Annotated in this window: 56 protein-coding genes and 1 tRNA gene (2 of these 57 cut by a window edge); 23 read left to right on the forward strand and 34 right to left on the reverse strand. The window is 65.7% G+C overall.

Annotated elements, in window-relative coordinates; translation table 11 throughout:
* On the forward strand, positions 1–350 hold the 3' portion of the coding sequence (gene radC / locus Sj15T_RS07805) for a DNA repair protein RadC (protein WP_013040522.1). It extends 346 nt beyond the left edge of the window; only the last 350 of its 696 coding nucleotides appear in the window; the start codon falls outside the window, past its left edge; it ends in the stop codon at positions 348–350.
* Between the two features lie 272 nt (positions 351–622).
* Here the strand turns inward: radC and Sj15T_RS07810 are convergent.
* Together Sj15T_RS07810 and Sj15T_RS07815 are read right to left on the reverse strand one after the other, a co-directional pair.
* Positions 623–696: transfer RNA gene (locus Sj15T_RS07810), tRNA-Gly, on the reverse strand.
* Between the two features lie 61 nt (positions 697–757).
* A complete protein-coding gene (locus Sj15T_RS07815; RefSeq protein ID WP_013040523.1) occupies positions 758–1,690 on the reverse strand; it encodes a sugar kinase in 933 nt (310 codons plus the stop codon).
* A gap of 179 nt (positions 1,691–1,869) precedes the next feature.
* Between Sj15T_RS07815 and Sj15T_RS07820 the strand changes: the two genes are divergently transcribed.
* The gene (locus tag Sj15T_RS07820; RefSeq protein ID WP_013040524.1) at positions 1,870–3,441 is read left to right on the forward strand and encodes an ATP-binding protein; all 1,572 of its coding nucleotides are present in this window, start codon (positions 1,870–1,872) and stop codon (positions 3,439–3,441) included.
* A gap of 225 nt (positions 3,442–3,666) precedes the next feature.
* Here Sj15T_RS07820 and Sj15T_RS07825 read toward each other — a convergent pair whose 3' ends face one another.
* Positions 3,667–4,026 (reverse strand): DUF2794 domain-containing protein, encoded by a 360-nt coding sequence (locus Sj15T_RS07825; RefSeq protein ID WP_007685330.1) that lies wholly within the window; start codon positions 4,024–4,026, stop codon positions 3,667–3,669.
* Positions 4,026–4,736 carry a serine O-acetyltransferase EpsC gene (gene epsC, locus Sj15T_RS07830; protein WP_007685328.1) on the reverse strand — a complete coding sequence of 237 codons (711 nt, stop codon included), beginning with the start codon at positions 4,734–4,736 and terminating at the stop codon, positions 4,026–4,028. Before epsC ends, Sj15T_RS07825 begins: the two co-directional genes overlap by 1 nt.
* Positions 4,737–4,896: 160 nt before the next feature.
* On the opposite strand from epsC, the gene Sj15T_RS07835 reads away from it, so the two are divergent.
* Together Sj15T_RS07835 and Sj15T_RS07840 are read left to right on the forward strand one after the other, a co-directional pair.
* The gene (locus Sj15T_RS07835; RefSeq protein ID WP_013040525.1) at positions 4,897–5,670 is read left to right on the forward strand and encodes a sulfite exporter TauE/SafE family protein; all 774 of its coding nucleotides are present in this window, start codon (positions 4,897–4,899) and stop codon (positions 5,668–5,670) included.
* Between the two features lie 39 nt (positions 5,671–5,709).
* The gene (locus Sj15T_RS07840; RefSeq protein WP_013040526.1) at positions 5,710–6,636 is read left to right on the forward strand and encodes a hydrogen peroxide-inducible genes activator; all 927 of its coding nucleotides are present in this window, start codon (positions 5,710–5,712) and stop codon (positions 6,634–6,636) included.
* A 16-nt stretch (positions 6,637–6,652) separates the two neighbouring features.
* Here the strand turns inward: Sj15T_RS07840 and Sj15T_RS07845 are convergent, their stop codons facing one another.
* From Sj15T_RS07845 to pgsA, 3 genes are read right to left on the reverse strand one after another with little or no spacing between them, the layout of a single operon-like run.
* Positions 6,653–7,093 (reverse strand): molybdenum cofactor biosynthesis protein MoaE, encoded by a 441-nt coding sequence (locus Sj15T_RS07845; RefSeq protein ID WP_013040527.1) that lies wholly within the window; start codon positions 7,091–7,093, stop codon positions 6,653–6,655.
* Entirely contained in the window at positions 7,090–7,344 is a 255-nt protein-coding gene (gene moaD / locus Sj15T_RS07850) for a molybdopterin converting factor subunit 1 (protein WP_013040528.1), read from the reverse strand. Before moaD ends, Sj15T_RS07845 begins: the two co-directional genes overlap by 4 nt.
* A 3-nt stretch (positions 7,345–7,347) precedes the next feature.
* Positions 7,348–7,911, reverse strand: coding sequence for a CDP-diacylglycerol--glycerol-3-phosphate 3-phosphatidyltransferase (gene pgsA / locus Sj15T_RS07855; RefSeq protein WP_007685319.1), 564 nt, complete (start codon positions 7,909–7,911; stop codon positions 7,348–7,350).
* Between the two features lie 156 nt (positions 7,912–8,067).
* Between pgsA and Sj15T_RS07860 the strand changes: the two genes are divergently transcribed.
* Positions 8,068–9,363 (forward strand): MFS transporter, encoded by a 1,296-nt coding sequence (locus Sj15T_RS07860; RefSeq protein ID WP_013040529.1) that lies wholly within the window; start codon positions 8,068–8,070, stop codon positions 9,361–9,363.
* A 24-nt stretch (positions 9,364–9,387) separates the two neighbouring features.
* Here Sj15T_RS07860 and Sj15T_RS07865 read toward each other — a convergent pair whose 3' ends face one another.
* The gene (locus Sj15T_RS07865) at positions 9,388–9,588 is read right to left on the reverse strand and encodes a hypothetical protein (protein ID WP_013040530.1); all 201 of its coding nucleotides are present in this window, start codon (positions 9,586–9,588) and stop codon (positions 9,388–9,390) included.
* A gap of 109 nt (positions 9,589–9,697) precedes the next feature.
* On the opposite strand from Sj15T_RS07865, the gene Sj15T_RS07870 reads away from it, so the two are divergent.
* From Sj15T_RS07870 to Sj15T_RS07905, 8 genes are all read left to right on the forward strand, one after another.
* Complete coding sequence (locus Sj15T_RS07870) at positions 9,698–11,767, forward strand: transglycosylase domain-containing protein (RefSeq protein WP_013040531.1); 2,070 nt, start codon at positions 9,698–9,700, stop codon at positions 11,765–11,767.
* 355 nt (positions 11,768–12,122) lie between these two features.
* Positions 12,123–12,545, forward strand: a complete 423-nt coding sequence (locus Sj15T_RS07875; protein ID WP_041385969.1) for an iron-sulfur cluster assembly scaffold protein — start codon at positions 12,123–12,125, stop codon at positions 12,543–12,545.
* A gap of 14 nt (positions 12,546–12,559) precedes the next feature.
* Entirely contained in the window at positions 12,560–14,380 is a 1,821-nt protein-coding gene (locus Sj15T_RS07880) for a monovalent cation:proton antiporter-2 (CPA2) family protein (RefSeq protein ID WP_041385971.1), read from the forward strand.
* Positions 14,377–14,703, forward strand: coding sequence for a DUF423 domain-containing protein (locus tag Sj15T_RS07885; RefSeq protein ID WP_007685307.1), 327 nt, complete (start codon positions 14,377–14,379; stop codon positions 14,701–14,703). Before Sj15T_RS07880 ends, Sj15T_RS07885 begins: the two co-directional genes overlap by 4 nt.
* Positions 14,704–14,755: 52 nt before the next feature.
* Positions 14,756–15,226 carry a transcriptional repressor gene (locus Sj15T_RS07890; protein ID WP_013040534.1) on the forward strand — a complete coding sequence of 157 codons (471 nt, stop codon included), beginning with the start codon at positions 14,756–14,758 and terminating at the stop codon, positions 15,224–15,226.
* 46 nt (positions 15,227–15,272) lie between these two features.
* Positions 15,273–17,207, forward strand: coding sequence for a 1-deoxy-D-xylulose-5-phosphate synthase (gene dxs, locus Sj15T_RS07895; RefSeq protein WP_013040535.1), 1,935 nt, complete (start codon positions 15,273–15,275; stop codon positions 17,205–17,207).
* A gap of 65 nt (positions 17,208–17,272) precedes the next feature.
* On the forward strand, positions 17,273–17,728 hold the full coding sequence (locus tag Sj15T_RS07900; protein ID WP_013040536.1) for an SRPBCC family protein: 456 nt from the start codon (positions 17,273–17,275) through the stop codon (positions 17,726–17,728).
* A complete protein-coding gene (locus Sj15T_RS07905; protein ID WP_007685302.1) occupies positions 17,715–18,044 on the forward strand; it encodes a metalloregulator ArsR/SmtB family transcription factor in 330 nt (109 codons plus the stop codon). Before Sj15T_RS07900 ends, Sj15T_RS07905 begins: the two co-directional genes overlap by 14 nt.
* A gap of 16 nt (positions 18,045–18,060) precedes the next feature.
* Here Sj15T_RS07905 and Sj15T_RS07910 read toward each other — a convergent pair whose 3' ends face one another.
* From Sj15T_RS07910 to gpmA, 8 genes are all read right to left on the reverse strand, one after another.
* Entirely contained in the window at positions 18,061–18,471 is a 411-nt protein-coding gene (locus Sj15T_RS07910; protein WP_013040537.1) for a DUF3035 domain-containing protein, read from the reverse strand.
* Positions 18,471–18,986: a signal peptidase II gene (gene lspA / locus Sj15T_RS07915; protein ID WP_013040538.1), complete on the reverse strand. Its 516-nt coding sequence runs from the start codon at positions 18,984–18,986 to the stop codon at positions 18,471–18,473. Before lspA ends, Sj15T_RS07910 begins: the two co-directional genes overlap by 1 nt.
* A gap of 118 nt (positions 18,987–19,104) precedes the next feature.
* Positions 19,105–22,137, reverse strand: a complete 3,033-nt coding sequence (locus Sj15T_RS07920; RefSeq protein WP_013040539.1) for an isoleucine--tRNA ligase — start codon at positions 22,135–22,137, stop codon at positions 19,105–19,107.
* 125 nt (positions 22,138–22,262) lie between these two features.
* Positions 22,263–23,201 carry a bifunctional riboflavin kinase/FAD synthetase gene (locus Sj15T_RS07925; RefSeq protein ID WP_013040540.1) on the reverse strand — a complete coding sequence of 313 codons (939 nt, stop codon included), beginning with the start codon at positions 23,199–23,201 and terminating at the stop codon, positions 22,263–22,265.
* 8 nt (positions 23,202–23,209) lie between these two features.
* Entirely contained in the window at positions 23,210–23,734 is a 525-nt protein-coding gene (locus Sj15T_RS07930; protein WP_013040541.1) for a dihydrofolate reductase, read from the reverse strand.
* 132 nt (positions 23,735–23,866) lie between these two features.
* Complete coding sequence (locus Sj15T_RS07935) at positions 23,867–24,937, reverse strand: 5-(carboxyamino)imidazole ribonucleotide synthase (RefSeq protein ID WP_013040542.1); 1,071 nt, start codon at positions 24,935–24,937, stop codon at positions 23,867–23,869.
* Position 24,938: 1 nt separating this feature from the next.
* Positions 24,939–25,433 (reverse strand): 5-(carboxyamino)imidazole ribonucleotide mutase, encoded by a 495-nt coding sequence (gene purE / locus Sj15T_RS07940; RefSeq protein WP_013040543.1) that lies wholly within the window; start codon positions 25,431–25,433, stop codon positions 24,939–24,941.
* Between the two features lie 173 nt (positions 25,434–25,606).
* The gene (gene gpmA, locus Sj15T_RS07945; RefSeq protein ID WP_013040544.1) at positions 25,607–26,293 is read right to left on the reverse strand and encodes a 2,3-diphosphoglycerate-dependent phosphoglycerate mutase; all 687 of its coding nucleotides are present in this window, start codon (positions 26,291–26,293) and stop codon (positions 25,607–25,609) included.
* 155 nt (positions 26,294–26,448) lie between these two features.
* On the opposite strand from gpmA, the gene sppA reads away from it, so the two are divergent.
* Both sppA and rnr read left to right on the forward strand, forming a co-directional pair.
* Positions 26,449–28,347, forward strand: coding sequence for a signal peptide peptidase SppA (gene sppA / locus Sj15T_RS07950; RefSeq protein ID WP_013040545.1), 1,899 nt, complete (start codon positions 26,449–26,451; stop codon positions 28,345–28,347).
* 262 nt (positions 28,348–28,609) lie between these two features.
* A complete protein-coding gene (gene rnr / locus Sj15T_RS07955; protein ID WP_013040546.1) occupies positions 28,610–30,973 on the forward strand; it encodes a ribonuclease R in 2,364 nt (787 codons plus the stop codon).
* A 141-nt stretch (positions 30,974–31,114) separates the two neighbouring features.
* Here the strand turns inward: rnr and Sj15T_RS07960 are convergent, their stop codons facing one another.
* From Sj15T_RS07960 to Sj15T_RS07980, 5 genes are all read right to left on the reverse strand, one after another.
* Positions 31,115–31,435, reverse strand: a complete 321-nt coding sequence (locus Sj15T_RS07960) for a hypothetical protein (RefSeq protein WP_007685251.1) — start codon at positions 31,433–31,435, stop codon at positions 31,115–31,117.
* A 100-nt stretch (positions 31,436–31,535) separates the two neighbouring features.
* Positions 31,536–32,912: an MATE family efflux transporter gene (locus tag Sj15T_RS07965; RefSeq protein WP_007685253.1), complete on the reverse strand. Its 1,377-nt coding sequence runs from the start codon at positions 32,910–32,912 to the stop codon at positions 31,536–31,538.
* Positions 32,912–33,841: a DUF808 domain-containing protein gene (locus tag Sj15T_RS07970; protein WP_013040547.1), complete on the reverse strand. Its 930-nt coding sequence runs from the start codon at positions 33,839–33,841 to the stop codon at positions 32,912–32,914. The genes Sj15T_RS07965 and Sj15T_RS07970 overlap by 1 nt, the downstream gene beginning before the upstream one ends.
* A gap of 114 nt (positions 33,842–33,955) precedes the next feature.
* Positions 33,956–34,204 carry a hypothetical protein gene (locus Sj15T_RS07975; protein WP_013040548.1) on the reverse strand — a complete coding sequence of 83 codons (249 nt, stop codon included), beginning with the start codon at positions 34,202–34,204 and terminating at the stop codon, positions 33,956–33,958.
* Positions 34,201–34,542 carry a hypothetical protein gene (locus Sj15T_RS07980; RefSeq protein WP_013040549.1) on the reverse strand — a complete coding sequence of 114 codons (342 nt, stop codon included), beginning with the start codon at positions 34,540–34,542 and terminating at the stop codon, positions 34,201–34,203. Before Sj15T_RS07980 ends, Sj15T_RS07975 begins: the two co-directional genes overlap by 4 nt.
* 203 nt (positions 34,543–34,745) lie before the next feature.
* On the opposite strand from Sj15T_RS07980, the gene Sj15T_RS07985 reads away from it, so the two are divergent.
* Positions 34,746–35,051 carry a hypothetical protein gene (locus Sj15T_RS07985; RefSeq protein ID WP_013040550.1) on the forward strand — a complete coding sequence of 102 codons (306 nt, stop codon included), beginning with the start codon at positions 34,746–34,748 and terminating at the stop codon, positions 35,049–35,051.
* 29 nt (positions 35,052–35,080) lie between these two features.
* Here Sj15T_RS07985 and Sj15T_RS07990 read toward each other — a convergent pair whose 3' ends face one another.
* Genes Sj15T_RS07990 through Sj15T_RS08005 form a run of 4 tightly spaced genes read right to left on the reverse strand, consistent with a single transcriptional unit; the run spans position 35,081 to position 38,952 of the window.
* Positions 35,081–35,713 (reverse strand): trimeric intracellular cation channel family protein, encoded by a 633-nt coding sequence (locus Sj15T_RS07990; RefSeq protein WP_007685263.1) that lies wholly within the window; start codon positions 35,711–35,713, stop codon positions 35,081–35,083.
* Between the two features lie 16 nt (positions 35,714–35,729).
* Positions 35,730–36,269, reverse strand: coding sequence for a glutathione peroxidase (locus tag Sj15T_RS07995; RefSeq protein ID WP_013040551.1), 540 nt, complete (start codon positions 36,267–36,269; stop codon positions 35,730–35,732).
* Positions 36,270–36,304: 35 nt separating this feature from the next.
* Entirely contained in the window at positions 36,305–37,030 is a 726-nt protein-coding gene (locus Sj15T_RS08000) for a VIT family protein (protein ID WP_013040552.1), read from the reverse strand.
* 59 nt (positions 37,031–37,089) lie between these two features.
* Positions 37,090–38,952: an ATP-binding cassette domain-containing protein gene (locus tag Sj15T_RS08005; protein WP_013040553.1), complete on the reverse strand. Its 1,863-nt coding sequence runs from the start codon at positions 38,950–38,952 to the stop codon at positions 37,090–37,092.
* A 138-nt stretch (positions 38,953–39,090) separates the two neighbouring features.
* On the opposite strand from Sj15T_RS08005, the gene Sj15T_RS08010 reads away from it, so the two are divergent.
* From Sj15T_RS08010 to Sj15T_RS08030, 5 genes are all read left to right on the forward strand, one after another.
* Positions 39,091–39,819 (forward strand): SIMPL domain-containing protein, encoded by a 729-nt coding sequence (locus tag Sj15T_RS08010; RefSeq protein WP_013040554.1) that lies wholly within the window; start codon positions 39,091–39,093, stop codon positions 39,817–39,819.
* Between the two features lie 206 nt (positions 39,820–40,025).
* Positions 40,026–40,364, forward strand: a complete 339-nt coding sequence (locus tag Sj15T_RS08015) for a hypothetical protein (protein ID WP_025772693.1) — start codon at positions 40,026–40,028, stop codon at positions 40,362–40,364.
* Between the two features lie 35 nt (positions 40,365–40,399).
* A complete protein-coding gene (locus Sj15T_RS08020) occupies positions 40,400–41,065 on the forward strand; it encodes a response regulator transcription factor (protein ID WP_007688191.1) in 666 nt (221 codons plus the stop codon).
* Between the two features lie 163 nt (positions 41,066–41,228).
* Positions 41,229–42,533, forward strand: coding sequence for a HAMP domain-containing sensor histidine kinase (locus Sj15T_RS08025; protein ID WP_013040556.1), 1,305 nt, complete (start codon positions 41,229–41,231; stop codon positions 42,531–42,533).
* The gene (locus tag Sj15T_RS08030; RefSeq protein WP_013040557.1) at positions 42,533–42,883 is read left to right on the forward strand and encodes a YbaN family protein; all 351 of its coding nucleotides are present in this window, start codon (positions 42,533–42,535) and stop codon (positions 42,881–42,883) included. The genes Sj15T_RS08025 and Sj15T_RS08030 overlap by 1 nt, the downstream gene beginning before the upstream one ends.
* A gap of 269 nt (positions 42,884–43,152) precedes the next feature.
* Here the strand turns inward: Sj15T_RS08030 and phaZ are convergent, their stop codons facing one another.
* Positions 43,153–44,376 carry a polyhydroxyalkanoate depolymerase gene (gene phaZ / locus Sj15T_RS08035; protein WP_013040558.1) on the reverse strand — a complete coding sequence of 408 codons (1,224 nt, stop codon included), beginning with the start codon at positions 44,374–44,376 and terminating at the stop codon, positions 43,153–43,155.
* Positions 44,377–44,501: 125 nt separating this feature from the next.
* Between phaZ and Sj15T_RS08040 the strand changes: the two genes are divergently transcribed.
* Positions 44,502–45,158 carry a glutathione S-transferase gene (locus tag Sj15T_RS08040; RefSeq protein WP_013040559.1) on the forward strand — a complete coding sequence of 219 codons (657 nt, stop codon included), beginning with the start codon at positions 44,502–44,504 and terminating at the stop codon, positions 45,156–45,158.
* 96 nt (positions 45,159–45,254) lie between these two features.
* On the opposite strand, the gene Sj15T_RS08045 is transcribed toward Sj15T_RS08040, so the two are convergent.
* The 3 genes from Sj15T_RS08045 to acnA form a co-directional block, all read right to left on the reverse strand.
* Positions 45,255–45,956 (reverse strand): glutamine amidotransferase, encoded by a 702-nt coding sequence (locus Sj15T_RS08045; RefSeq protein WP_013040560.1) that lies wholly within the window; start codon positions 45,954–45,956, stop codon positions 45,255–45,257.
* A gap of 71 nt (positions 45,957–46,027) precedes the next feature.
* A complete protein-coding gene (locus Sj15T_RS08050; protein WP_007688204.1) occupies positions 46,028–46,267 on the reverse strand; it encodes a hypothetical protein in 240 nt (79 codons plus the stop codon).
* A gap of 300 nt (positions 46,268–46,567) precedes the next feature.
* Complete coding sequence (gene acnA / locus Sj15T_RS08055) at positions 46,568–49,237, reverse strand: aconitate hydratase AcnA (protein ID WP_013040561.1); 2,670 nt, start codon at positions 49,235–49,237, stop codon at positions 46,568–46,570.
* A 414-nt stretch (positions 49,238–49,651) separates the two neighbouring features.
* Here acnA and Sj15T_RS08060 point away from each other — a divergent pair, with 414 nt between their 5' ends.
* Positions 49,652–49,915 carry a hypothetical protein gene (locus tag Sj15T_RS08060; protein WP_007688207.1) on the forward strand — a complete coding sequence of 88 codons (264 nt, stop codon included), beginning with the start codon at positions 49,652–49,654 and terminating at the stop codon, positions 49,913–49,915.
* A 19-nt stretch (positions 49,916–49,934) separates the two neighbouring features.
* Here Sj15T_RS08060 and Sj15T_RS08065 read toward each other — a convergent pair whose 3' ends face one another.
* The 5 genes from Sj15T_RS08065 to Sj15T_RS08085 form a co-directional block, all read right to left on the reverse strand.
* Positions 49,935–50,135, reverse strand: coding sequence for a DUF5818 domain-containing protein (locus Sj15T_RS08065; protein ID WP_007688209.1), 201 nt, complete (start codon positions 50,133–50,135; stop codon positions 49,935–49,937).
* A gap of 3 nt (positions 50,136–50,138) precedes the next feature.
* Positions 50,139–50,327, reverse strand: coding sequence for a DUF1328 domain-containing protein (locus tag Sj15T_RS08070; protein ID WP_007688211.1), 189 nt, complete (start codon positions 50,325–50,327; stop codon positions 50,139–50,141).
* Positions 50,328–50,404: 77 nt separating this feature from the next.
* On the reverse strand, positions 50,405–51,394 hold the full coding sequence (locus Sj15T_RS08075) for a copper resistance protein B (RefSeq protein WP_013040562.1): 990 nt from the start codon (positions 51,392–51,394) through the stop codon (positions 50,405–50,407).
* The gene (locus Sj15T_RS08080; RefSeq protein ID WP_013040563.1) at positions 51,391–53,094 is read right to left on the reverse strand and encodes a copper resistance system multicopper oxidase; all 1,704 of its coding nucleotides are present in this window, start codon (positions 53,092–53,094) and stop codon (positions 51,391–51,393) included. Before Sj15T_RS08080 ends, Sj15T_RS08075 begins: the two co-directional genes overlap by 4 nt.
* Positions 53,095–53,137: 43 nt before the next feature.
* A protein-coding gene (locus tag Sj15T_RS08085; protein WP_013040564.1) for a D-glycerate dehydrogenase crosses the window boundary here: on the reverse strand, positions 53,138–54,122 show its 3' portion. It continues 14 nt past the right edge of the window; 985 of the gene's 999 nt are visible here — the last part of the coding sequence; the start codon falls outside the window, past its right edge; its stop codon occupies positions 53,138–53,140.

A 54,122-nucleotide genomic window follows, 5' to 3' on the forward strand; every position in this document is an offset into this window, starting at 1 on the left:
TCCTCGACTATCTGCGCGCCGACATGGCCTTTCTGACGGTGGAGCGGGTGCGGGTGCTGCACCTCAACAGCCGCAACATGCTGATCCGAGACGAGCATATGGGCGACGGTTCGATCGACCAGGCGGCGATCTACGCGCGGGAGGTGATCCGACGGGCGATCGACCTGGGCTCGGCGGCGCTGATCCTGGTCCACAACCATCCGAGCGGATCGCCCGAACCCAGCCGCCAGGACATAGAGATCACCCGGCAGATCGCCGAAGCGGGCAAGCGGCTCAACATCGCGGTGCACGACCACATCATCATCGGGACGCAGGGGCATAGCAGCCTGCGCGCGAAAGGATTGATCTAGGGTGCGTGGGGATTCAGCCCTGGCGGCCTGCAAATGATTGAAGCGAGTCACGTGCCTCGCTTCAATCCCGCGCTTCCGGTGCTCACGTACCTTTAGTACGCTGCGCTCCGGGTCGCGAAAAACCACCATTTTCGGCTCGCCATCATCTGAATGTCGATACAGCCTAGGACGCGCTGCGTCGGAGCGATTTTCAAGCAATCGACGGTTGAAATCGCGCAAAGCAAAAAAGCCGCGCCGGCGGCAAAGGCAAGTCTTTGAAGATCGGGAAAATCTGGAGCGGGTGAAGGGAATCGAACCCTCGTCGTAAGCTTGGGAAGCTTCTGCTCTACCATTGAGCTACACCCGCCCGGGCGAAAGCGGCTTAGCCTTTGATCCCGTTGGCGTCAACGCGGCCGCGGCGGAGAATTTCAGAGGTCGGCATAGGGCGCATCCGCATCGCGGGCCGGTATGGCGCCGCGGCGGCCGATGTTCCAGCCCGCCAGGCGATGGCCAGAAAGCGCGGCCTGGCGCGGCGGGCGGCCGGCGAGGCGGGCATGGAGATAGCCGCCGTTGAACGCGTCGCCCGCGCCGCTCGAATCGACGACGGAAAGCCTGGCGGGCGGAGCGACGATGGCCCCATCCACCAGACAGCCTTCCGCGCCCAGTTTCACCACCACCTCGCGCCCGTCGCCGGCGCCCCAGCGTCGGGCCGCATCCAAGGCATCGTCGGCCTCGCCCATCTCCACCTCATCGGCCAGGGTGGGCAGGCCGATGTCGCTGAGCGCAACGGCACGGTCGCGCCAGTGGCGCGCGGTCGCGGCGTCGGGCCAGAGCCGGGCGCGATAATTGCCGTCGAACGCCACTCGGCCCCCATTTGCCCGAACCGCACCGCACAGGGCGAGCAGCTTTTCCCGCGCCTCCCCGGACAGGATGGCAAGCGTGATCAGCGAGAAGTAGAGCAGGTCCGATCCTGCGGCCCGCTCCACCATGGCGGCGCTTTCGGGCAGGTCGAACATGCGCCTGGCGGCGGCCTCCCCACGCCAATAATGGAAGCTGCGCTCGCCCTGGGCATCGGTCTCTATGGCGTAAAGGCCGGGCAGCCTTCCCTCGACGGCGAGCAGCAGGGAGGTGTCGATCCCCTCTGCTTCCCAGGCGGCGCGCAGGTCCGCGCTCATCGGATCGGCGCCGATCGCGCTCGCGAAGCGGACCTGGTCGCCGCAGCGGGCGAGATGGATCGCCGTGTTGATGACGTCGCCGCCATAACGCAGGTTCCAACCCCCGCCCGAAACGCCTTCGCCCGAAGCGCGGCTGAGTTCCAGCATCGCTTCGCCGACGACGGTTATCCCTGCGGTCCTGCCCATATCCGTTCCATCCTGCTGCCGAGGGCGCCTCCTTGGCGCGGAGGGCACGGCCAAGTCAATGCCGCGCCGTGCCCGGCGGGCGCCGACAATCGCTTTCGCAAGCGGAACGTCCGGAACCTCTGCGCGTTGTCCATATGTCCATGACGGGCATGCTATTCGAGGGGAATCCCCAAATGACTATGGCGGCACCGGAAGGGTCTGGAAACTGCTTTGAACTGCTGGTCCAGAACGTCACCGACTATGCCATCTACATGCTGTCGGCCGACGGCATCGTCATCAGTTGGAATGCCGGGGCGCGCCGCTTCAAGGGATATGAGGCCGAAGAGATCATCGGCGAACATTTCTCCCGCTTCTACACGCCGGAGGATCAGGCGGCCGGCATGCCCGCCCTTGCCCTGGAAACCGCCGGCCAGGCCGGCCGGTTCGAGGCGGAAGGATGGCGCGTGCGCAGGGACGGAACCCGTTTCTGGGCGCATGTCGTCATCGACGCGATCCGCAACGCGGCCGGCGAACTGATCGGCTTCGCCAAGATAAGCCGCGACCTTACGGAAAGGCAGGAAATGCAACTCGCGCTGGAAGAGGCGCGGGAGGCCGTGCTCCAGGCGCAGAAGATGGACGCCATCGGCAAGCTGACCGGCGGCGTGGCCCACGACTTCAACAATCTGCTCGCCGTGATCGTCGGCAGCCTGGACCTAGCGCGGCATAGGCTGGCGACCGGGGCGGACGTGTCCCGCTATATCGACAATGCGATGACCGCCGCGGAGCGCGGGGCGACGCTGACGCAGCGGATGCTGGCCTTTGCGCGCAAGCAGGAACTGAAGCCGCAGAGCGTCGACTGCGTGGCGCTGGTGCGGGACATGGCCGATCTGATGAAGACGACGCTGGGCAGCGGGATCGCCATCGAAACCCGCTTTCCCCTGCACCTCAGCGCCGCCCATGCCGATCCGGCCCAGTTGGAACTGGCGCTGCTCAATCTGGCGATGAACGCCCGCGACGCCATGCCCGGCGGCGGACGGATCATCATAGAGGGGGCGGAGACCATCCTGTCGAAGGCGCAGCGCACCGATCTGGAGGGCGGCCATTATGTGCGCCTGTCCGTCATCGACGAGGGGGAGGGCATGGACGCCGCCACGCTGGAAAGGGCGCGCGAACCCTTTTTCACGACGAAGGGCGTCGGCAAGGGCACGGGCCTGGGCCTGTCGATGGTGCACGGCTTTGCCGAACAATGCGGCGGTTCGATGACCATCGTCAGCGAACAGGGCCGGGGCACCATGGTGTCGCTATTGCTGCCGATGGCGCCCGCCGGTCGGGTGGAGGAGGCTGTCGACGACATTCCGAACGCCCTGGCATCGGTGGTTGCGGAGCCGCTGGTTATCCTGGCCGTCGACGATGACGATCTGGTGCTGACCAACACCGCCGGCATGCTGGAGGAGCTGGGGCACACCGTATTCCAGGCGACGTCGGGCGCGGACGCGCTGCGCGTTCTGGAGCAGGGCAGCGTCGACCTGGTGATCACCGACTATGCCATGCCGGGCATGACCGGCACGCAGCTTGCCGACGAAATCGACATGAGGACCCCGGGACTGCCGGTTGTCATCATAACGGGCTTTGCCGAACTGCCGCCGAACGTGACCCGGCGGCCTCGGCTGGACAAGCCGTTCAAGCAGGCGGAACTGGCGCGCATCGTCACGGCGGCGACGCGGGGCGGTCAGAAACTCATCAGGCTGGCCGCCCATTCGGACGATCTGTGAAGGCGGCTATCCCTAGGGTGTATCGGCATTCAGAAGATGGCGAGCCGAAAATGGTGATTTTCAGTGACCCGGCGCGCAGCCTACTCAAAGTAGGTGAGCACCGGAAGCACGGAAAAGCGCCATTTGCAGGCCGTCAGGGCTGAATGTCGATACAGCCTAAGAATGGGAAGGGTCGGGAATGTCCTGCCCCCCTTTCCGCCGGCGCCCATCCGGACGACGCGGGTCTCAATCACCCACGATCTTGAGCAGCCGCCGTTCCACCGGCGCGAGTATGCCCTGCAGCTCGGCGCCGCGCTTCAACACATGTCCCGCCTCCCCGATCAACGCCCACATGCCCTGGCGGTGACGTAGGGAAGGCCGCTTTTCGATGCGAAATTCCGGCCGTTCGGCGGATCGGCGGAAGGCGGAGAAGATCGCGGCTTCGCGGCCCAGGTCGATGGCATAGTCGCGCCAATGACCCGCCGCGACCATGCGGCCGTAAAGATCCATGATCCGCTGAAGTTCGAGACGATCGAACCCGGTCTGGCCGACCGGCCCCTTCGCACCCTGGGCCGATTGCGACGGGAACGGGGTCACATTGCTCATCAGGCGCGGCCACGCTCCTTGACCAGGGGGATGTCCTGCGCCGGCGCGCCGCCCCGTTCCGCAACCAGTTCGGCCAGGCGCTTCTGCAACTGGTCGATTTCAAGCTGGAGCAGTTCCAGCTTCTGCCTTTCCGGGTCGACGCAGTCGGAGCATGGCGTGCCATAGGGCAGGAACTCCCGCTGATAGGCGGTCACGTCGACCAGCATGGGCCGCGCCGGAATGCCGACCATGGTCGCCCCTTCCTTCACATCCTTGGTCACGACGGCATTGGCGCCGACGCGGGCGCGGGCGCCGACGCGGACCGGACCCAGAACCTGGGCGCCGGAACCGACGATCACGCCGTCCTCCAGCGTCGGATGGCGCTTGCCGGCGATGCCGTTCGCGGGATCGGTGCCACCCAGCGTCACATTCTGGTAGAGGGTGACGTCATCCCCGATCTCCGCCGTCTCCCCGATCACGGTGAAGCCATGGTCGATGAAGAAACGCTTGCCGATGCGGGCGCCCGGATGAATGTCGTTGCCGGTCAGGAAACGCGAAAAATGGTTCACGGCGCGGGCCAGGAAATAAAGCCGCGCCCGATAGAGGCGGTGCGCCACCCGATGGAAGGCAAGCGACCACAGGCCAGGGTAGAGCAGGATTTCGGCACGCGAACGCGGAGCAGGGTCGCGGGCTTTGACCGAATCCAGATAGGCGATGAGATTGCGCAGCATGGGGCGCCCCTGATGAAACCGACCAGACGGTACATAAGCGCAAAAGGATGAATTTTCCAGATGGCGGGCTATTTCGGCTTCGCCCGATAAAACAGAAAGTTTCTTGGCGGCCCGTGATATACCAATCAAGGCGGTAGACAATCATAGCAGGGACCAATGAATGATCGACATCTTTATCGCCCATTTCGGCGAAATCCTGCCTTTCATTCTCATCGGTTTCGGCGCCCAGATGATCGACGGCGCCCTTGGCATGGCCTATGGCGTCATCTCCAGCACGCTGCTCCTGGCGCTCGGCGTGCCGCCCAGCAGGGCGTCGGCCAGCGTCCATGCGGCGGAAACCTTCACCACCGGCGTGTCGGCGATCAGCCATATCATCCATCGCAACGTCGATTGGCGCCTGTTCGCGCGCCTCATCATTCCGGGCGTGATCGGCGGGGTCGCGGGCGCCTATCTGCTGTCCAACGTCGACGGGGCGATGATCAAGCCCTTCGTGCAATTCTACCTGACGGCGATCGGCGTCTATCTGGTGTGGCGGGGCTTCCATTATCCGCCCCAGGCGCGCAACCCCAAATGGGTCGGCCCGCTGGGCCTGGTCGGCGGCTTCATGGATGCGACCGGCGGCGGCGGCTGGGGGCCGGTGGTAACGTCGAACCTGCTGATCCAGGGGTCCAGCCCCCGGCACACCATCGGCACGGTCAACAGCGTCGAATTCATCCTGACCACCTCCATCAGCATCACTTTCCTGCTGCATCTGGGGTGGGAGACCTTCACCACCTACACGGTGGGCCTGCTGATCGGCGGGGTGATCGCGGCGCCGTTCGGCGCGATGCTGGCCCGGCATGTCTCGCCCCGGACGCTGTTCATCGCCGTGGGATCGATCCTGACGCTGACTTCGCTGTTCGGCGTGGCCAAATGGCTTGGATATATCGGCTAGCACGATTATATTGGGCCTTCCAATCGAGGAAGGCGATCAATGTCGAGTTACATGCCCACGCTCAAGCAGCTACAATATCTTGTGGCGCTGAAGGAGCATGGCCATTTCGGCAAGGCGGCGGATAGCTGCTTCGTGACCCAGTCGACCCTGTCGGCGGGCATTCGCGAACTGGAATCGCTGATCGGCATCACGCTGGTGGAGCGGACGCGGCGGGTGGTGCGCTTCACGGCGCTGGGCGACCGCATCGTGGAGAAGGCGCATCGGGTGCTGCGCGAAGCCGAAGAACTGGCCGCCATCGCGGAGGCTTCGGGCAAGCCGCTGACCGGCGAATTGCGGATGAGCGTCATTCCCACCATCGCCCCCTTCCTGCTGCCGCGCCTGCTGCCCCGGTTGCGGGGCGAGCGGCCGGAACTCAAGCTCTATCTGCGGGAGGAGACGACGCAGGCTGCGATCGAATCCCTGCGGCACGGCAATGTCGATTGCGTGCTGCTCGCCCTGCCCTTTCCGACCGGGGAACTGGACAGCGAATTGCTGTTCCAGGACCGGCTCTATGTCGCCTTTCCCCGCGACGATCCCCGCGATCCGCCCGAATGGATCGCGCCGGAGATGATCGACGAGACCAAGCTGCTGCTGCTGGAGGACGGGCATTGCCTGAAGGACCATGCGCTGGCGGCGTGCAACCGGCCGGAAATCCGGGCGAGCGCGATGATGATGGGCACGTCGCTGCATACGCTGGTGCAGATGGTGGACAATGGGCTGGGCATGACGATCATGCCGGAAATGGCGATTGCCAGCGGCCTGCTGGACCATACGGACATCACGGCGCGCCCCCTGCGGTCGGAACGGGCGCATCGCGACATCGCGCTGGTGTGGCGCAAGAACAGTCCGCGGGAAAAGGAATTCCGGCTATTGGCGGAGCTGCTGCGCGATGCGGCGGATTTGCCGGAGGTCGGTGTCGCGGCTTAGGGGCGTGAGTTGAAAATTAGCGCTTCCAGCTGTCGGCTTTCGCGTCATCCTCGGCGCGGGCTTCGACCCATATCGTGCGATCCGCGAAATGCTCCTTCTTCCAGAAGGGCGCCTGCGATTTCAGCCAGTCGATGAGGAAGGCGCAGGCCTCCAGCGCCGCCGCGCGGTGGCGCGAAGCGGTGCCGACGAAGACGATCCGCTCGCCCGGTTCCAGCCGCCCGAAGCGATGGATCACCCTTATCCCAAGCAGGGGCCAGCGCTCGCATGCCTCCGCCACGATGCGGTCCACCTGCGCCGTCGTCATCGCCGGATAATGTTCCAGTTCGAGCGCGACCAGTCCGCCATCCCCCCGGACGATGCCGGTGAAGCTGGCGACGCCGCCGCCGCCGCTGGCCTCCAGCGCGGCGAGTTCGGCCGCCGGATCGAAATCCTCCGCCTGGATGGAGACGCGGCTCATCCCCCCGTGACCGGGGGGAAGATCGCCAGTTCCCGCGCTTCCCCGATGGGGCTGTCCAGCGGCACGAAGCGCTGGTCCAGCGCGGCGCGCAGCTTGTCCGGCTGGCCGAAAGCCTCCGCATAGGCGCCGCCCCGCGCCGCCAGCGCGGCGATCAGCGCGGCGACGGTGGTGCCGGGGGCTGGCCGCTCGATCCGTTCCTCGTCGCGGCCGATGGCTTCCCGGACCCAGGCGAAGTAGACGAGGCTCAGCATCGCTCAATCCATGTGCCTGATGCCGACGCGCAGATAGTCCCAGCCCGTGACCAGGGTGAGGATCGCGGCGGCCCACAGCGTGGCGATGCCGACCAGTTGCACGAAGGGGAATTGCGGAACAGCGCCTGCGAGGATCAGCGCGCCAAGGGCGATCAACTGAAAGGCCGTCTTCCATTTGGCGAGGCGGGATACCGGCACCGACACCTGCAACCCCGCCAGGAATTCGCGCAGGCCCGACACCGCGATCTCGCGCAGCAGGATGATCATTGCGGCGGCGATATGAATGCCCGAAATGTCGCGGGTCGCCGCCAGCATCAGGATCACCGCGCCGACCATGATCTTGTCGGCGATGGGATCGAGGAAAATGCCCAGCCTCGACACCGCGCCCTGCGCCCTCGCCAGATAGCCGTCGAAATAGTCGGTGATGCCCATCAGGCAATAAAGCCCGAAGGCCAGCATATAGCCGGTGGTCCAGCGCGCGCCGATCTCCGCCGGCCACAGCAGCGCCACCAGCAGCGGAACGGTCAATATGCGCGAAAGCGTCAGCAAATTGGGCAGCGTCAGCATGGCGGCGGACTGCCACAGTCGGGGCCGGCGCACAAGCGGATGCGCGATATGGAAAGGAAGGGGCCGGCACGGTTTCACGCAGAGGGGTTGTGCTGACCCGTCTTCTGTGGCTAGACCCCGCCACGCTCATCCACAGCGAAGAAGACCCCCTCGCCCATGCAAGCCTCTCTAAGGCTCCTCAACAAGCGACGTTTTCTGCCGCTTTTCATCACTCAGCTCCTCGGCGCCTTCAACGACAATCTGTTCAAGAACGCGATGGTGCTGTTCGTCGTCTATACCGTCTATAATGACGAGAAGTCGGAAACCTGGTTCAGCGCGCTGGCGACCGGCATCTTCATCCTGCCCTTCTTCCTGATGTCCGCCCTGTCGGGGCAATTGGCCGATCAGCGCGACAAGGCGGCCATCATCCGCATCGTCAAGGCGGCCGAAATCGTCATCATGGCCGTGGGCGCCATCGGGCTGGCGCTGATCTGGAGCGGCATTGCCGTCCATGTCCTTGCCATTCCGCTGCTGCTGGTCGCGCTGTTCGCCATGGGGGTGCATTCGACCTTCTTCGGGCCGATCAAATATGCGATCCTGCCCCAGCATCTGCATGACGAGGAAGTGCTGGGCGGAACCGGACTGGTCGAGGCCGGAACCTATATCGCCATCCTCGCAGGGACCATATTGGCCGGGGTCATCCCCGTGCAGGCGGCGGCGGTCTGCATCATCCTGACCGCCGTGGTCGGCTGGCTGGCGGGACGCAACGTGCCCGCCGCGCCTTCGCTGCTGGAGCGGCAACCGATCGATTTCCACATCATCCGCTCCTCGATCGCGCTGGTGCGGGGAACGATGCATATCCGGCGGCTCTACCTCGCCATCATGGCGATCAGCTTCTTCTGGGCGGTGGGCACGGTGCTGTTCATCCAGTTCCCGCCGCTGGTCAAGAATGTGCTGAGCGCCGACAAGTCGGTCGCCAGCCTGTTCCTGGGCATTTTTTCCATCGGCATCGCCATCGGATCGGTCGCGATCAACCGGCTGCTGTGCGGCCATGTGTCGGCCAAATATGCACCCGCGTCCGTGATCGGCATGGGGATCAGCATCGTCGCCTTCCATATCGTGTGCGACCTCTGGATGGCCGGGTCGGACGGGAAGATGCTCTCGCTGGCGGGATTCCTCTACCACCCGCTGGCGATCCCGCTTTCGCTCTGCCTGCTGTGCGTGGCGACCTTCGGGGGGATGTTCGTGGTGCCTCTCTACGCCTTCCTCACCACGACGGTGGAGAAATGCGAGGCGGCGCGAACCGTCGCGGCGAACAATATCGTCAATTCAGGGGCCATGGTGCTGGGATCGCTGCTGACCATCAGCCTCAGCATCGCGGGGCTTTCGGTGGTGAACCAGTTGCTGCTGGTGGCGGCGCTGTGCCTGCCCTGCGCGTGGATCGCCTGGACGCTGCACAAGGCCTGCGATTGACGGTGCGTGGCTGATAAGAAGCGATTAAAAGATAAAGCTGTAGAAGGCCGTGAAGAAGGCGCCAAAGCTCAGCATAAAGAGTTTCCAGTCATTGTCGTCGGAAACCGGCGGGCGTTCGCGCGCGGCGGGGGCCGGTTCGACGATGCGCAGGACATGGCGCGGCAGCCGCTGGCGGAATGGATGGCGCGCCGACTCGCTCGTCAGGACTAGAGGTCTGCTTCTCATGACGCACAGGTTAAGAGATTCTTTACCTTTTGGAATATCGCGGTTTACGGTTAACCCCCGATTGTCCCGCGACGGGACACGCTTGACCGTGTCAGGCAAATAACACAGCATGTCCGAAGCGATGACCGATCCCCTGCCGAATCCGGAGCCTGAAACCCTGCCGCCCCGCGCCTTCGGCGCCGGTCCGCCCAGCGCCTTCGCGCCGCCCCGGCCCTGGAAGCGGCGGATGCAGATCGCCGGATGGGTGGTCGCGGCGCTGCTGGCGTTGCTGATGATCCTGATCGCCTGGCTGGCGGTGACGGCGCCGCTGTCCCGATCCCTGAAGCCCATCGCGCCGCCCAGCATCAGCCTGATGTCGGCGGACAGCCATCTGATCGCCCGGCGCGGCGCGATCATCGACCGGCCCGTGACCGTCGCGGCGTTGCCCGAACATGTGCCGCAGGCCTTCATGGCGATAGAGGACCGGCGGTTCCGCAGCCATTGGGGCGTCGACCCGCGCGGCATAGCGCGGGCGGCCTGGCATAATCTCTGGTCCAGCGGATCGTCGCAGGGCGGCAGCACGATCACGCAGCAGCTTGCCAAGGGCGTGTTCCTGTCCGCCGACCGCACCTTCGGCCGCAAGGCGCGGGAGGCGCTGATCGCCTTCTGGCTGGAGGCGTGGCTGACCAAGGACCAGATCATGGAGAGATACCTCTCCAACGTCTATTTCGGCGACAATGTCTATGGGCTGAGGGCAGCGTCCCTCCATTATTTCAACCGCCAGCCGGAGCGGCTGACCATCCCGCAGGCGGCGATGCTGGCCGGGCTGCTGAAAGCGCCCTCGCGGCTGGCGCCGACCGCCAATCTGAAGGGCGCGCAGGAACGGGCCACGTTGGTGACGCAGGCGATGGTCGAGGCGGGCTATATCAGCAAGGCGCAGCGCAATGCCCTGTCCCCCGCCCGGCTCAACGTGCAGGAGGCGCCCGATCCGACCAGCGGCACCTATTTCGCCGACTGGGTGCTGCCGCAGGCCCGCGACAGGGCGGGCGCGGTCTATGGCGCGCAAAATGTGACGACCACGCTGGACTGGCGCATCCAGCGGCTGGCGGAGGCGGCCATCCGCCGCGCTCCGCTGGGCAAGGCGCAGGCGGCGCTGGTCGCGATGAAGCCCGACGGCAGCGTGGTCGCCATGGTCGGCGGCAAAAATTATCGCGAAAGCGCCTTCAACCGGGCGGTGCAGGCGAAGCGACAGCCGGGATCGACGTTCAAGCTGTTCGTCTATCTGGCCGCCTTCCGCGCCGGGATGACGCCCGACGATTTCGTCGAGGACACGCCGATCACCACCGGCACCTACCGCCCGGCCAATCATGGCGGCAAATATCGCGGCAGGATCACCCTGCGGCAGGCCTTCGCGGCGTCGAGCAATGTCGCGGCGGTGCGGCTGACGCAGAAGGTGGGCGTGGACAATGTGATCAAGGTGGCCCGCGACCTGGGGGTCACCGCGCCGCTGACCGAGGATCTGAGCCTGGCGCTGGGCACCTCGGAAATCCCGCTGGTGGAGTTGACGGAGGCCTATGCGGCGGTGGCGGCGGGCACCTATCCGGTGCTGGCCCATGGCCTGCCGCCGGAGGAAGAGGGCTGGTTCGACCGGCTGATGAGCCGCCGAAAGCGTTTCAGCGACGACCATCTGGAGATGATCCGCGACCTGCTGTCCTCCGCCGCCAATCGCGGCACGGGCAGCGCGGCGGCGCTGCGCACCAGCACCTTCGGCAAGACGGGCACGACGCAGGACAGCCGGGACGCCATCTTCGTCGGCTATGCGGGCGGGCTGGTGACGGCGGTGTGGATCGGCAATGACGACAACAGCCCCCTGCCCGGCGGCGCTGCGGGCGGCGGCGTGCCTGCGCGGATCTGGCGCAACTTCATGGCAGGCGCGATCAACGAGCCGGTCGAGGATGCGCCGGAGGACACGAAGGACAGCGACCTGGTCAACGCCATCGCCAATGTCGCGACGGAGGCGGGCCTGGGCAATATGAGCGTGGGCCTGGATACGCAGGGCGTGACGGTGAATATCGGGGGCGGCCAGATCCGCCTGCCCATCGACCAGCCGCCAGGGCCTCCGCCCGGACCGCAGCCGGCAGCGCCGCCGCCGCGCATCATCGTACCGGCCGATCCGACTGCGGGGGATCAGGAACCTTGATGGCGGCGAAGGGATTGCGTGCTCCTGCGAAGGCATTCGACCGAGACAAGCGGCTCGGGAGAACCTAGGGTGTGTGGGGATTCAGTTCAGGGCGCGGCGAAAATAGTGGATTTCGAGAACCGGCGCGCAGCGTACTTCAGTACGTGAGCACCGGAAGCGCAGAAAGCCGCTATTTGCAGCCCGCCATGGGCTGAATCCCCACACACCCTAGTTCAGATGTTGGAACTGGGCTCCTGCCTTCGCAGGAGCACATCGCGCTTCAATCTGATCGGGATAAACCTCAGCCCCCCTCAAAAAAGCGCCTGCAAATCCATCCGCCCTTTCTCATGGTCGCGGACTGCCCTACATGGGCGGGATGAGCGCCCCCCTCTACAATAAGGACATCTTGCGGCTGGCCGCGAACATTCCCTATCACAAGCGGCTGTCGGACCCGCAGGCGAGCGTGGAGAAGCGTTCGCCCACCTGCGGGTCGCGGGTGACGGCGGACGTCAGGATGGACGCCGGGCGGGTCGCTGAGATCGGGCTGGACGTGAAGGCCTGCGCCCTGGGCCAGGCATCGGCTTCGCTGATGGCGGCGCGGGCCGTCGGCCTGACCGCCGATGAGCTGGCCGATGCGCGGGACCGGCTGACCGCCTATCTGGCGGGGGAAAGCGACGATCTGGATTTCTGGCCCGGACTGGCGGTGCTGGCCCCGGCGCGGGGCTATCCGGCGCGCCATGCCTCGATCAGGCTGGGCTTCGAGGCCGTGGCCGAAGCTGCCCGCATGGCCGACGCCTGATGCAGGGACAACCGATGCAGGGACAGGCCGCGCAGGTCGCCGCTTCGCCGGTTTCCGCGACCGACATGCTGCTGTCCGAAGGCGTGGTCCTGCTGGGCGCGGCGGTGCTGTTCGTCATGCTGTTCCGTCGCCTTGGGCTGGGCGCGGTGCTGGGCTATCTGGTCGCGGGCGCGCTGGTCGGGCCGCAGGGGTTGAGGCTGGTCGGCGGGGCGGAATCGAAGCTCGCCATAGCCGAAATCGGCATCGTCCTGCTGCTGTTCCTGGTGGGCCTCGAACTGCATCCGGCCCGGCTGTGGCGGCTGAAGCGCGACATTTTCGCGCTCGGCATGGCGCAGGTGGTGCTGTGCGGATGCGCCCTTACCGCGATCATCTTCTACACCACCGGCTTCACCTGGGGCGCGGCGATTGCCTTGGGGCTGCCCCTGGCGCTGTCCTCCACCGCTCAGGTGCTGCCCGGCCTCAAGAGCAGCGGCCGGATCAATTCGCCCTTCGGCGAAAAGGTGTTCTCGATCCTGCTGTTCCAGGATCTGTCCATCGTCCCGCTGATCACCATCGTCGCGGCCCTCTCCCGCAACCCCGCCAATGTGGGCGGGCCGCCGGGATGGCTGATGGCGGGCTATACGGTGGCCGCCATCGCCGGGCTGGTGCTGGCGGGCCGCTTCGTGCTGCGGCCCCTGCTCCATCTGGTCGGGCGGCTGGGCGAGCGGGAATTGTTCGTCGTCGTCGGGCTGTTCACCGTGCTGGCGGCGGCGGCTTTGATGCACGCGCTGCACCTTTCAACCGCGCTGGGCGCCTTCATCGCGGGCGTGATGCTGGCCGATTCGCCCTACCGGCATGAGATAGAGGCGGATGTCGAACCCTTCCGGTCCATCCTGCTCGGCCTCTTCTTCCTGGCGGTCGGCATGGTGCTGGACCTGCATGCGGTGGCGGCCAACCCCCTGTTCGTCATCGGCATGGCGGGGATATTGGTGCTGACAAAGGCGGCGCTCATCACCGGCCTTGCCCGATTGTTCGGGATGGAGTGGAACCAGGCCATCGGCTCCGGCCTGCTGCTGAGCCAGGGCGGCGAATTCGGCTTCGTGCTGTTCGCGCAAGCGCAGAACGCCCTGCTGATCGCGCCCCAGGCGGCCAGCCTGTTCAGCGCCATCGTCACCTTCTCCATGGCGACGACGCCCTTCCTGATGCTGTTCGCCCGCAGGCTGGAATTCGCCAAGCCCAGGACGGGACTGGATCTGCCCCGGCCCGAAGACGCGCCGCGCGGCACGGCGATCATCGTTGGCTATGGCCGGTTCGGCCAGACCGTCGCGCAGATGCTGATGGGCCATGGCTTCGGCGTCGTGCTGATCGACAAGAAACCTTCGCAGATCGAGGTTTCCAGCCAGTTCGACATGAAGGTCTATTATGGCGACGGCACGCGGATCGACCTGCTGCGCCGTTCGGGGGCGGAGGAGGCGCGGCTGATCGCTTTCTGCATCGACGATCCCTCGCTCGACGCGCGGGTGCTGGAGCCGATTGCCGAAGCCTTCCCGCAGGCGGCGCTGGTGGTGCGCGCCTTCGACCGGCGGCAATTGCTGGCGTTCAAGGACATGGACCTGGCGGGCATCGTGCGCGAAGTGTTCGAATCGGCCATCTGCATGGGCGTGCAGGCGATGGAGGCGCTGGGCGTCCCGCCGGAGGAGGTCGAGGAGGTCGAGCGCCAATATCGCCGGAATGACGAGCAGCGCATGGCCCTTCAGATCGAGCATGGCGATTTCATGGCGGCCAAGGAATTGATGTACCGGCCCGGCCGGCGCATGCGCCTGGTGGCGAGGGGCGAAGGAGAGGATCAGGCATGATCGCGGTTCTGGCGGCATTGTCGGCGGCTCTTGCTATTGCGGCGGGCGCCTTCGGCGCGCATGGCGCGGCCAGCCCCCAGGCGGCGGAATGGCTGCGCACGGGCGGGCTTTATCAGCTTATCCATGCGGTGGGCGCGCTGGCCATCATGGGGGTGGCGCGGGGACCGGCGGCGCTGCACCTGGGCGGGGCGGCGATCTTCGCCTTCACCCTTTACGCCATGGCTCTGGGCGCGCCCAAATGGCTGGGCGCGGTGACGCCCGTCGGCGGGACGCTGATGATCGCGGGCTGGATATGGGCGGCCTGGATCTACTGGAGGGGGTGACGGATCGCGACCGCCACTTGCCCCCGCACCAACCCAGGCTTAGATTGAACCCATGGCCGACCATCATCATCACGACCATTACGAACCGTCGAGCGACAGCCTCGCGGATGCCGCCCGCGCCACGCTGGAGGCGAGCCACGAACAATGGACGCCAATGCGCGCCGCCATTTTCGATGCCCTGGCGGCGGAGGCAACCCCTGCATCGGCCTATGACATCGCCGACAGCGTGTCGAAAGCGCGCGGCAAGCGGGTGGCGCCCAACAGTGTCTATCGCATCCTCGACCTGTTCGTGACCAACAATATCGCGATGCGGGTGGAAAGCGCCAACGCCTATATCGCCAATGTCCATCCCGGCTGTCATCACGACTGCATCTTCCTGGTGTGCAGGAACTGCAAGCAGGCGACGCATGTCGACGACGACAAGGTGACGGACAAGGTCCGCGCAGTGGCGCGGGCCGAGGGTTTTCAGCCGGATCGCCCCGTGATCGAGATATTGGGCATCTGCGCCAAGTGCGCCGCGTGAGGGAGTTGCGCATCGGCCCGGAACGGCCTAGCGCCTTGGGGAGTCTATGTCCTTGATGAACGATCGCCCCTCCACTCCGCTGCTCGACCAGGTCGTCTGGCCCGCGGACCTGCGCAAGCTGCAACCCGACCGGCTTCGGCAACTGGCCGACGAACTGCGGCAGGAAGTGATTTCCGCCGTCGGCGTGACCGGCGGCCATCTGGGGTCCGGGCTGGGCGTGGTGGAGCTGACCACGGCGATCCATTATGTGTTCGATACGCCCAACGACAAGCTGGTCTGGGATGTCGGCCACCAATGCTATCCGCACAAGATATTGACCGGGCGGCGGGACCGCATCCGCACCTTGCGCCAGGGCGGCGGCCTCAGCGGCTTCACCAAGCGGGCGGAGAGCGAGTACGACCCCTTCGGCGCGGCGCATAGCTCGACCTCGATCAGCGCGGCGCTGGGCTTTGCCGTGGCGAACAGGATGCAGGGCAAGCCCGGCAAGGGCATCGCTGTCATCGGCGACGGCTCCATGTCGGCGGGCATGGCCTATGAGGCGATGAACAATGCGCGGGAGGCCGGAAATCGGCTGATCGTCATCCTGAACGACAATGACATGTCCATCGCTCCTCCGGTCGGCGGGCTGTCGGCCTATCTGGCGCGGCTGGTGTCGAGCCGGGAGTTCCTCGGCCTGCGCGACCTTGCCAAGCGGCTGGCGCGGCGGCTGCCCCGCCCGCTGCACAATGCGGCGCGCAAGACCGACGAATTCGCGCGCGGCATGGCGATGGGCGGGACTTTGTTCGAGGAACTGGGCTTCTACTATGTCGGGCCGATCGACGGGCATAATCTGGACCAGTTGATCCCGGTGCTGGAAAATGTCCGCGACGCGGCGGAGGGGCCGTGCCTGGTCCATGTCGTGACGCAGAAGGGCAAGGGCTATGCCCCGGCCGAGGCGGCGGCGGACAAATATCATGGCGTGCAGAAGTTCGACGTCATCACCGGCGCGCAGGCCAAGGCGCCTCCGGGGCCGCCCAGCTATACCGGCGTGTTCGCCAAGGCGCTGATCGCGGAGGCGGAGCGCGACCCCGCCATATGCGCGATCACCGCCGCCATGCCTTCGGGGACGGGACTGGACAAGTTCGGCGCGGCCTTCCCCGACCGGACCTTCGATGTCGGCATTGCCGAGCAGCATGCCGTGACCTTCGCGGCGGGGCTGGCGGCGCAGGGGATGCGGCCATTCTGCGCCATCTATTCGACCTTCCTGCAACGCGCCTACGACCAGGTCGTGCATGACGTGGCGATCCAGAACCTGCCGGTGCGCTTCGCCATCGACCGCGCCGGGCTGGTGGGGGCGGACGGTTCGACCCATGCGGGCAGCTTCGACGTGACCTATCTTGCCAGCCTGCCGAATTTCGTCGTCATGGCGGCAGCGGACGAGGCGGAACTGGTCCATATGGTCCACACCTGCGCCGTGCATGACGATGGGCCGATCGCGGTGCGCTACCCGCGCGGCAACGGCACGGGCATCGCCCTGCCCGCAACGCCGGAAAGGCTGGAAATCGGCAAGGGCAGGATCGTGCGGGAGGGGCGGCAGGTCGCGATCCTGTCGCTCGGAACCCGGCTGGAGGAGGCGCTGAAGGCCGCGGAGACGCTGGAGGCGAAGGGGCTGTCCACGACGGTGGCGGACCTGCGCTTTGCCAAGCCGCTGGACGAAGCGCTGATCCGCAGGCTGCTGACGACCCATGAAGTCGCCGTCACCATCGAGGAAGGTGCCGTCGGCGGCCTGGGCGCGCATGTGCTGACGATGGCGAGCGACCAGGGATTGATCGACAATGGCCTGAAGCTGCGGACCATGCGCCTGCCCGACATCTTTCAGGATCAGGACAAGCCGGAAAAGCAATATGCCGACGCCCGTCTGGATGCGGGAGCCATTGTCGACACGGTGCTGACGGCGCTCCGCCATAACAGCACCGGCATCGGGACCGAAGCGCGGGCCTGATCAGCAACCAAAAGGTTGCATGATACGGGTGATGAGTGCATATAGGCAACCTGGAGGTTGCCTATATGCCTGATTTCATCATCAAGACCATCGAGATCGCCGCAGCTGTCGAGAAGGTTTGGGACGCCCTGATCGATCATGAGAAGTTCGGGAGCTGGTTCCGGGTCGCGCTGGATCAACCCTTCACGGTTGGCCAGGCTTCGACCGGGCATATGACCTATCCCGGCTACGAGGATTATCGCTGGGAAGCGCTGGTCGTGGCGATCGAGCCGATGACGCGCTTCGCCTATGAATGGCCGGCGACCGGGGGCGACAAAGCGTTGATGGAGAGCGGCGTGGCCGTGCCGGAATGGACGCTGGTGGAGTTTCTGCTGGAGCCGGTGGAAAGCGGCACGCGGCTGACGGTCACGGAAAGCGGGTTCGACAAGGTGCCGGAACCCCGGCGGAGCAACGTCATGCGGGATAATGACGGCGGCTGGGCCGAACAGGTGAAAAATATCCGCGACTATGCCGAGCGTTGAGCCTTCCCCTGCCCGCCTGTTCGCGGCCCTGGGCGACGCGACGCGGCTGGGCATGATCGGGCGGCTTTCCGATGGCGGAGAACGATCGATCGGTCAGTTGGGCGACGGATTGCCGATCAGCCGCCAGGCGGTGGCCAAGCATCTGGACGTGCTGCTGGGCGCCGGGCTGGTCACGCGGACCAGGTCTGGGCGGGAGGCGCTGTTTCGTCTGCGTCCCGAGGGCGTGGCTGAGGCCAGGGACTGGCTTGCCAAGGTGAATGGCCAGTGGGACGGGACTTTGGGCCGGCTCAGGGATTTCGTCGAGAGCCAGCCCTGAGTTCCGGTTTTTCCGATTATTGCGGGGTGGCGGCGCGAGCGTCCTGGCCGTCGCCTTCCGGGGCGGCGATGATGTCGCGGGTGGTGGCGCCCTTGTCGACCACTTCGGTCGCCGGATCGCCGACCGAGGAACGGATGCCCGCGGCCGCATTGGCGCGGCCGGCGGCGCTCAGCGTGGCGCTTTCGCCGGGGCTGCGGGCGGCGGGACCGCCGAACATGGCCTCCATCGCGGCCTTGCTCGAATCGACGGACGCGGCGGCGGGCGTGCCGGGCGCGGGCGGAACCAGCGCGAAGTCGGGCGGGATCACGAGCGGAGCCTGGCGCGAAACGGCAAATTCGTCGGGACGCGAACGGTTGAAGAGGCCGCCGCCGCCGCCGCAGGCGGACAGCATCGAAATCAGGCCAGCGGCGAGGATCAGTTTACGCATCAGTTCAGTGACTCCGTCTTTGCGCCCTTCTCGCGCAGCAGAAGCGCCCGCGCAAGCAGGATCAGCACGCCGAAAGTGATGGCCGCATCGGCCAGGTTGAAAATCAGGAAAGGCCGCCATTCGCCGAAATGCAGGTCGGCATAGTCGACCACATAGCCCAGCCGCACGCGGTCGATGATGTTGCCGACCGCGCCGCCCAACACCAGGCCGAGCGCCGCCACGTCCTGCCGCGCCTTTTCGCGCCACATCCAGACGCCCACGAAGGCCGCGATCAAGATGGTCATGCCGACCAGCAGCCAGCGCATCACGTCGGTTTCCGCGTGGAAGAAACCCATGGAAACGCCGCGATTTTCCAGCCAGCGCAGGCGAAAGATCGGCAGGATTTCAATGCCCTCGTCCATCCGGCTTTTCAGCGCCAGCGGGTAGGTGACGGTATATTTGACGAGCTGGTCTAGCGCGAGCGTGACGATCGCGACGATCAGGCCCAGGGGGCGGTGGTTGACGGGATTTGGCATCAATGACTGCTCAACCTGCGAAATTTAGCGCACCGTGCTCCTGCGAAGGCAGGAGTCCAGTTCGGACCTCTGGACTGGGCTCCTGCCTTCGCAGGAGCACCTGCCGCTTGGCAAGAGTTTATGCGCCCAGCACCTCTTCGCAGCGGTCGCAGAGGGCGCCGTCTTCCTCGACCTCGGGAAGCAGGCGCCAGCAGCGGCCGCATTTGTGCCACTCGCTGGGCTTGACCGTGATGCCTTCAATGCCTTGCTCAAACGCCACGTTCGCAACGATGAAATATTCGGACAAGTCCTGTTCAGAAACACTGCGAATGTCGTTCAAAATAGCTGCTAAATCGGAAATACAGACATCGGCTTCCAGACTGGAACGGATGATCTTTTCGCGGCGGAGGGGTTCGATGGCCTCGTTGACCTGATTCCGCTGGTTGCGAATTTCAGCCCATTTGCCGTCGAGGCTTTGGCTCAGCCAAGCGGCATCAACTTCCGGCCATTCCAGGAAATGGACGCTTTCCTGGGGGTTTGGATAGCGGCTTTGCCACACTTCCTCAGCGGTGAAGGGGATGATCGGCGCGGCGTAGCGGACCAGCGCGTGGAACAAGGTGTCGAGCACCGTGCGATAGGCGCGGCGCTTGGGGTCGGCCTTGGCGTCGCAATAGAGGCAGTCCTTGCGGATGTCGAAGAAGAAGGCCGACAGGTCGCTGTTGACGAAGTCGAACAGGGCGCGGGTGTAGCGGCTGAATTCCAGCCAATTCTCGCTGCCCGCCGCCTTGTCGACCACGCTGCGCAGGTCGGCGTCGAGCCTGGCGAGCAGGTGGAGCATGTAGCGCTCCAGTTCCGGCATTTCCGCGACGGGCAGCTTCTCTTCTTCGGAAAAGTCGGAAAGAGCGCCAAGCAAGTATCGGAAACTGTTGCGAAGTTTGCGATAGGCGTCGGACGATCCAGCCAGCACTTCCTTGCCGATGCGGACGTCGTCGAAATAATCGGTGCTGGCGACCCAGACGCGCAGGATGTCGGAGCCGCTTTCGGCGATGACCTTGAGCGGATCGACCACATTGCCCAGGCTCTTGGACATTTTGCGGCCCTGCCCGTCCAGCGCGAAGCCGTGGGTGAGGACCGCGCCGTAGGGCGCGCGGCCGCGAGTGCCGCTGCTTTCGAGCAGGGAGGACTGGAACCAGCCGCGATGCTGGTCGGACCCTTCGAGATAGAGGTCGGCGCGGGCGTCGGGGCCATAGCGGCCCTCCACGACGAAGCTGTGGGTCGAGCCGCTGTCGAACCAGACGTCGAGGATGTCGTTCACCACCTCATAGTCGTTAAGGTCGTAATCGGGGCCGAGCAGCGCCTGATGGTCTGCGCCGAACCATGCGTCGGCGCCTGCGCCCTTGAACGCTTCGATGATGCGGGCATTGACTGATTTATCAACCAGATATTCGCCGGTCTTGCGATGGACATAGAGGGCGATGGGGACGCCCCAGGCGCGCTGGCGGCTGATCACCCAGTCGGGACGACCCTCCACCATCGAGCGGATGCGGTTGATCGAGCGTTCGGGCACCCATCTTGTGTGTTCGATGGAGTTGAGGGCCAGGTCGCGCAGGGTGGCGGCGTTTTTCTTAAGCCCCTCCCCTTCAGGGGAGGGGTTGGGGTGGGGGATCGCCCCATGTGCGGAACTATCCGGAGAACCCCCACCCCCGGCCCCTCCCCTGAAGGGGAGGGGTGAGGTCATGTCCATCGGGATGAACCATTGCGGGGTGCAGCGGAAGATGATCTTCGCCTTGGAGCGCCAGCTATGGGGGTAGCTGTGCCTGAAATCGTCGGAGGCCGCCAGAAGCCCGCCCGCTTCGCGCAGGTCGGTGCAGATCGGGCCGTCCTTGCCGACGAATTTGGGGTTGATGACCGATCCCTGGCCGCCGAGCCAGAGCCAGTCCTCGCGATATTTGCCGTCATTTTCGACGGCGAAGACCGGGCCCAAGCCGTTCGCCTTGCAGAGCGCGAAGTCGTCCTCACCATGGTCGGGGGCCATGTGGACAAGGCCGGTGCCCGCGTCGGTGGTGACGAAATCGCCCGCGAGGAACGGGCGGGGCTTGGCGAAGAAGCCGCCGAGATGGTGCATCGGGTGGCGGGCGACGGCTCCGGCGAGGTCGGTGCCTTTGAAAACCTTCAAAGTCTCGGTCATGGAGGCTGGCGTTTTTCCAACCTCAGACATCTCGATCGTTGCGGCCTTAAGTAAGTGGCCGTGCCAACTGTCGAAAAGATCTTTGGCGACAACAAATTTCTTACCGCGCAGGCGGGTCAGAGCAGGATGATCCCACCCCTCTAAAGCATCCGTATATGGAATGGCCGTGCCAGCGATGCCGATCGACGTGAATTCAACGAGGACATATTCCACCTCCGGCCCATAAGCCAAAGCCTGGTTTACCGGGATCGTCCAAGGCGTCGTCGTCCAGATCACCGCATAGGCGCCGACCAGTTCCGGCGCGTTCGGCGCTTCCGTGATCTCGAACGCCACGTCGATCTGGGTCGAGACGATGTCCTCATATTCGACCTCCGCCTCGGCCAGCGCGGTCTTTTCGACCGGGGACCACATGACGGGCTTCGCGCCGCGATAAAGCTGGCCGCTTTCCGCGAATTTCAGCAGTTCGCCGGCGATGGTCGCCTCCGCATCGAACTTCATGGTGAGATAGGGATCGTCCCAGTCGCCCATGACGCCAAGGCGCTTGAACTGTTCCTTCTGCACGCCGACCCACTTGTCGGCATAGGCGCGGCATTCGGCGCGGAATTCCTGGGCCGGAACCTCGTCCTTGTTCTGCTTCTTCTTGCGATATTCCTCCTCGATCTTCCATTCGATGGGGAGGCCGTGGCAGTCCCAGCCGGGGACATAGGGGGCGTCCTTGCCGAGCAGGGACTGGCTGCGGACGATGATGTCCTTCAGCACCTTGTTCATCGCATGGCCCATATGGATGTCGCCATTGGCGTAGGGCGGGCCGTCGTGCAGGATGAAGCGTTCCCGGCCCTTCCGCCGTTCGCGCAGCTTGCCGTAGAGGTCCATCGCTTCCCACTGCGCGAGGATCGCCGGTTCCTTCTGCGCGAGGCCCGCCTTCATCGGGAAGTCGGTGACGGGGAGGAAGACGGTGGCTTTATAGTCGGGTGCGTCGGTCATGGGTATCCAGAACAACCAAAAATCCGTCGCCCTGCGCTTGTCAAAGGGCCGATCTTCCTTTCGAAAGAAAAGAAAGGGGCTTCGACAGGCTCAGCCCGAACGGGTGAGAAAAACGTGCCGGTCCCCTACGCGAGGTGGGGCGTTCCCGCAAGGATTTGCCGCGCATCGTCGCAATCCCTGGCGATGGCGGCCATCAGGGCGTCGAGGCCGTCCAGCTTCGCTTCGGGGCGGAGATAGTGGATCAACTGCACCTCTATCCGCTGGTCGTAGAGGCTTTCGGAAAAGTCGAAGAAATGCGGTTCCAGCAATTCCTTGGGCGGGTCGATGCTGGGGCGGACGCCCAGATTGGCGGCGCCGTCCAGCACCCGGCCGTCGGGCAGCAGGGCGCGCACGGCATAAATGCCGTAGGCCGGGCGCAGATAATGGCCCATGTCGATATTGGCGGTGGGGAAGCCGATGGTGCGGCCCAGCTTGTCGCCATGCTGGACCACCCCCTCTATGGTGAAGGGGCGGGTCAGCAGGCGAGTGGCGGTTTCGCAATCGCCGGATTTGAGCGCCTGGCGGATGCGGGTGGAGGAGATGATTTCCCCATCCTGTCCGGTGATGGGGGCCACGGCCTGCGCCGTCAGGCCCAGGGGCGCGCCGAGTTCCGCCAGAGTGGCGATGGAACCGGCGCGGTCGCGGCCGAAGGTGAAATCCTCCCCCGTGACGACTCCGGCGACGCCCCATCGGGCAAGCAGGTCGACGAACGCCTGCGGGTCGAGCGCGGCCAGTTCGCGGGTGAAGTCGAACACCAGCATCGCGTCGGCCCCCGCCCTGGCGAACAGGCGTTCGCGCTGGTCGAGCGTGGTCAGGCGGAACCAGGGCGTGTCCGGGCGGAACAGCCGCATCGGGTGCGGATCGAAAGTCGCGACGATGGCGGGGCGGCCCTGGTCGCGGGCAAGCGCGACGGCGCGGCGAACCACGGCCTGGTGCCCGGCGTGAAATCCGTCGAAATTCCCCAGCGCCATGATGCCGCCGCGCAGATGGGCAGGCATCGGGGCGCTGCTGTGCAGCCGCTCCATGAGGGGCGCTATAGGGGCGCGTCCGGCCACTGGCAATGCGCGGTTGCGCGGCGGAGGGTGACGAAGCTGTAGGCGGGGCGGCCGTCCTGCGCGGGATGGTCCTGACGGGCGACCTCCTGCCAGTCGGCGGGGTCGGGATAGGGGATATGGGTGTCGCCTTCCGCGTCGACATGGACTTCGGTGAGTTCGATGCGGTGCGCGAGGGGGAGAAAGAGTTTCGTGATCTCCGCGCCGCCGATGACGGCGATGGTGGGCGCGGCGGCCCTTGCGATGGCGGCTTCCACCGTGGGGACGGGTTCGGCCCCCTCCCCTGCCCATGTGGCGTCGCGGGTGAGGACGATGTGGCGGCGGCCGGGGAGCAGGCCAGGCAGGCTGTCGAAGGTCTTGCGGCCCATGACCATCGGGTGGCCGAGGGTCAGCGCCTTGAAATGTTTGAGGTCGGCGGGCAGGCGCCAGGGCAGGTCGCCGTCCTTGCCGATCACGCCATTGTCGGCGCGGGCGAGGATGATGAGGATTTCGGGGGTGTCGGTCATAGGGTTCGGGCCGAAATATTATCGTTCATGACGCCTGTCCTCCACTCGCCCTGGGAATTTACTTCCTTTGAAGAAAGAAAAGGGCTTCGACAGGCTCAGCCCGAACGGAGGTGAGGTGGTGGCCTGTTCCGATCATAGAGTCAGCCGCGTCACATGGCCCATCTTGCGGCCGGGGCGGGCTTCGTGCTTGCCGTAGAGGTGGAGGTGGTTGGCCGGGTCGGACAGGATTTGCAGCCAGTCATTGGCCTGTTCGCCGATCAGGTTGCGCATCTCCACCTTCGCGGCGGCGAGGCCGGTGTCGCCCAGCGGCAGACCGCAAATGGCGCGGACATGGTTTTCGAACTGGCTGGTGAGTGCGCCCTCGATGGTCCAGTGGCCGCTATTATGGACGCGGGGGGCCATTTCGTTGAAGACCGGGCCGTCGGCGCTGGCGAAGAATTCCAGCGTCAGGACGCCGACATAGTCGAGCGCGTCGGCGACCTTCGCCGCGAGGGCGCGGGCTCCGGCAAGCTGGCCTTCGATGAGAGGGCCTGCGGGGACGGTGGAGGTGTCGAGAATGCCGTCCGTGTGGACATTGGCGGCTGAGTCCCAGAAGCGGATCTGGCCGTCCGCGCCGCGCACGAGGATGACGGAAAATTCCTGCGCGAAGGTGACGAAGCCTTCCAATATGGCGCTCTGGCGGCCGATGGCGTTCCATGCGCCGACCGCGTCGCCGGGGTCGGAAAGGCGCGCCTGCCCCTTGCCGTCATAGCCCATGCGGTTGGTTTTCAGGATCGCCCTGCTGCCGATCCGGTCGAGGGCTTCTTCCAGATCGTCCAGGCTTTCGACCGGGGCGAAGGGCGCGGTCAGGCCGCCCAGGTCGCAGACGAAGCGCTTTTCGGCAAGGCGGTCCTGCGCCACGCGCAGGGCCTGCGCGCCGGGGCGGACGAGGCCGTGGGTGGCGAGCACTTCGACCGCCGAGGGATCGATATTCTCGAATTCATAGGTGACGACGTCCACGCTGTCGGCGAACGCCGCGAGGGCTTCGGCGTCCTCATAGGCGCCCTGGGTCCAGCGGGGGGAGACGTCGGCGGCGGGGCCGCTCGATTCCGGGGCGTAGATGTGGGTGCGATAGCCAAGCTGCGCGGCGGCTACGGCGATCATGCGGCCCAATTGGCCGCCGCCTAATATGCCGATGGTGGAGCCGGGCGGGATCGTCGTCATCTTATTCCGGGGTTTCCGCCACGTCGTTGGTCTGCTTTTCGCGCCAGGCGTCGAGGCGTGCGGCAAGCGCTTCGTCGGTGGTGGCGAGGATGGAGGCGGCGAAGAGCGCCGCGTTGATCGCGCCGGGCTTGCCGATGGCGAGCGTGCCGACGGGGATGCCGCCGGGCATCTGGACGATGGAAAGCAGGCTGTCCATGCCCTTCAGCGACTTGGATTCGACGGGGACGCCCAGGACCGGCAGGCGGGTCATGGAGGCGGCCATGCCGGGAAGGTGCGCCGCGCCGCCCGCACCCGCGATGATGACCTTCAGGCCGCGGCCGACCGCGCCGGTGGCATAGTCGTAGAGGCGCTGGGGCGTGCGGTGGGCGGAGACGACCTTGCATTCATGGGCGACGCCGAGGGCCTCCAGCGTTTCGGATGCGTGGCGCATCGTTTCCCAGTCGGATCGGCTGCCCATGATGATGCCGACTTTCGCGGCTTCGACTGCCCCGGTCATTTCGCTGCGCACTTTCCCTGATCATGCGGAAAGCAAAGCCCCTTAGCGGGAGGTTGGCGGAGGGGCAATGCGGGAATTGCGGCTTTCCGTTTCTATTCCGTGCTCCTGCGAAGGCAGGAGCCCAGTTCGGACGGAAGGACTGGGCTCCTGCCTTCGCAGGAGCACATCGGATTTCAGCGTTCCGACAGGTAGTAGCGATCCTTGGCCGTCAGGTCGTCGGCCAGGTCGTAGACGATCGGCTGGCCGGTCGGGATTTCCAGTTCGGTGATCTCGTCGTCCGGGATGTTGGAGAGGTGCTTCACCAGCGCGCGGAGCGAGTTGCCGTGGGCGGAGATGACGACGCGCTTGCCCGCCTTCAGGTCGGGGGCGATGCGTTCCTCCCAATAGGGCAGGACGCGGGCGATGGTGTCCTTCAGCGATTCCGTCGAGGGGATGGGGATGCCCGCGTAACGGCGGTCCTTCGACAGGTCGAACTCGCTGCCCGGCTCCAGCGGCGGCGGGGGCGTGTCGAAGCTGCGGCGCCAGATCTTCACCTGATCGTCGCCATGCTTGGCCGCCGTCTCCGCCTTGTTGAGGCCGGTGAGGCCGCCATAGTGACGTTCGTTGAGGCGCCAGTCCTTTTCGACCGGCAGCCAGAGGCGGCCCATCTCCTCCAGCACCAGATTCAGCGTCTTGATGGCGCGGGTCTGGACGGAGGTGTAGCACTGGTCGAAGTCCAGCCCCTTTTCCCTGAGCAGGCGGCCGGCGGCGCGGGCTTCCTCCGCGCCCTTTTCGGTCACGTCCACGTCCCACCAGCCGGTGAAGCGGTTTTCGAGGTTCCAGGCCGACTGGCCGTGGCGGATGAGGACGAGCGTGGGCATGAAGCGTGTCTCCTGCACGAGAAACCGAGAATTGCGCCCTCCCATAGCGCGGGAAATATCCGACGCAAGGTTGCGCGGCCCCGGCCCGCCCCCACATTGCAGTCGGTCCGTCGATGGGATAGCCCACGCAGGATCTGAAGGAAGGAACCGGCGACTTGGCATTTGTGAAGGGCATGTGGCGCATATTGGTCGCCATCAAGGACGGGCTGGTGCTGCTGTTCCTGCTGATGTTCTTCGGGGCGCTCTATGCCGCCCTGTCCTGGTCGCCCAAGCCCGCGCAGAGCGTCGGCAGCGGCGCGCTGCTGCTGAAACTGGACGGGACCATCGTCGAACAGCCGTCCGAAATCGATCCGATGGCGCTGCTGACGGGCGGGAACGACCGGGCGAGGGAATATGGGCTGGCCGACATCGTCGCCGCGCTGGATGCCGCCAGGGACGACAGGAAGGTGAAGGCCGTCGTGCTGAACCTGGACGGTTTCATGGGCGGGGGCCAGGTGGCGCTGGCGCGGGTGGGCAAGGCGCTGGACGCGGTGCGCGCGGCGAAGAAGCCGGTCTTCGCCTATGCGACCATCTACAGCGACGACAGCTACCAACTGGCCGCCCATGCGAGCGAGAGCTGGGTGAACCCGCTGGGCGGCGTGGCGATCACCGGGCGCGGCGGATCGGGGCTTTATTACAAGGGGCTGATCGACAAGCTGGGCGTCAACACCCATGTCTATCGCGTCGGCACCTACAAGAGCTTCGTCGAGCCTTTCACGCGGACCGAGCAGTCGCCCGAAGCCCGTCAGGCCAATCAGGCTCTGGCCGACGCCCTGTGGGAGGATTGGCGACAGGAAGTGGCCAAGGCGCGGCCCAGGGCGCGGCTGGCGGCCTATGTGCGCGATCCGGCGGGCCTCGCTGAGGCGGCTGGCGGCAATCTGGCGAAGGCGGCCGTTAGCGCGGGGCTGGTCGACCGGATGGGCGACGAGGCGGCCTTCGGCGCGCGGGTGGCCGAGGTTGCGGGCGATGCGCCGGACGACAAGGCCGGGGATTTCGCCGCCATCGACCTCAAAAACTACATGAAGGCCCACAAGCCCGCCAATGGCGGCGAGATCGGCGTGCTGACGATTGCAGGCGACATCGTCGATGGCGAGGCCGGACCGGGCACGGCGGCGGGAGACACGATTGCGGCGCTGCTGCGCAAGGCGCTGGCGGAGAAGGACTTGAAGGCGCTGGTGGTCCGGGTGGATTCGCCCGGCGGATCGGTGATGGCGTCGGAGAAGATCCGCAGCGCCATCATGGAAGCGAAGTCCGAAGGCCTGCCCATCGTGGCGTCCATGGGCAATGTGGCGGCCAGCGGCGGCTATTGGGTGTCGACGCCCGCCGATGTGATCTTCGCGGAGCCGGATACGATCACCGGCTCCATCGGCGTGTTCGGCATTTTACCCAGCTTCGAGGGCACCTTGGCGAAGATCGGCGTCACCACCGACGGCGTGAAGACGACGCCGCTGTCGGGCCAGCCGGACATCGCCGGCGGCACCACGCCGGAATTCGACCGGATCATGCAGATGGGGGTCGAGGATATTTACGGCCGCTTCGTCGGACTGGTCGCGCAATCGCGCCGCAAGACCCCCCAGCAGATCGACGCCATTGCGCAAGGGCGCGTCTGGGACGGCGGCACGGCGCGACAGATCGGGCTGGTCGATCGCTTCGGCGGGCTGGAAGAGGCGGTTGCCGAGGCGGCGAAGCTGGCGAAGATCGATCCGGCCAAGGCCAGGCCCTATCGCATTGCCAGGGAACCCGACAAGTTCGCCGAGTTCGTCCAGTCTATCATGGATCGGGAGGATGAGGACGATGCCGGTGCGCCGGAGGCCATGGTGGGGCGCGACCTGCTCGGGCGGCAGGCGATCGTGCAGCGGAACTGGGCGTTGCAGGCCGTTGCCGACGTGCGCGCGCTGGTGAGCGGCGCGGGCGTGCGCGCCGATTGCCTGGAATGCCGGGGCTATGGCGCGCCGCGAGTGGCGAAAACGGATGAGCGGGGATTGGCGGCGCTGTTGCTGGGGCTTTGGCGGTGATGGGTGTTGCTTGCTGGTGATGGAAGCTGATGGCCAATAGCTGACATTGCCACCGTCACCCCGGACTTGATCCGGGGTCGCGCTTTCTTTTCTGAGTGCCCGCCTCGTCCAAGGCAGCGGGACCCCGGATCAAGTCCGGGGTGACGAATAAGGGAATGTCCGCTTCCCACCCCACGGGATTATGGCTCGGTCGGCGCGATTCGCATGATGCCTATCCCATGCGGCACTGGCATGTCGGTGCCCCTCTCCCTATAGCTGGTCCATGGCATCCACCGAAAAGAAGAAGAAAACCGACTCCGCACGGACCAAGGTTCGGCCCGCGGGCTTTCCGACGCGCGAGCAGGTGATGGATTTCATCGCCACGTCCGACCAGCCGGCCGGAAAGCGGGAGATCGCAAAGGCCTTCGGCCTCAAGGGGCAGGAGAAGATCGCGCTCAAGGCGCTGCTCAAGGACATGGCGGACGAAGGGCTGATCGACATCGGCCCGGCGCGGGCCTTCCACAAGATGGGCGGCGTGCCCAAGGTCACGGTGCTGCGGATCGTCGATGTCGACGACACCACCCTGATCGCCACGCCCGAACGCTGGGAGGCGGAGGGACAGCCCGCACCCCGGCTGCGCATCGTGGAGCGGGGAAAGCGCGGCGCGCTGACCATAGGCGACCGCATCCTGGCGCGGACGGAGGAAGCCGGGCGCGGCTGGGTCGCGCATCCGATGAAGAAACTCGCCAAGGCCAGCGAGGAATTGCTGGGCGTGGTCGAGGAAGGCGACGGCGGCAAGCTGTGGCTGCGCCCGGTCGACAAGCGCATCCGCCGGGACACGCCGATTTCGGACGCCGGCGCGGCGAAGAAGGGCGACCTGGTGCTGGCCGAGCCGGTGGGGCGCCCGCCCCGGATCACGGCACGGGTCACGGACATATTGGGCGATCCCTTCGCGCCACGCAGCTTCAGCCTGATCGCCATCCACAAGCATGGCATTCCCCATGTCTTTTCCGAGCGGGTCGAGGAAGAGGCGGTGGCCGCTTCCAGCCTGGCCCTGCATGAGGACAAGCGGGAGGATTTGCGGCATTTGCCCATCGTCGCCATCGATCCGGTCGATGCGCGGGACCATGACGATGCGGTCTGGGCCGCGCCGGACGACGATCCGGCCAATTCAGGCGGTTACAAGGCGATCGTCGCGATTGCGGACGTCAGCTATTATGTGCGGCCGGGCAGCGCGCTGGACCGGGAAGCGAGGAAGCGCGGGAACAGCGTCTATTTTCCCGATCTCGTGGTGCCGATGCTGCCGCACCAGCTTTCGTCCGACATGTGTTCCTTGCGGGCGGGCGAGGATCGGGCGGCGATGGCCTGTCACCTTGTCCTTGACGCTTCGGGCAAGGTGAAGAACTGGCGCTTCTCCCGCGCGGTGATCCGGGTGGCGGCGGTGCTGGCCTATGAGGATGCGCAGGCGGCCATCGATGGGACGTTGGATATTGCGGCTGATGACGCGCCGGCTCGCCCCCCGACCCCCTCCCGCCTGCGGGCGGGGGAGTTGCTGGAGACGGCGCTGAAGCCGCTCTGGGCCTGCTGGGCGTTGCTGCGCAAGGCGCGGGACAAGCGGGAGCCGCTGGCGCTGGACCTGCCGGAACGGCGGGTGGTGCTGGACGACTATGGCAAGATCGTCAGCGTCGCGGTGCGCGAGCGGCTCGACGCGCATATGCTGATCGAGGATTATATGATCGCCGCCAATGTCGCGGCGGCCAAGGCGCTGGAGGCCAAGAAGGCGCCGGTCATGTACCGCGTCCATGAACCGCCGAGCCGGGACAAGCTGGTCGCGTTGAAGGACTATCTGGCGACCTTCGGCATCGAATTCGCCCTGGGGCAGGTGGTGAGGCCTGCGACCTTCAACCGGCTGATCGAACGGGTCGGGGAAGCGGAGGAAAAGCCCCAGATCATGGAGCAGATCCTGCGCAGCCAGACCCAGGCCTATTATGCGCCGTCCAATCTGGGCCATTTCGGGCTGGCCTTGGGTTCCTATGCCCATTTCACCTCGCCCATCCGGCGCTATGCGGACCTGCTGGTGCACCGGGCGCTGGTGGGCGCCTATGGGCTGGAACTGCCCGCGCCCAAGGGGGACATTCCCGACCGATCCTCGCTGAGCGGCGAGGATATGGAGAATATGGGCCGCGTGGGCGAGATGATCAGCCAGCATGAACGCCGCGCCATGGAGGCGGAGCGGGAGACCATCGACCGCTATGTCGCGGCCTTCCTGGCGGCGCATGTCGGCGATCTGGTGGAGGCGCGGATCACCGGCGTGCAGAGCTTCGGCTTCTTCGCCACGGTGGAGGGGCTGGGCGGCGATGGGCTGGTGCCGGTGTCGACGCTGGGCGACGAACGCTTCTTCTATGACGAGGTCGGCCGGGCGCTGGAGGGCGTGGAGAGCGGGGATCGCTACACGGTCGGGCAGCGGCTGGCATTGCGGCTGGCGGAGGCGGACCCGATCAACGGCTCGCTGCGCTTCGAACTGCCCGACGCCCCGCCCCAGCGGCCGAGCTTCAAGAAGGACCGGGTGCGCCCCGGCAGCGCCCGGCGCGGGCGGCCCGCCAATGTCCGGCACATCGGATCGAAAAGGGGCAAGCATCGGCGGTAAGGGGGCCGCGCGCCTCCAGACATCATGTGCTCCTGCGCAGGCAGGAGCACATGGTGTCGGAACTTGAACCGGACAATCCCCAACGGAAAAGGGCGGCCCCGCAGGACCGCCCTTTTTCAACGCCGAACCTGCCGCGAGACCTCAGGCCGCTGCGCTCTCCGGCTCCACGGCGAACAGGGTCACGCCCTTATACTTGCTGTCGGCCTGATCGTAGAGGCCGTGCATCGCCTCGAACTTCTCCTCGATCAGGCTGACGTCGTTCAGTCCCGCCAGCTTGAACGTGCCCAGCTTCAGCTCCCGCGGCGGGCGGCCGTCGCGCTCTATCGTCACCGCGTCGATGAACATTTCGTCATGGCGCGTGTACAGGATGTGCGGGGCGAGCTTCACGACCATCTTGTTATAGGTCGCCATCAGACATTTCTGAAGCGCAATCGCCTCGAAGAACATGGTAGGAGCGGTCATAATGCGTTTTCCATTACCGATTTGACGCGCCGGTTCAATTGCTTTGTGCGTCGCACCATCACCTGCCGACGCAATCCGGCGCATTCGCCAGACGAGTGAATCAAGCCTTTCCCTTGTGCGGCAGAAGATGTAGCTTCTCGCGCAGGGTCCAGCGCGCCACCAGCAGCAGCGCGACCGCGCCCAGCCCGCTTGCAAGGCCCAGCCAGATGCCCAGGCCCTGCAATCCCAGGGGAAAGGCCAGGATGACGCCGACTCCGATGCCGATCACCCAATAGCCGATCAGGGCGAAGATCATGGGCACGCGCGTATCCTGAATGCCCCTCAGCACGCCCGCGCCAACCGCCTGCGCGGCGTCCACCAACTGGAACAGCGCGGCGACCCCCAGGAAACCGACCGCCAGCGTCGCCGTCCGTCCATTGGCGGGATCGGAAAGGTCCAGGAAGGCGGAGATCAGCATGCGCGGAAAGGCGATGAGCATCGCCGCCGCCATCAGCGCGAATCCGGTGCCGATCGCCAGCGCCAGCCAGCCGGCTCGCCCGACCGCCGCCAGGTCGCCCTTTCCATAGGCGAGGCCCACGCGCACGGTCGCCGCCTGGCCGATGCCCATCGGGACCATGAAGACGAGCGCGGCGATCTGGATCGCGACGGCATGCGCCGCCAGCGAATCGCGGTCGATCAATCCCATCAGGAAGGCGGAGGCGTTGAACACCGTCGTCTCCAGCCCCAGGGTGATGGCGATGGGCAGGCCCAGCGCCCAGACGGTGCGGTGCCGTTCCCGGTCGCGGGTCCAGAATCGCCCCAGCAGGCGATAGCGGCGGAACCGCCGGTCGATCAGGATGACCGACAGCAGACCCAGGAACAGGAAGGATGAGGACAGGCTGCTGGCGATGCCCGCGCCGAAAATCCCCAGCGCGGGGAAACCGAAATGCCCGAAGATCAGGGCCCATCCCGCCAGCAGGTTGAACGGGATGGCGCAGACCATGATGACCAGCCCCCAGACCGGCCGTTCCAGCGCGGCGATGAAGTTGCGCAGCGTGGTGAAGCCCAGAAAGGGCAGCAGCGCCCATTGCAGCCCGCGCATCAGTTCGCCCGCCTGCGCCGCCAGGTCGGCCTCCTGCCCCATCAGCAGCAGGATGGATTCGCTTTCCCACAGCAGCGCCCAGGCGGGCAGCACGAACAGCGTCGCCGCGCGCAGCGTCTGGTGCACGGTCCGCCGGACGTCGCGCACCGAATGCAGCCGCCGCCCCCGCTCCGTGGCGATCAGCGGCGCGGCGGCGGTGACCAGGCCCATGCCGAAGATCAGCAGCGCGTTGAACAGGTTGATGGCCAGCGCGCCCGACGCCACCGCGCCCGCGCCCAGCCGGCCGAGCAGCAGCAGGTCCGTCGCCGCGATGCCGGCCCAGGCGATATTGCCCGCGATCATCGGCAGCGCGAGCGCCGTCAGCGCCCCGGCCTCCAGGCGCCAGGGTGAACGCATCAATGCTTTTTGAAAAGGTGCAGCGCCGCCACGACGATGCCGCCGACGATCAGGCCGACAATGCCCGCGCCCACCGCGTTCACGACCCATTCCACCGCCGGAGCGATGGCGGGCAGGCCATGGGCGGCGCCCGCCGCCACATGATGGATGGCGCCGGGGATCAGATCCCAGTGGAATTCATGCAGCCCGTGGACGATCAGCCCGCCGCCGACCCAGAGCATCGCCGCCGTGCCGACAACGCTCAATATCCCCATCAGCACCGGCATGGCCTTCACCATCGCCCGGCCCAGCATGCGCGCGCCGGCCGAGCGCCGTTCCGCCAGATGCAGGCCGATATCGTCCATCTTCACGATGAAGCCGACGACGCCATAGACGCCCGCGGTGATCAGGAAGGCGACGACGACCAGGATGATCGCCTGCTCCCAGATCGGTTCCGCCGCCACGGTGCCGAGCGCGATCGCCATGATCTCGCCCGACAGGATGAAGTCGGTGCGGATCGCGCCGGAGACCTTCTGGTCCTCCAATTCCGTGGAACTGTGCGTTTCCAGCGCCTCTTCGGCCAGATCATGGCCGCCCTGCATCGCTTCGAGCAGCTTTTCCGCCGCTTCGAAACAGAGGAACGCCCCGCCCAGCATCAGCAGGGGAGGCAACAGCCAGGGCGCGACGGCGCTCAGCACCAGCGCGGCGGGAAGCAGGAACAGCAGCTTGTTGCGCAGCGAACCCTTGGCGATCTTCCAGATGATGGGCAGTTCGCGGTCCGGCGTCAGGCCCATGACATAGCGCGGCGTGACGGCAGTGTCGTCGATCACGACGCCTGCCGCCTTGGACCCCGCCTTGCCAGCGGCGGCGGCGACATCGTCCAGCGAACTGGCTGTGAGCTTGGCAATCCCCGCTACGTCGTCGAGCAGCGCGATCAGACCCGAAGGCATTGATGTTATTCCCCTGTTGGCCCGGCATGGGGCCGGCAGCCGCCTCAATAGAGGCGGGGCATAAGCGGCGCAATGGATTGGGAAGCGATCTGATCGATAAGGCGGCCCGGCGCCTCAATGCAGGCCGCGATAATTGCCGGGCGGGTCGCTGGCGGGGAAACTTTCATCGATCTGCTCGTCCACCATGTCCCAGTCGCGCGCGTCGATATGCTGTTCGTCCGGCCCCGCGTCGCGCACGGGGCCGGACGAGAAGCCCGTCCCGCGATGGGCGCCCGGGTCGCGCCCCGCCTGCCGTTCCTTCCATCCCCGCCAGACGACGGCGCCCAGCCCGGTGACGAATGCGAGTTTCAATAACCCCTTCATTTCGGCTTCTCCTGTGTTTCGTGCAGATGGATCCATTCGGCCCGGTTGCCGCTGACGGTATCGGGCGTCAGCGGGATGTCGCCTTCCTCATCGGTGCCGCCGGGCGGTTCCACGGAGGGCGCGGAGGCGATGGACCAGCGCTGGCGCAGCGCCGCATCGATCATCGCCCGCCAGACGCGATCGTCGCCCGCCTGCCGCATGACATCGTCGGGATCCTTGATGATGGCGAGCAGCCCGGCGGCGGCCTCCACCTGTTCCTGCCAGCGGTCCGGATGCGGATCGGGATGGCCCGACGCCAGATGACGCGCCAGACGTTCGAGAAGAGTGCGCTGCTCCATGCGCTGGTGAACGCAGGCCGGACCGCCCTGTTCCCCTTGGGCGTGTGGGGATTCAGTTCAAGGGGAGACGAAAATAGTGGAATTCGAGGAACTCGAAACGATGCTCGTGACTCGTTTCCCCCTAATTCGTGACGCTTGTGCAGCGATGTGAACGGCCCGTCGCATCGATCGTTGAAGCCACATGCAAGCAGAAGGAGACGGTCATGCCCCAGGGCGACAAGAGCAGCTACACCGACAAACAGAAGCGCAAGGCGGAGCATATCGAGCAGGGTTATGAGGATCGCGGCGTATCCCGCGGGGAAGCGGAACGGCGCGCCTGGGCGACCGTCAACAAGGAATCGGGCGGCGGCAACAAGTCCGGTTCCGGCCGGGGCAAGCCGGACAGCCATGCCTCCTCGCGCAAGGGCGGGAAGAAGGGCGGCGCGGCATCGGCCCGTCGGCCAGCCGCGGATCGTTCCGCCGCCGCCAGGAAGGGCTGGGAAACCCGGCGGAAAAAGGCGCAGGGTTGACGGCGGAGACCATCCACCGATTTTTTGGCTCAGTCTTCCGGCCGATAATGCGGCAGCGAGAGTCCCTTGCGGATCGCGACGGCCCGCAGCACGAAACCGACCAGCGCGGCGATAAGGCCCGCGACGGGAACGTCCAGCCCCATCCAGCGCAGGAAGACGAACAGGCCCGAAGCCAGCGCCGCCGCCGTCACGTACAGTTCCGGCCGCAGCAATATAGACGGCTCGCCCGCCAGCAGGTCGCGCATGATGCCTCCCACGCAGCCGGTGACGACGCCCATCATCGCCGCGACCAGCGGAGGCACGCCATAGCTCATCGCCTTGGCCGCGCCATAGACGGCAAAGGCGGCGAGCCCCACCGCGTCCAGCCAGTCGAGAGCGCTGTCGCTCCACAAGCGGCGCGGGGTGAACCAGACAAGCAGCGCCGCCATCATGCAGGCAATGGCGGGCACCGCGTCGCGAACCCAGAAAACAGGCGCGCCGATCAACAGGTCGCGGACAGTCCCGCCCCCCACCCCCGTCACCAGCGCGAAGAAGGCGAAGGTGACGAGCGTCTGGCGCAGGCGCGCTGCCGCCAGCGCCCCGGACGCGGCGAAAACGAATGTTCCCACGATGCCGAGCGTCTCGAGCACCGGGCCGATCTGCGGCAGCAGCGTCTGGTTCATGGCGCGGCGCCGGGCGCTATTTCGCCAGTTCCGCCTCTATCGCCGCCACCAGGCCGGCATCGTCGGGCGCGGTCGAGGGTGCAAAGCGGGCGGCGACGCTGCCGTCCTTCGCGATCAGGAACTTTTCGAAATTCCAGAGCACTTCGGGCTCCGGATTGGGCGTGATGCCATAGCCGACCAGCTTTTCGCGGAACTGGGTGCCCTCCCCCCGCGCATTTGGCTGCGCGCCGATCAGCGCGGCGTAGAGCGGATGCTTTTCAGGCCCAGCAACGACGATCTTCTCGAACATCGGGAAGTCGACGCCGAAATGGGTGGTGCAGAAGGTCGCGATCTCCTCATTGCTGCCCGGCTCCTGCGCGCCGAAATCATTGGCGGGGAAGCCGGCGACGACCAGCCCCTTGTCCCTATAGTCGCGATAGAGCTTTTCCAGCCCCTCATATTGCGGGGTCAGGCCGCATTGGGAGGCGACGTTGACCACCAGCACCACCTTGCCCGCATAGTCGGCCAGGCTGGCGTCGGCGCCCTTGATGGTCTTGAGCGGAATCTGCTGGATCATGGCAAGCTCTCCTTGGGATGGACGGTTCCCCCCAATCATATGGCGGCGCCAAAGAGCTTGCCTACCCCGGAGGTCGCAAGCATCGCGAAAACGCCCCAGAAGACGACGCGAGCCACTGCCCGCGCCGCCCCGCCCCCGCCGAGCCGGGCGCCGACATAGCCAAGCATCGCCAGGCACAGCAACGAGGTGACGGCGACAGCGGCGATGGCGTTCGACGGACTGGCGACGGCGGCCAGCACGGGGGCGACGGCGCCGGCGGAGAAGGTCGCGGCGGAGGTCAGCGCCGCCTGGATCGGGCGGGCGGTGCTGACTTCGGAAATGCCCAGTTCGTCCCGCGCATGGGCGGCCAGCGCGTCGGCATTCATCAACTGCGTCGCCACCTGGCCCGCAAGGTCCGCCGTCAGCCCGCGGTCGACATAGATGTCGCGCAACTCCTCCCATTCCACATGGGGTTGCTGGGCCAGCGCCTTCTTCTCCTTGGCCAGGTCGGCGCGTTCGGTGTCGGACTGAGCGCTGACGGAGACATATTCGCCCGCCGCCATCGACATGGCGCCCGCGACCAGAGCGGCTATGCCGGACAGCAGGATCGTCTCCCGCGCCGCGCCGGAGGCGGCGATGCCGGTCAGCAGGCTGGCGGTGGAAACGATGCCGTCATTGGCGCCCAGCACGGCGGCGCGCAGCCAGCCGACGCGGTTGACATAATGGACAGCGTGATGGCCGTCGATCATGTCGTTATCCTGCATCGTCGCGGATTGTTCCATGCATATTTCCCCTGGCTGGCTGCTCTGGCTAACAGATGAGGGGATTGGCGCAAGGCCTTCTAGCCGCCCAGCCCCTCGGCCTTTTCCGCCAGTTCCAGCCAGCGTTCCTCCGCCGCGTCCTTTTCGGCGCGGGCCTTTTCGATGGCCTTGGTGAGGGCGTCGAACCTCGCCGGATCGCGGCTGTAGAGACTGGGATCGGCCAGAGCTTCCTCGTCGCGGGCGATGGCGGCCTCCATCTCCTCTATCCGCTGGGGGATCAGGTCGAAATCGCGCTGGTCCTTGTAGCTGAGCTTGGTCGCGGCGCTTTTCTGCGGCGGAGGCGCGGCCGCCTTCTTCTCCTGCCTTGGCGCGTTCCTCGGCTGGCGCTTGGCGACCCAGTCGGCATAGCCGCCTACGATCACGTCGACGGTGCCGGAACCGTCGAGACCCAGCGTGACGGTGACGGTGCGGTCCAGGAAATCGCGGTCGTGGCTGACGATCAGGACGGTGCCTTCATAGTCGGCGATCACTTCCTGGAGCAGGTCGAGCGTTTCCAGGTCGAGGTCGTTGGTCGGCTCGTCGAGGACCAGCAGGTTCGATTCGCGGGCGAATTCGCGGGCGAACAGGAGCCGCGAGCGTTCACCGCCCGACAGCGTGCCCACCTTCGCCTCTGCCAGCGAAGGATCGAAGAGAAATTCCTTCAGATAGCCGTGGACATGCTTGCGCACGCCGCGCACGTCGATCCAGTCGCCGCCTTCGGCCAGCACGTCCCTGACCCGTTTGTCGGGCTGCATCAGGCTGCGCTGCTGGTCGATGAAGATCATGTCGAGCGACTTGGCCTGCCTGACCTCGCCGCTATCGGGCTTGAGTTCGCCGGTCAGCAGTTTCAGCAGCGTGGTCTTGCCCGCGCCGTTGCCGCCGACGATGCCGATGCGGTCGCCGCGCTGGATGCGCAGGGAGAAATCCTTGATGACCGTGCGCCCCGGCAGTCCAGCCCCGTTCGTGTCGAGCGAAGCCGAGACGCCATCGGACTGCCGCTTCTCGACTTCGCTCGAAGCGAACGGAGGGGGGAAGGATTTGGTCACATGTTCGGCGGTGATGGCGCTCTTCGTCTTGTTGTCGTCGCTGGCGACGGCGATCTTCGCGACGCCCTGCGGCCCGACCATGGCGGCGCGCTGGGCGCGCATTTCCCAGAGCTTGGCGAGGCGGCCCTGATTGCGCTTGCGCCGGGCGGTGACGCCGCGCTCCAGCCAATGAGCTTCGATCTTGAGCTTGGCGTCCAGTTTCTCGGCGGCGCGGGCTTCCTCCGCATAGACGGCCTCCATCCACTCCTCGAAACCGCCGAAGCCGATTTCGTTGCGGCGGATGCCGCCCCGGTCGAGCCACAGCGTCTGGCGCGTCAGCCGGGTCAGGAAGGCGCGGTCGTGGCTGATGACGACGAAAGCGCCATTATAGCGGCCGAGCCAGCCCTCCAGCCAGTCGATGGCGTCGATGTCGAGATGGTTGGTCGGCTCGTCCAGCAACAGCAGGTCAGGCTCGCTGGCCAGCGCGCGGGCGATGGCGGCGCGGCGGCGTTCGCCCCCCGACGCGGTGGCGGCTTCGCGGTTGAGGTCGGTGCCGAGCTGGCTGGCGATGGCGTCCACCTCATGGGCGGGCGGCGCGAATTGGCCCGCCAGCGCGAAGTCGCGCAGCGTGGCGAAGCCGCTGACGTCGGGATCCTGCTCCAGCATGATGACGCGGGCGCCGGGGCGGACCGAACGGGTGCCCTCGTCCGGCTCGATCTGCGCGGCGATGAGCTTCAGCAGCGTGGTCTTGCCCGCGCCGTTGCGCCCGATCAGCGCCAGCCGATCCCGCTCCCCGACGAAAATGTCGAGATTGCGGAAAAGCCAGTGGGTGCCCTGCGACAGGCCGAGATTTTCGAAGGAAAGGATGGGAGCCGCCATGGCGGTGCAGCTAGGCTTTCCGGGGGTCGAGGGCAAGAGGGGGAACCCGAAGCTGTCTGACGGCTTTCAACGCATGTCAGCGTCCGTTCATCGCAGCCGTTACAATGAGGCTGCATTGCTTCCTGAGGAGAAAGCCCTGTGAAATCCATGTTCGTCCTGGCCGCCCTTGGCGCCGCCCTGCCCGTCGCGGCGGTCGCTCAGACCAGCGTCACCATCGCCGAAACCGCGCCGGTCGTGACGCTGAACGTTACGGAAACGGTGGAGGCGGCGCCGGATATGGCGACGGTCGGCACCGGGGTCCAGACCCGCGCCCAGACCGCCGCGCAGGCGATGCGCGACAATGCGGTGCAGATGGACAGGCTGATCGCCGCGCTGGTGAAAGCGGGAATCCCCAAGAAGGACATCCAGACCAGCGGCATCAATCTGAGCGCGCAATATGATTACAGCAATCGCGACGGGCAGCCGAGCGGACCGCGCTTCATTGGGTATGAAGCGTCGAACCAGCTTTCGGTGAAGCTGCGCGACATCAAGAAGGTTGGGACGCTGCTGGATACGATGGTGGAGGCCGGGGCGACCAATGTGAATGGGCCGAGCTTCTCGATCAGCGATCCGACGCCGATGCTGGCGCAGGCGCGGGCGGCGGCGTTGAAGACCGCGAAGGCGCAGGCGGATTTCTATGCGCAGGCGGCGGGTTATCGCTCGGCGCGGCTGGTTTCGCTGGCGGAGAGCAACAGCGGCGGCCAGCCGCCCATGCCGATGATGGTGACGGCGCGGTTCAAGGCGGACGCGGCGCCAGCGACGCCGGTGGAACCGGGGCAGGTCGGGTCTTCGGTGACGCTGACGGTGCAGTACGCGCTGGAGAAATAAGACGGCGGGGTGGGTTTTGACCAGTTGCTGTCATCTTCTCCCCTCCCGTAAACGGGAGGGGCCGGGGGTGGGTCGCCGCGTCAGCGGCGTTCTTCCCTGGCCGAGAAGGCGGAAGCTCGCTGCGCTCGCACCCACCCCCTAACCCCCTCCCGCCTGCGGGAGGGGGGGTTGATGACTTCCCCCCCTCCCCATTCACCACCTGTTCAATGGTTCGCGGCTATGCCAAGGTCATGAAAATGATGCGGTTCAGACTGATAGCAGGCTTGGGAGCCATGGCGGCGCTTTTCGCCGCGAATCCTTCCGCTTATGCGGGCAGCCAGCGCGACGAGCAGGATGCCGCGCGCCGCGCCATGCTGGACGGGCAGGTCATGCCCTTTTCCGTCATCAAGCGCCGGGTCGACGCCGCCATGGGCGGGGCGACCTATCTGGGCAGCGAATTCAATCCCTCCACCAACCGTTATCGCCTGAAATATGTGAAGGACGGCAAGGTGCTATGGGTTGATGCGGACGGTCGCACGGGCGATATAATCGGCTGGGCGCGTTAGTCGCGCTGACAGCATAATAACGGAAACGGGGCCATATGCGTCTGCTGATCGTCGAAGATGAACCGAGCCTTGGGCAACAGCTCCGCAACACGCTGGAGGGCGCGGGCTATGCCGTGGACCTGGCCGATGATGGCGAGGACGGGCATTTCCTGGGCGCGACCGAAAGCTATGACGCGGTGGTGCTGGACCTGGGCCTGCCGACCATCGACGGGCTGACCGTGCTGGACCGCTGGCGCAAGGAAGGCCGGGGCTTTCCCGTGCTGGTGCTGACGGCGCGGGATAGCTGGTCGGACAAGGTGGCCGGGCTGGACGCGGGCGCGGACGATTATCTGGCCAAGCCGTTCCAGAGCGAGGAACTGATCGCCCGGCTGCGCGCCCTGATCCGCCGCGCTTCGGGCAATGCGTCGAGCGAACTGACGGCGGGCGACGTGCGGCTGGACACGCGGTCGGGCAAGGTGACGCTGAAGGGCGAGCCGGTGAAGCTGACCGCGCAGGAATATAAGCTGCTGTCCTACCTGCTGCATCACAAGGGCAAGGTGGTGAGCCGAACCGAACTGATCGAACATATTTACGATCAGGATTTCGACCGCGATTCCAACACCATCGAAGTGTTCGTCACCCGCATCCGCAAGAAGCTGGGCGCGGACGTCATCACGACGATCCGGGGCCTGGGCTACAGCCTGGATGAACCGGGGCGGTAACGCCAACCTCCGTTCGGGCTGAGCTTGTCGAAGCCTTGTTCTTCTCAAAGAAAGCGCGGCCCTTCGACAAGCTCAGGGCGAACGGAGATACAGGCTTGATCGTCTTTTGACCGATCTCCCCTCCCCTTCGCAGGTCCGTTCCACCGGATCGCTCAGCCGCCGGATGATCGGCATCGCGGCGCTGTGGATCAGCCTGCTGCTGCTGGGCGGCGGGCTGGCGCTGGACCGGGTGCTGTCCGACGCGATCACGCGCAATTTCGACGACGGGATGAACTATGTGCTGACCGCCATGATCGCATCGGCGGAGATCGGCCCGGACGGCGAGGTGCTGTTCAACCGCGAACCCGCCGACCAGCGGTTCCTGGAGCCCAATAGCGGCATCTATTACCAGATCAGCGGCAAGGGGCATGAGGATTGGCGGTCGCGTTCGCTGTGGGACCGGGCGCTGAAGGTCAATCCGGAGCATCAGGACGACGCCCCGCACATCTATGACAGCGACCAGTTCCCCGGCGAAGACCTGCGCGTGATGGAACGCAGCATCATCCTGCCCGGATCGCGCACGCGATGGATGTTCATGGTGGCGCAGGCGCGCGAAGGGCTGGACGCGCAGATCAGGACGCTGCGATCGACCCTGTTCGAGAGCTTTGCCCTGTTGGCGCTGGGGCTGATCGTGCTGGCCACCTTGCAGACCATTTACGGCCTGCGCCCGCTGCGCAAGGTGCGGCAGGAGATCGTGCGCATGCGCGGGGGCGAGAAGAACCGCGTGACCGAGCCGATGCCCGCCGAAGTGCTGCCCATGGTGGAGGAATTGAACGCCCTGCTGGCCCATAATGAGCGGCAGGCGGAGGAGGCGCGGACCCATGCGGGCAATCTGGCCCATGCGCTCAAGACGCCGCTGACCGTGATCATGAACGCCGCGACCGCCCAGTCGCCGGACCTGGGCGACACGGTGATCCGCGAGGCGACGACGATGCGGCGGCAGGTCGACCATCATCTGGCGCGGGCGCGGGCCGTCGGGCGGCGCGGCGCGGCGCACAGCCGGGCGGAGGTCTGGGCCAGCCTGGAGGCGGTGGAGCGCGCCGTCCAGCGGCTCTATCCCGAAGTGCGCATCGACATGGACGGCGACAAGGAAGCGGCCGTGCGGGTGGAACGGCAGGACCTGGACGAGATGCTGGGCAATCTGGTCGAGAACGCCGCCAAATATGGCGGGGGCAGCGTATTCGCGACCGTGGGGCGCAAGGAATCGATGGTCGAGATCATGGTCGAGGATGACGGCATGGGCATTCCGGAGGCGGACCGGATGCGGATTTTCGACCGGGGCGTCAGGCTGGATTCCGGGAAGCCGGGGACCGGGCTTGGCCTGGCCATCGTGCGGGACGTCGCGGAAATCTATGGCGGATCGGTGACGCTGGAGGAAAGCGAGGATCTGGGCGGCGCGCTGGTCCGGTTGCGGCTGCCCGCGGCCTGATGCGGCGGCATTTCTATCTTGCCTGCGGCTTCCTGTCATTGGGGCTGGGGGCGATCGGCGCCTTCCTGCCGCTGTTGCCGACCGTGCCGTTCATGATCCTGGCCGCCTTCTGCTTCGCGCGGTCCAGCCCGGCGCTGGAGGCGCGGTTGCTGGAGCATCGCCAATTCGGGCCGCATATCCGGCGCTGGCGGGAAAGAGGCGCGATCAGCCGGCGGGGGAAGAAGGCGGCGCTGGCGGCCTTTGCGTTCAGCGGGGTGCTGGCGTTGTTCCTGTCGCCCTTTCCCTGGTGCCTGATCCCGGTAGCCGCCGCGCTGATCGGCGGAACCTGGATATGGACGCGGCCGGAGTGAATGGAAGGCGGGACGGATCGGGGCAGCGAAACCCCGGATCAAGCCCGGAGTGACGAAGGAAGGAATGGCGGAAATCCACCCGTGCCGGCTGATCCGCGTTCCCTAGGGTGTATCGACATTCAGATGATGGCGAGCCGAAAATGGTGGTTTTTCGCGACCCGGAGCACAGCGTACTAAAGATACGTGAGCACCGGAAGCGCGGGATTGAAGCGAGGCACGTGACTCGCTTCAACCATTTGCAAGCCGTCAGCGCTGAATGCCGATACAGCCTAGTTCATCGCCAGGATCATGTTCCGCACCTGCGGATAGACCTGCTTTTCCCATTTGCTGCCGGAAAAGACGCCATAATGGCCGACGCCCGGCTGAAGGTGATGGCGCTTCAAATGGGGACGAAGGCCCGTGCAGAGCGCGTGGGCGGCCGCGGTCTGGCCCACGGCGCAGACATCGTCCTTTTCCCCTTCGACCGTCAGCAGCGCGGTCTTGCGGATCGCGCCCGGATTGACCTTCCGCCCGCGATAGGTGAGTTCGCCCTTGGCCAGCAGCGTCCGCTGGAACACCCTGTCCACCGTCTCCAGGTAGAATTCCGCCGTCATGTCGAGCACGGCGAAATACTCCTCGTAGAAGGTCTTGATCTTGTTCGCCTCCACCTGCTTCCCGTCGGCCAGCAACTGGTACAGCTCGCGATGCGCGGCGCCGTGCCGGCCCATGTTCATCGACATGAAGGCGGAAAGCTGGAGGAAGCCGGGATAGACCCGCCGGCCGCGCCCGGCATAACGCATCGGCACCAGGCTGATCAGATTTTCCTCGAACCATTCGATCGACTGGTCATTGGCCAGTTCGTTGACGACCGTGGGCGCGGCGCGGGTGTCGATCGGCCCGCCCATCAGCGTCATGGAGCGCGGCGTCGCCGGATCCTTGTCCTCCGACATGATGGCGACCGCCACCATGGCGGGCACGCAGGGCTGGCACACCGAAACCAGATGCGATCCCGGCCCGATTTCCTGCATGAAGGTCATGACGTAGTCGACATAATCGTCGAAACCGAAGCGCCCGGCGCTCAGCGGCACGTCGCGGGCATTCTTCCAGTCGGTAATGTACACGTCATGGTCGCGCAGCAGCGTCTGGACGGTGTTGCGCAACAATGTCGCGAAATGGCCGGACATGGGGGCGACCACCAGAACCCGCGGCTGAGGCGCCTCCACATCGTCCTTCACGAAATGCAGCAGGTTGCCGAAGGGCAGGTCCAGCGCCACCTCTTCCCGCACGGCGACCACCGCATTGCCGCTGCGCACCTCCGTTATGCCATAGGCCGGCCGGCGATGCGTCAGCTTCGCGCCCTGGAACACGTCCATCAGGGCGAACATGCGGCGGGGCATGGCCCAATCCGCCGCCGGACCCATCCTGTCCTTGAAGGAAAGAGCGATCTGAGCACCGAAGCGCGCAGGGGCCATCATGTCGTTCCAGGCCTGATAGCCACTGTAAAGCATCATCATCTTGCTCAAACGCGTCCTAAGCTCTTTTGACACCGATTCGGCCCCATGCGCGGGCGTTATACAGGTTTTCCATATTGCACCGCATCATGAATGATGAAACATAGGGATGAAGCGGGAGGAACGCCATGGCCGAAGCCGAACTGACCATTTCCAGCAAGACTTATTCGTCCTGGTCCCTGCGCGGATGGCTGTTGTGCCGCATGGCGGGCCTGAAAGTCGTGGAAAAGACGATTGCTCTCGATGATCCTGAAAACCGGGCGGAATTGCTGCTGTTGTCGCCTTCCGTGCTGGTGCCTCGCCTGACCCATGAGGGGGCGAGCGTGTGGGACACGCTCGCCATTGCTGAATATCTGCATGAACTTTATCCGCATGCCGGCCTTTATCCCGAGGAGCGGATCGCGCGGGCGCATTGCCGTTCGGTTTCGGGCGAAATCCACTCCGGCTTCATCAACCTGCGCTCCGCCCTGCCCATGAACCTGAAGGTCCGGCATGAGAAGTTCCCCGTCTTTTCCGGGGCCAGGCAGGATATAGAGCGCATCGAGGAAATCTGGACCGAATGCCTGAGCGCCTATGGCGGGCCATGGCTGTTCGGGGAAAAGCCGACCGTGGCCGACGCCATGTTCGCCCCTGTGGCGCAACGTTTCCTGAGTTATGCGGTGGCGCTGTCGGCGCCTTCGGCCGCCTATTGCAACTGGAGCAACGACTGGGATCTGATGCGCGAGTGGATCGACGCCGCTCGCCGGGAAGAGGACGAGGTCGAGGAACTGGAAGTCGAGTTCTAAAGCGGCTGATCTGACGGAATCAGATCGACCGCTTTAGAGTCTTCGTTTTCCGTGATTTCTTAACCAGCGATCGGTTCCGATCGCCTGGAAATCGCTCTAATTCTCGATTCCGCTCAACCATTCGCCGATCATCGCGCGTCCTGCGGCCACGGCTGCGGGGCCATGATCGGCATGGTCCTGCCGCAGGGCAATGCCGCATTGCTTCGCTATGTCGAGGTCGGCCCAGAAATGCGTGAGCCAATCCTCGAAACGAGGGTCTTCGCCCATTTCCGCGTGGAATTGCAGCGCCAGCAGGTTGGAGCCGCGGCGAAAGGCCTGATGGGCATAGCTTTCGGTCGAGGCAAGCAGTTGGACCCCCGAAGGCAGGTCGAAGGTGTCGCTGTGCCAATGGAGAACGGGAATGCCGTCCAGATGGCGCAACGGCGATCCGGCCCCCGCCCCATTCAGCATGACCGGCGCGAAGCCCAGCTCCATCCGCCCGCCGGGATAGACCGGCGCGCCGAGCGCCGCGGCGATCATCTGGCTGCCAAGGCAGACGCCCAGGGTCGGCAGATCCTGTTCCAGCCGCGCGGCGAGCTTTTCGATCTGGAGCGGAATCCAGGGATGAATGTCCTGTTCATAGACGCCCATCGGGCCACCCATCATGATCAGCAGGTCGGGGGTGCAGAGGTCGACATCGGCGAAGTCGGGGCTGGCGACGTCGATCCGCTCGATCGCGTAGCCGGCGGCCTCGATCGGCTGGAGATAGCCTGCCGCACCCTCCCGCGGCACATGTCGGACAATCAGCGCTTTCTTCATCTCTACCATCCTGGTAGCCAAAGGGAGCGCGACCAGCCACCCCAGCCTTTCTTGGGCTAATGAAATGGGGGCTATTGGCGGGCGATGCGCATCAATGCGGCGGTGCCTATGCCGAGCCAGATGATGTTGAGCACCATCGACGGAATGGCGCCATGCCACCATGTGTTGAGGATGAACAGCGCCGAGCCGAGGGCGTTCATCCATTGAAACAGGGCCGACTTGCCGGAGACATGCCCGCTCGACACGAGCAGATAGGCGCCCAATATCAAGAGCGCGCCCAGCCAGCCGGCGATTTCGACAAGGATCGGCAATCCATCCTCCGAGGGCAAAATGATGATAGGGCCTGGTTGGGGCGGGGCTTGATTGGGGATTTGGGTGGTTTGCCGCCACTCCTCCTTTCGTCACCCCGGGCTAGACCCGGGGTCCCGCTGCCTTGGACGAGGCGCGTATTCAGAAAGAAAGCGGGACCCCGGGTCAAGCCCGGTGTGACGGGGGGATGTCAGCAATGGCCGGAACATCCGCGACTTTGCGATTTCGCTGCTTTTCTCCGAAGAAAAAGGGCTCCCTCCTCATGGAGAGAGCCCCCTTTCCCGTCAGCATGCGTCGGCCGTTCAGGCGGCCAGCTTGCGCAGCACATATTGAAGGATGCCGCCGTTCAGGAAGTAATCCAGTTCGTTGACGGTATCGATGCGGCAGAGCGCGGTGAAGGTGAAGGTCGAGCCGTCGGCGCGCTTCACGATCACCTCGACATCCTGGCGGGGCTTCAGGCCGGCGACATTCTGGATGGTGAAGGTCTCGTCGCCCGTCAGGCCGAACGTGTCCTTGTTCTGGCCGTCCTTGAACTGGAGCGGCAGCACGCCCATGCCGACCAGGTTCGAACGGTGGATGCGCTCGAAGCTTTCGACGATGACCGAGCGGACGCCGAGCAGGTTCGTGCCCTTCGCCGCCCAGTCGCGCGACGATCCGGTGCCATATTCCTTGCCGCCGATGACGACCAGCGGAGTGCCGTCCGCCTTGTGCTTCATCGCCGCGTCGTAGATCGGCATGACTTCGCCTTCATAGCGGGTCATGCCGCCCTCGACGCCGTCCAGCATCAGGTTCTTGATGCGGATATTGGCGAAGGTGCCGCGCATCATGACTTCGTGATGGCCGCGGCGCGCGCCGTAGCTGTTGAAGTCGGCCTGCGCCACCTGGCGCTCCTGCAACCACTTGCCGGCAGGGCTGGTCGCCTTGATCGAACCGGCCGGGGAAATATGGTCGGTGGTGATCGAGTCGCCGAAGATCGCCAGCGGCTTGGCCTCGACGATGTCGGTGACCGGCTTCGGGGTCATGGTCAGCCCCTCGAAATAGGGCGGGTTGGCGACATAGGTGGAACCGGCGCGCCAGCTGTAGGTGTCCGAACCCGTGACGTCGATCGCCTGCCAGTGGGCGTCACCCTTGTAGACGTTGGCGTAGCGCGCCTGGAACATCTGGCGGTCCATGCAGCCCGCCATGGTCGATGCAACCTCGTCGTTGCTGGGCCAGATGTCCTTCAGGAACACCTGCTGACCGTCCTTGCCGGTGCCGATCGGCGTGGTGATGAAGTCTTCGACCACCGTGCCCTTCAGCGCATAGGCGACGACCAGCGGCGGGCTGGCCAGGAAGTTGGCGCGCACGTCGGGCGACACGCGGCCTTCGAAGTTGCGGTTGCCGGAGATGACGGCGGCGGCGACCAGACCGTTTTCGTTGATCGCCTTGCTGATCGGCTCGGCCAGCGGGCCGCTATTGCCGATGCAGGTGGTGCAGCCATAGCCGACCAGGTTGAAGCCCACGGCGTCGAGATGCGACTGGAGGCCGGCCCTTTCCAGATAGTCGGTGACGACCTGCGAACCCGGCGCCAGCGAGGTCTTGACCCAGGGCTTGGGCTTCAGGCCCAGTTCGTTCGCCTTCTTGGCGACGAGGCCGGCGGCGACCAGCACGCCGGGGTTCGACGTGTTGGTGCAGCTCGTGATCGCGGCGATGGTGACGTCGCCGTCACCGATGTCGAAATCCTTGCCCTCGACCGGAACGCGCTGCTGCGCCTTCTTGTAGACATTCGCCATGTCGGCGTTGAACACGTCGTCCACTTCGGGCAGCGAAACGCGGTCCTGCGGGCGCTTCGGGCCAGCAAGGCTGGGGACGACGGTGGAAAGGTCCAGTTCCAGCGTGTCGGTGAAGATCGGCTCGACCGACGGATCGATCCAGAAGCCCTGCTCCTTCGCATAGGCTTCGACCAGCGCGATATTCTCCTCGGTGCGGCCGGTCAGGCGCATATAGTCCAGCGTCTTGTCGTCGATGCCGAAGAAGCCGCAGGTCGCGCCATATTCCGGCGCCATGTTGGCCAGCGTCGCGCGGTCGGCCAGCGACAGGGTGGCGAGGCCGGGGCCGAAATATTCGACGAAGCGGCCAACCACGCCGCGGGCGCGCAGCATCTGGGTGCAGGTGAGGACGAGGTCGGTGGCGGTGACGCCTTCCTTGAGTTCGCCGGTGAAGCGGAAGCCGACGACTTCGGGGATGAGCATGGAGACCGGCTGGCCCAGCATCGCGGCCTCAGCCTCGATGCCGCCCACGCCCCAGCCCAGCACGCCCAGGCCGTTGATCATGGTGGTGTGGCTGTCGGTGCCGACGCAGGTGTCGGGATAGGCGACGGTGACGCCGTCCGGACCTTCGCTCGACCAGACGCCCTGCGCGATATTTTCCAGATTGACCTGATGGCAGATGCCGGTGCCCGGGGGGACGGCATAGAAGTTGTTGAGCGACTTCGAACCCCATTTCAGGAAGTCGTAGCGCTCCATATTGCGCTGATACTCGATTTCCACATTCTGTTCGAACGCCTTGGGCGTGCCGAATTCGTCGACCATGACCGAGTGGTCGATGACCAGATGGACAGGAACCTGCGGGTTGATCTTGCTGGCGTCGGCGCCCAGCGCATTCATCGCGTCGCGCATGGCGGCGAGGTCGACCACGCAGGGAACGCCGGTGAAGTCCTGCAGCAGCACGCGGGCGGGGCGATACTGGATCTCGCGTTCCGCTTTGCCCTTGTCATTCTGCCAGTCGACGATCGCCTGGATGTCGTCGGTGGTCACGGTGACGCCATCCTCGAAGCGGAGCAGGTTTTCCAGCAGCACCTTCATCGAGAAGGGAAGCCGCGAAACGTCGCCCAGCTTGGCGGCGGCCTTCTTCAACGAATAATAGGCGATGTCCTTGCCGCCGACCTTCAAAAGGTCGCGCGTGCCGAGTGTGTCCTGTCCGATGGCGGTCATGAGTCGTGCGTCTCCTCGCAGATGCCCGGCCAGGAGCAGGCAGGATGACGCTATTCCACCAGGGGCTCGCCGGACGGCGAGAAAAGACCGGACGGCAAGGTGGCGGGATGCGCCCCAACTCACGGCCGAAGCGGATATGTCCCGATGCGCGCCGCCATAGCGCCTGCGCGCCTCAAGTCAAATGCGAAGCCGCGAAATGGCGCGGTTCCCGCGAATCTTTCTTGTAGACGGCATCGTCCGGGGCGGGATACATTGGGTTGCAGCCGCGTTCTGGTGCAAGGAGCGCGCTTTGCAGAGATGATAAGGGTCGCTCGCTCTGACGTTCGTCGTTGCATCCATGCTGATGTGAAGCTCGGGGGGAAATTTCCGAATTTTGCGTCGATGCCGAGATATATGTCTGAGGAGGAAGAGACGATGCGCCCAGATTCGCTCGCGACCGGCAGGTCTTTCGACCCGGCCTTAAGGGGTTACATCATCCATTATCATCCGGGGGAAGCCAATCACTGCCCCAGTTGCGGCCGCAGCCAGTGGATGGTCGGGCGGCTGATGGCGGAATGCGCCTATTGCGAAACGGCCCTGCCGCTGGAGAATAATCGGGGCGTGGGCGCCTGCGCGCGCTTCGTCAGCACGCATGACGTCATGGCGTCGGGCGATCCCCGCGAATCGACCTATCCCTGATCGGGAAGGCCGCGCGCCGTCAGGCCGCGGCCACTCCCTCCACCTCCACTATGCCGTCCCCGGCATAATAGCCCTGCACCCGCACCCGCTTTTCCACATGGTCGACGGGCACGCGCAGCAGCACCAGGCGGAAACTGCCGCCCAGATCGCGCTGGAGCAGGAAGCCCGCCTGGTCGCGGACCAGCCGCCCGGTCTCATCCACTCCAGCACCGATCATCATGAGTCAGCGATCTATCGCGTTCTTGATCCCCTTGCCAGCCATCAGGCCAAGCACGAGGAAGATGACGAACAATGCGATCGCCAGCACGAACAGGAACTTCGCGATGCCCACGAAGGTGCCCGCCGCGCCGCCGAAGCCCAATATGGCCAGCACGGCGGCGATCACGAGCGAAATGATGGCCAGACGGATCATGCGACACTCCTTCCGTTGAAAGACCTGCATTTCCCAACGGATGGGGGGACCGGCGGTTCCTGTGCCCGGTCGAGAGGTCAGAACCAGAAGCGCACGCCCATCACCAGGCTGGTCGCGGACGCCCGCGCCCCTTGGGCGCGGGCGAAGCGGGCGGTTTCGCCCAGTTTTCTCTCCCAATTCACGCCGACATAGGGCGCGAACTCCCGCGCGAATTCATAGCGCAGCCGCAATCCCAGTTCGACGTCCGACAGGCCCGAACCGATGCCGAGTTCCGGCACGTCCTGCGCCGCGATGTCGATTTCCGCCGCCGGTTGCAGGATCAGGCGCTGGGTGATGCGCTGGTCATAGCTGCCCTCCAGCCGCAAATGCGCGTCGCCCTTGTCGGAGAGAAAGGCCTGCGCGCCGACCTCGAACCAATAGGGGGCAAGGCCGTCGATGCCCACCACCGCATAGGTCCGTTGCGGGCCGGGGCGAATGTCGTGGCGGACGCCGGCCTCCAGGTTGAACCAGGGATCGATCGCCCGGCTGTAAAGCGCCTGCACTTCCGCCCTTTCCAGCGGGCCGCCGAAATCGCCCTCCCCCTCCGTCTTGAAGGCGAAGCGGTTGAGGTCGCCGCCGACCCAGCCTTCCCCTTCCCAATGATAGGCGTCGGCGCCCCTGCCCATGCGATATTCCAGCCGGTCGAGCATGAGGCGGGAGAAGGTCATGCCGCCGCTTTCCCTGAGCATGGCGGCGCGGGCGCGCGCCATTTCCGCGGGGTCGTAAAAGGCTTCGGCGGCATGATCGGTCGGCGCGGGAGGCGCGACGCCTGCCGGCACGCCCGCATCGGGCGCGGGCAGGCCGTGGCCGGCATGGGGGTTTCCGGCAGCGGGCTGATGGTCGCCATGGTCCTGCGGCCGATCCATGCCGTCATGGTTCATCCGGCCATGATCCATCTGGCCATGATCCATCTGGCCGTGATCCGTCTGGCCGTGATCTGTCTGGCCATGACCGGCATGTTCCTGCGCTCCGGCCGGAAAGGCTGCGGTAACGAGCGACAGCAGCGCTGCAAACGCCAGCGCCTTCATGCCGCGTCCGCCGCATGCCGAACGGTCACGACGCGCATCATCCCTGCATGCATGTGCATCAGCATATGGCAGTGAAAGGCCCAATCGCCCAGCGCGTCTGCCGTAAGGTCGAAGCTCACTTTCCCTCCGGGCAGCACGTTCACCGTATGCTTGAGCGGATTATGGTCGCCGGCGCCGGTCACAAGCTCGAAGAAATGGCCGTGCAGATGGATCGGGTGCGGCATCATCGTGTCGTTGATCAGGTTCACCCGCACCCGCTCCATATGGCGGAAGGCGATGGGTTCGGCCCCGTCGGACAGCTTCACCCCGTCGAAGGACCACATGTAGCGCTCCATGTTCGCGGTCAGGTGGATGTCCAGCGTGCGGGTCGGCGCGCGCCTGTCGCTGTTCGGCTCAAGCGATTTCAGGTCGGCATAGGTCAGCACCCGATGCTCGACGCTCTCCAGCCCCGTGGGCCGGTCGGCGGTCCGGTCCACCGGCATGGGGGAGAGGGTGGCGACGCCCGGTCCCATCTTCACCTGCGGCGCGACGGACGGGTCGCGCATCTTCATGGAATGTCCGGGCATATCCCCCATGCCGGACATGTCCATGCCCATGTCCTTCATGCCCAGCAGCGGCCTTTCGCGCAGCGCGGGCACGTCCGCCGCCATGCCGATCCGGGGCGCCAGGGTCGCCCGCACCAGTCCGGAGCGGTCTATCGCCTCCGCGATCAGGGCATAGGGCTTCGCTTCGGTGGGCCGCACCACCACATCATAGGTCTCCGCGATGCCGATCTGGATCTCGTCGGTCTCCACCGGCTGGACATGCTGGCCGTCGCACTGCACCACCGTCATCGGCAGTCCCGGCAGGCGCAGGTTGAAATTGGTCATGGCGGCCGCATTGACGATGCGCAGCCGCACCCGCTCGCCAGGCGTGAAGAGTCCTGTCCAGTTCTCCGCCGTGCCATGGCCGTTCGCCAGGAAGCTGTAGGTCGAGCCGGTGACGTCGGATATGTCGGTCGGGTCCATGCGCATGGCGCCCCATTGAAGGCGCTCCTTCGCGTTCTGGTCCTTGCCCGCAAGCAGGCCCGACAAGGTCTGCTTCTGCATGTTGAAATAGCCGCCCATCTGCTTCAGCCGCCGCAGCAGGACATGCGGGTGAACCGGACTCCAGTCCGACAGAATGACGACATGCTCGCGCTCCGCCTGCACGGGGTCCGGCCCGGCGGGGTCGATCACGATCGGTCCATAATGGCCCATCGCCTCCTGCATTCCAGAATGGCTGTGATACCAGTAGGTGCCCGACTGGCGGACCGGAAATTCATAGGTGAAGGTCTCGCCCGGGCGGATGCCGGGAAAGCTGATCCCCGGCACCCCGTCCATCTGGAACGGCACGATCAGGCCGTGCCAGTGGATCGACGTGTCCTCCCGCAGGCGATTGGTGACGGACAGCCGGACATTCTGCCCTTCCCTCAAGCGGATGAGCGGCGCAGGCAGCGTGCCGTTGATCATCACCGCGTGGCCCGAACGCCCGCCGGTCGAAAAATGCCCCTCCGCCACGGTCAGCGCGATGGTCTCGCCGCTCAGCGCTCCGGGAGCCAGGGACAGGCCCGCCGTTCCGCTCTGCGCCCAGGCGGGAAAAATCCGGCTGAGGGCCAGCGCGCCGCCCCACCCGCAAAGGCTGCGGAAAAGGCTGCGGCGATCGACATCGGAAAGGGTCATGCAGGACTCTGAAATCTAGGTTGTTCCGCTATGGCCGGCCTGCTCAGACCCAGCCTTCCAGCACCTGGTTGGGCGGCCGGTGTCCGTCCACCCAGCTTCTGATATTGGCGATCACCCGCGCCCCGGTCGCGTCGCGCCCCTCGATCGTCGCGGACCCCATATGCGGCAGCAGCACGACGTTGGAAAGGTCCAGCAGCCGGGGATCGACCGCCGGTTCATGGGTATAGACGTCCAGCCCCGCCCCGGCGATCCGCCCTTCGGCCAGCGCCGCGATCAGCGCCGGTTCGTCCGTGATCTCTGCCCGCGAGGTGTTGATAAGATAGGCGTCGGACCGCATCAGCGCTATCCGCCGGACGTCGATCATCCCGCGGCTGTCGGCGTTGAGCGGACAGTGGATCGACACGATATCGCTTCCCGCCAGCAGGGAATCGAGGTCGCCATGCCAATGCGCCTGCAATTCCTGCTCCACCTCGAAGGGCAGGCGGTGGCGGTTGTGATAGGCGATGGACAGGCCGAAGGCGGCGGCGCGGCGGGCCACGGCGCGACCGATGCGGCCCATGCCGATGATGCCCAGCCTCTTCCCGCCGATGCGGTGGCCCAGCATGCCCGACGGGCTCCAGCCCGTCCACGCGCCGGACCGCACCAGCTTCTCCCCCTCCGCCAGGCGGCGCGGCACCGACAGGATCAGCGCCATGGTCATGTCGGCGGTATCCTCCGTCAGCACGCCGGGCGTGTTGGTGACGATGATCCCCTTCTGCCGCGTGGCATGGAGGTCGATATGGTCGACGCCGCTGCCGAAGCTGGCGATGAGTTGCAACCTCTCCGGCGCGGCCTCGATCAGCGCGGCGTCGAGATGGTCGGTGACGGAGGGCACCAGCACGTCGCACTGCGCCATGGCGCGGGTCAGCGCGGCCCGGTCCATCGGCACGTCGCCGATGTTGAAGACGGTGTCGAACAGTTCGGCCATGCGCGCCTCGACATTGGGAGGCAGGCGGCGCGTGACGATGACGCGCGGCGTGGCGGGGCGC

The sequence above is a fragment of the Sphingobium sp. TA15 genome (assembly GCF_037101235.1).
Lineage (GTDB): Bacteria > Pseudomonadota > Alphaproteobacteria > Sphingomonadales > Sphingomonadaceae > Sphingobium > Sphingobium indicum.

Bases quoted from the DNA above. Each gene is read 5' to 3' on its own strand.
- Sj15T_RS07815 (WP_013040523.1), bottom strand. From the start codon at position 1,690: ATGGGCAGGACCGCAGGGATAACCGTCGTCGGCGAAGCGATGCTGGAA.
- Sj15T_RS07820 (WP_013040524.1), top strand. From the start codon at position 1,870: ATGGCGGCACCGGAAGGGTCTGGAAACTGCTTTGAACTGCTGGTCCAG.
- Sj15T_RS07825 (WP_007685330.1), bottom strand. From the start codon at position 4,026: ATGAGCAATGTGACCCCGTTCCCGTCGCAATCGGCCCAGGGTGCGAAG.
- epsC (WP_007685328.1), bottom strand. From the start codon at position 4,736: ATGCTGCGCAATCTCATCGCCTATCTGGATTCGGTCAAAGCCCGCGAC.
- Sj15T_RS07835 (WP_013040525.1), top strand. From the start codon at position 4,897: ATGATCGACATCTTTATCGCCCATTTCGGCGAAATCCTGCCTTTCATT.
- Sj15T_RS07840 (WP_013040526.1), top strand. From the start codon at position 5,710: ATGTCGAGTTACATGCCCACGCTCAAGCAGCTACAATATCTTGTGGCG.
- Sj15T_RS07845 (WP_013040527.1), bottom strand. From the start codon at position 7,093: ATGAGCCGCGTCTCCATCCAGGCGGAGGATTTCGATCCGGCGGCCGAA.
- moaD (WP_013040528.1), bottom strand. From the start codon at position 7,344: ATGCTGAGCCTCGTCTACTTCGCCTGGGTCCGGGAAGCCATCGGCCGC.
- pgsA (WP_007685319.1), bottom strand. From the start codon at position 7,911: ATGCTGACGCTGCCCAATTTGCTGACGCTTTCGCGCATATTGACCGTT.
- Sj15T_RS07860 (WP_013040529.1), top strand. From the start codon at position 8,068: ATGCAAGCCTCTCTAAGGCTCCTCAACAAGCGACGTTTTCTGCCGCTT.
- Sj15T_RS07865 (WP_013040530.1), bottom strand. From the start codon at position 9,588: ATGAGAAGCAGACCTCTAGTCCTGACGAGCGAGTCGGCGCGCCATCCA.
- Sj15T_RS07870 (WP_013040531.1), top strand. From the start codon at position 9,698: ATGTCCGAAGCGATGACCGATCCCCTGCCGAATCCGGAGCCTGAAACC.
- Sj15T_RS07875 (WP_041385969.1), top strand. From the start codon at position 12,123: ATGAGCGCCCCCCTCTACAATAAGGACATCTTGCGGCTGGCCGCGAAC.
- Sj15T_RS07880 (WP_041385971.1), top strand. From the start codon at position 12,560: ATGCAGGGACAGGCCGCGCAGGTCGCCGCTTCGCCGGTTTCCGCGACC.
- Sj15T_RS07885 (WP_007685307.1), top strand. From the start codon at position 14,377: ATGATCGCGGTTCTGGCGGCATTGTCGGCGGCTCTTGCTATTGCGGCG.
- Sj15T_RS07890 (WP_013040534.1), top strand. From the start codon at position 14,756: ATGGCCGACCATCATCATCACGACCATTACGAACCGTCGAGCGACAGC.
- dxs (WP_013040535.1), top strand. From the start codon at position 15,273: ATGTCCTTGATGAACGATCGCCCCTCCACTCCGCTGCTCGACCAGGTC.
- Sj15T_RS07900 (WP_013040536.1), top strand. From the start codon at position 17,273: ATGCCTGATTTCATCATCAAGACCATCGAGATCGCCGCAGCTGTCGAG.
- Sj15T_RS07905 (WP_007685302.1), top strand. From the start codon at position 17,715: ATGCCGAGCGTTGAGCCTTCCCCTGCCCGCCTGTTCGCGGCCCTGGGC.
- Sj15T_RS07910 (WP_013040537.1), bottom strand. From the start codon at position 18,471: ATGCGTAAACTGATCCTCGCCGCTGGCCTGATTTCGATGCTGTCCGCC.
- lspA (WP_013040538.1), bottom strand. From the start codon at position 18,986: ATGCCAAATCCCGTCAACCACCGCCCCCTGGGCCTGATCGTCGCGATC.
- Sj15T_RS07920 (WP_013040539.1), bottom strand. From the start codon at position 22,137: ATGACCGACGCACCCGACTATAAAGCCACCGTCTTCCTCCCCGTCACC.
- Sj15T_RS07925 (WP_013040540.1), bottom strand. From the start codon at position 23,201: ATGGAGCGGCTGCACAGCAGCGCCCCGATGCCTGCCCATCTGCGCGGC.
- Sj15T_RS07930 (WP_013040541.1), bottom strand. From the start codon at position 23,734: ATGACCGACACCCCCGAAATCCTCATCATCCTCGCCCGCGCCGACAAT.
- Sj15T_RS07935 (WP_013040542.1), bottom strand. From the start codon at position 24,937: ATGACGACGATCCCGCCCGGCTCCACCATCGGCATATTAGGCGGCGGC.
- purE (WP_013040543.1), bottom strand. From the start codon at position 25,433: ATGACCGGGGCAGTCGAAGCCGCGAAAGTCGGCATCATCATGGGCAGC.
- gpmA (WP_013040544.1), bottom strand. From the start codon at position 26,293: ATGCCCACGCTCGTCCTCATCCGCCACGGCCAGTCGGCCTGGAACCTC.
- rnr (WP_013040546.1), top strand. From the start codon at position 28,610: ATGGCATCCACCGAAAAGAAGAAGAAAACCGACTCCGCACGGACCAAG.
- Sj15T_RS07960 (WP_007685251.1), bottom strand. From the start codon at position 31,435: ATGACCGCTCCTACCATGTTCTTCGAGGCGATTGCGCTTCAGAAATGT.
- Sj15T_RS07965 (WP_007685253.1), bottom strand. From the start codon at position 32,912: ATGCGTTCACCCTGGCGCCTGGAGGCCGGGGCGCTGACGGCGCTCGCG.
- Sj15T_RS07970 (WP_013040547.1), bottom strand. From the start codon at position 33,841: ATGCCTTCGGGTCTGATCGCGCTGCTCGACGACGTAGCGGGGATTGCC.
- Sj15T_RS07975 (WP_013040548.1), bottom strand. From the start codon at position 34,204: ATGAAGGGGTTATTGAAACTCGCATTCGTCACCGGGCTGGGCGCCGTC.
- Sj15T_RS07980 (WP_013040549.1), bottom strand. From the start codon at position 34,542: ATGGAGCAGCGCACTCTTCTCGAACGTCTGGCGCGTCATCTGGCGTCG.
- Sj15T_RS07985 (WP_013040550.1), top strand. From the start codon at position 34,746: ATGCCCCAGGGCGACAAGAGCAGCTACACCGACAAACAGAAGCGCAAG.
- Sj15T_RS07990 (WP_007685263.1), bottom strand. From the start codon at position 35,713: ATGAACCAGACGCTGCTGCCGCAGATCGGCCCGGTGCTCGAGACGCTC.
- Sj15T_RS07995 (WP_013040551.1), bottom strand. From the start codon at position 36,269: ATGATCCAGCAGATTCCGCTCAAGACCATCAAGGGCGCCGACGCCAGC.
- Sj15T_RS08000 (WP_013040552.1), bottom strand. From the start codon at position 37,030: ATGGAACAATCCGCGACGATGCAGGATAACGACATGATCGACGGCCAT.
- Sj15T_RS08005 (WP_013040553.1), bottom strand. From the start codon at position 38,952: ATGGCGGCTCCCATCCTTTCCTTCGAAAATCTCGGCCTGTCGCAGGGC.
- Sj15T_RS08015 (WP_025772693.1), top strand. From the start codon at position 40,026: ATGGTTCGCGGCTATGCCAAGGTCATGAAAATGATGCGGTTCAGACTG.
- Sj15T_RS08020 (WP_007688191.1), top strand. From the start codon at position 40,400: ATGCGTCTGCTGATCGTCGAAGATGAACCGAGCCTTGGGCAACAGCTC.
- Sj15T_RS08025 (WP_013040556.1), top strand. From the start codon at position 41,229: ATGATCGGCATCGCGGCGCTGTGGATCAGCCTGCTGCTGCTGGGCGGC.
- Sj15T_RS08030 (WP_013040557.1), top strand. From the start codon at position 42,533: ATGCGGCGGCATTTCTATCTTGCCTGCGGCTTCCTGTCATTGGGGCTG.
- phaZ (WP_013040558.1), bottom strand. From the start codon at position 44,376: ATGATGATGCTTTACAGTGGCTATCAGGCCTGGAACGACATGATGGCC.
- Sj15T_RS08040 (WP_013040559.1), top strand. From the start codon at position 44,502: ATGGCCGAAGCCGAACTGACCATTTCCAGCAAGACTTATTCGTCCTGG.
- Sj15T_RS08045 (WP_013040560.1), bottom strand. From the start codon at position 45,956: ATGAAGAAAGCGCTGATTGTCCGACATGTGCCGCGGGAGGGTGCGGCA.
- acnA (WP_013040561.1), bottom strand. From the start codon at position 49,237: ATGACCGCCATCGGACAGGACACACTCGGCACGCGCGACCTTTTGAAG.
- Sj15T_RS08060 (WP_007688207.1), top strand. From the start codon at position 49,652: ATGCGCCCAGATTCGCTCGCGACCGGCAGGTCTTTCGACCCGGCCTTA.
- Sj15T_RS08065 (WP_007688209.1), bottom strand. From the start codon at position 50,135: ATGATGATCGGTGCTGGAGTGGATGAGACCGGGCGGCTGGTCCGCGAC.
- Sj15T_RS08070 (WP_007688211.1), bottom strand. From the start codon at position 50,327: ATGATCCGTCTGGCCATCATTTCGCTCGTGATCGCCGCCGTGCTGGCC.
- Sj15T_RS08075 (WP_013040562.1), bottom strand. From the start codon at position 51,394: ATGAAGGCGCTGGCGTTTGCAGCGCTGCTGTCGCTCGTTACCGCAGCC.
- Sj15T_RS08080 (WP_013040563.1), bottom strand. From the start codon at position 53,094: ATGACCCTTTCCGATGTCGATCGCCGCAGCCTTTTCCGCAGCCTTTGC.